We start from the raw sequence: 43,400 nt of genomic DNA on the forward strand, positions 1-43,400 counted from the left end.
AGCACGACCGTGGACCAGATGGAGTCCTCGGGGATCAGGTCGGCGCTGCAGTTGGGGAACAGCTGTCCGCTGCGGGCGAGCGCGATGACACCGGTGCTCTGCAGGATCGCCAGGGCGATCGTCAGGTAGCGGGTGTACTGCGTCAGCTTCGCCTGGCCGGACTGGCCTTCCTTCTTCAGCTGCTCGAAGCGCGGGATCACCACGACCAGCAGCTGCACGATGATGCTCGCGGTGATGTAGGGCATGATCCCCAGCGCGAACACCGACAGCTGCAGCAGTGCGCCGCCGGAGAAGAGGTTGACCAGCGAGTAGAGATCCCGCTGGTCGGAGGCCTGCGCGGCCTCGAGACAGCTGTTGATCGCCTCGGTCGAGACGCCGGGTCCGGGGACCTGGGCGCCCAGCCGGTACACGGCGATGATCGCCAGGGAGAACAGCAGCTTGCGCCGGAGGTCTGGCGTCCGGAACGCCGCGGCGAACGCCTGCAGCACGTGCCCTCCCCTGCTTCGGTCGGATGAGGTTAGCAACGGTGGGAGGACCCCCTGCGCCCCGCCACTCGCTTGCTCGCGGCGGGAGCCTGCAGGGGGCCGGATCCGGCGGGCGTCGTGGGGCGCCCGGCGGGCAGCAGACGACCCCCGGGGCCGATCGAGCGGTCCCGGGGGTCGTCAGCGGTCACACGCGGGTGGTGCTGCCCCCGGCCGCCGAGATCTTCTCAGCGGCGGAGGTCGAGAAGGCGTGCGCGGACACGTGCACCTGGACACCGCCCAGGTCGCCGGTGCCGAGCACCTTCACCGGCTGGCCGCGGCGCACCGCGCCGGCCTCGGCGAGGGAGTCGGGGTCGACCGTGCCGCCCTGGGGGAACAGCGCCGCGATCCGGTCGAGGTTGACGACCTGGAACACGACCTTGTTCGGGCTCTTGAAGCCCGAGAGCTTGGGCAGCCGCATGTGCAGCGGCGTCTGCCCGCCCTCGAAGCGCGCGGAGGTGTTGCCGCGCGCGCCGGTGCCCTTGGTGCCGCGACCGGCCGTCTTGCCCTTGGAGCCCTCGCCGCGACCCACGCGGGTCTTGGCGGTGTGGGCGCCCGGGGCCGGACGCAGGTGGTGGACCTTGAGAGTCATGAGATGTCCCTACTCAGCCGCGGTTCAGCTGATCTCTTCGACGGTGACCAGGTGCGGCACCGTCGCGACCATCCCGCGGATCTCGGGACGGTCCTCCTGGACGACCGAGTGGTTGATCCGCTTGAGGCCCAGCGACCGCAGCGTCTGGCGCTGGTTGGGCTTGGTCCCGATGGCGGACCGGATCTGGGTGACCTTGAGCTGTGCCACGTCAGGCCCCCTGACCCGCGCGAGCCCGCAGCATGGCCGCCGGAGCGACGTCCTCCAGGGGCAGACCGCGGCGGGCCGCGATCTCCTCGGGGCGGACGAGGTCCTTCAGCGCCTGCATGGTCGCGTGCACGATGTTGATCGGGTTCGACGACCCGAGGCTCTTGGAGAGCACGTCGTGGATGCCGGCGCACTCGAGGACGGCGCGCACCGGGCCACCGGCGATGACGCCGGTACCGGGGCTGGCCGGCTTGAGCAGCACGACACCGGCGGCCGCCTCACCCTGCACCGGGTGCGGGATGGTGCTGGCGATCCGGGGCACCTTGTAGAAGTGCTTCTTGGCCTCCTCGACGCCCTTGGCGATCGCCGCGGGCACCTCCTTGGCCTTGCCGTAGCCGACGCCCACGGTGCCGTCGCCGTCGCCCACGATCACCAGGGCGGTGAAGCTGAAGCGCCGACCACCCTTGACGACCTTGGACACGCGGTTGATGGCCACCACGCGCTCGATGAAGTTGCTCTTCTCGGCAGGTGCGCCGCCGGGCCCCCGCCCGCCGTCACGACGGTCGCGGCGGTCGTTGCCGCCGCCGGCGCCGCCGCCGCGTCGCTGTGGTCCTGGCATCAGACGTCCCTCTCGATCATCTCGTTGCTCATCAGAAGTCCAGCCCACCCTCGCGGGCACCGTCGGCCAGAGCGGCGATCCGCCCGGCGTACCGGTTGCCACCACGGTCGAAGACGACCGCGGAGATGCCGGCGGCCTTCGCGCGCTCGGCGATCAGCCCACCGACCTGACGGGCGAGGGCGGACTTGTCGCCGTCCGTCCCACGCAGGCCCATCGTCGAGGCGCTGGCCAGCGTGCGGCCGAGCGTGTCGTCGACCAGCTGCACGTGGATGTGCCGCGAGCTGCGCTTGACCACCAGGCGCGGACGCTCCTGCGTGCCGGAGACCCGCTTGCGCAGCCGGTTGTGCCGGCGCAGGCGGGAGACCCGCCGTGCGGTGCTGACGTCGGTACCGACGGGCTTGTGCACCCGAGCGGCACTCTTCTCGGTCTGTGCCATCACTTACCCGTCTTCCCGACCTTGCGCTTGACGACCTCGCCCTGGTAGCGCACGCCCTTGCCCTTGTACGGGTCGGGACGGCGCAGCTTGCGGATGTTGGCCGCGACCTGACCGACCTGCTGCTTGTCGATGCCGGTCACCCGCAGGCGGGTGGGCGACTCGACGGTGAAGGTGATCCCCTCGGGGGCCCTGACCGGCACCGGGTGGCTGTAGCCCAGGGCGAACTCGAGGTCCGACCCGCGGGCCGCGACGCGGTAACCGACGCCGACGATCTCGAGGGTCTTGGTGTAGCCCTCGGTGACGCCGGTGATCATGTTGGCGATCAGGGTGCGCGACAGCCCGTGGAGGGCGCGGCTCTCCCGCTCGTCGTTGGGGCGCTGCACGCTGAGCGTGCCGTCCTCCCCGTGCGCGACGGTGATCGGCGCAGCGACGGTGTGGGTCAGCTGGCCCTTGGGGCCCTTCACGCTGACCGTCTGACCGTCGATGGCGATGTCCACACCACCGGGCACGGGGATCGGGAGTCGTCCGATCCGTGACATCTGCTCGCTCCCTTACCAGACGTAGGCGAGGACTTCCCCGCCCACGCCCTTCTTGTTCGCCTGCCGGTCGGTCAGCAGCCCGGTCGAGGTGGAGATGATGGCCACCCCGAGGCCGCCGAGCACCTTGGGCAGCGCGGTGGACTTGGCGTACACCCGCAGACCGGGCTTGGAGACGCGCCGGACGCCGGCGATGCTCCGCTCACGGTTGGGGCCGTACTTGAGGTCGATCACCAGCTCCTTGCGGGTGGCGCCGTCCTTCTCGACCTCGTTGACGGTCCAGCCGGCGATGTAGCCCTCCTGCTGGAGGATCTCGGCGATGTGCGTCTTCAGCTTCGACGACGGCATGGCCGCGGAGTCGTGGTACGCCTGGTTGGCGTTCCGGATCCGCGTCAGCATGTCCGCGATCGGGTCGGTCATCGTCATGGGGTGTGGTGCCTCTCTCGCCGCGGTTCCTCAGGCGCCGGGTCAGGGACTTGGCGCGGGGGCCTCTCGGCGATCGGTGGTGCGTTGGTGAGGGGATGGAGCGACCCACTGCAGGGCCACGGTGTGGCCCCGTCCCGGGTCCCACCCTGAGCCTGCGACGGGTGGGGAGGACGGGGTCCTCTTACCAGCTGGACTTGCTGACGCCCGGCAGCTCGCCGGCGTGCGCCATCTCGCGCAGGCAGATCCGGCACAGGCCGAACTTGCGGAACACGGAGTGCGGACGCCCGCAGCGCTGGCAGCGGGTGTAGCCGCGGACCGCGAACTTCGGCTTGCGGGCCGCCTTGTTGATCAGGGCCTTCTTGGCCATGTCGGTGCTCTCCTCGCCCGGCTCAGCGGATGGTGGTCACGACGGGCTGGCCGGCGAACGGGAAGCCCAGCAGGCGGAGGAGCTCGCGACCCTCCTCGTCGTTCGTGGCGGTGGTGACCAGCGTGATGTCCATACCGCGCGGCCGGTCGATCTTGTCGACGTCGATCTCGCGGAACATGGACTGCTCCGTCAGACCGAACGTGTAGTTGCCGTGGCCGTCGAACTGCTTGGCGTTGAGGCCACGGAAGTCACGGATGCGGGGCAGGGCCAGCGACAGCAGCCGGTCCAGGAACTCCCACATGCGGTCGCCGCGGAGGGTCACCTTGGCGCCGATCGGCATGCCCTCGCGGAGCTTGAACTGCGCGATGGACTTGCGGGCCCGGACGACGGCCGGCTTCTGGCCGGTGATGGCGGTGAGGTCGCGGACCGCGCCGTCCATCAGCTTGGCGTCGCGGGTCGCCTCGCCGACGCCCATGTTGACGACGATCTTCGTCAGCCGCGGGATCTGCATGACGTTGTCGTAGTCGAACTGCGTCTTCAGGGCCGGCGCGATGGCCTCGCGGTAGTGGGCGAGCATGCGGGGCAGCTCACGGGTGGGTGCACTCATGGGATCAGAGGTCCTTACCGGTGCGCCGCGAGACCCGGATGCTGCGGCCTTCCTCGTCCTTGCGGTAACCGACCCGGGTCGGCTTGTCCTCGGAGTCGATCACCATCACGTTGCTCACGTGGATGCGCGCCTCCTGGGTGACGATCCCGCCCTGCTGCGCACCGCGCTGGTTCGAGCTGATGCGGGTGTGCTTCTTCACCCGGCCCACGCCCTCGACCAGCACCTTCTGGTCCTTCGGGTAGGCGGCGATGACACGACCCTTCGCGCCCTTGTCCTTACCGGTCAGCACGACGACGGTGTCGCCCTTCTTGACCTTCATGGAGGGGGTCTTCTCCGCCATGGTCACAACACCTCCGGGGCGAGCGAGATGATCCGCATGAAGCGCTTGTCGCGCAGCTCCCGGCCCACCGGGCCGAAGATGCGGGTCCCGCGGGGGTCGCCGCTGTCGCGGATGATGACCGCGGCGTTCTCGTCGAAGCGGATGTAGGAGCCGTCCGGACGACGACGCTCCTTCACCGTGCGGACGACGACGGCCTTGACCACGTCACCCCGCTTGACGCCGGCGCCGGGCAGCGCGTCCTTCACGGTGGCGACGATGACGTCGCCGATCCCGGCGTAGCGACGTCCGGAACCGCCGAGCACCCGGATGCAGAGGATCTCCTTCGCACCGGTGTTGTCGGCGACCCGCAGTCGTGACTCCTGCTGGATCACGTCCTACTCCCAAGTCTTCGATGTGACAGCCGGACCGAGTCGGTGAACCGGCTGTCCGGCACCCACGTGCGGACGCACCGGCGGGCGTTCTGCCGCCGGTGCGTCCGAGCACGGGTACCGGGATGCGGCGCGTTCCCCCGAGGGCGCGCCAGTCGTCCAGAGTACCTGCTCTTGGACCTCCCCCGGAGGGGCGCTGGTCACTCGGCCCAGGTGCGGACCGGGTGACCGGGGATCACTTGGCCTTCTCGAGGACCTCGACCAGCCGCCACCGCTTGGTGGCCGACGTCGGCCGGGTCTCCATGATCTGCACGCGGTCACCGATGCCGGCGACCTGCTGCTCGTCGTGCGCCTTCAGCTTGCTGGTGCGACGGATGACCTTGCCGTAGAGGCCGTGCTTCACACGGTCCTCGACCTCGACGACGATCGTCTTGTCCATCTTGTCGCTGACCACGAGGCCCTCGCGGACCTTGCGGTACCCGCGGCCGGCCAGGCCGGGGCCCGACGCGGCGGCGGCGTTCGTCGTCGCCGACTGGGGCTCGCTCATGCCACACCCTCGTTCGGGGCGACCGAGAGACCCAGCTCGCGCTCGCGCATGATCGTGTAGATCCGGGCGATGTCGCGGCGGACGGTCTGCAGTCGCCGGTTGTTGTCCAGCTGGCCGGTGGCCACCTGGAACCGCAGGTTGAACAGTTCTTCCTTGGACTCGCGCAGCCGCGTGGCCAGCTCCTCGACGGAGAGCTCACGCAGCTCGGGGGCGGTCAGACCGGCGGCCATCACACCTCTCCTTCACGAGTGACGAAGCGGCACTTCATGGGCAGCTTGTGGATCGCGCGGCGCATGGCCTCGCGGGCCACCGGCTCGGCCACGCCGGACAGCTCGAACATGATCCGGCCCGGCTTGACGTTGGCGATCCACCACTCGGGCGAGCCCTTGCCGGAACCCATGCGGGTCTCGGCCGGCTTCTTGGTGAGGGGACGGTCCGGGTAGATGGAGATCCAGACCTTCCCGCCACGGCGGATGTGCCGGGTCATCGCGATACGGGCCGACTCGATCTGGCGGTTGGTGACGTACGCCGGCTCGAGGGCCTGGATGGCGTACTCGCCGAAGTTGATCTCGGTCCCGCCCTTGGCCCGACCCGAGCGGTTCGGGTGGTGCTGCTTGCGGTGCTTGACGCGCCGTGGGATCAGCACGGGTCAGCCCTCCGTGGTGTTCTGCTCGGCCGTGGTCTCGGCCGCAGCGGTGGCCTCGGGGCTCACGTTCTCGGCGACGGTCTGCTCGACGGCGTCGCCCGAGGTCGCGGCCACGGCACTGTCGGTGGTGTCGACCGGCCCGGTCGAGGACTCGGCCGCGGCGCGGCCGGCCTCGGTGCCGCCGGCGGTGGTGCCCGACGAGCCCGAACGACGCGGGCGCTGGGCCCGCTCGCGGCGCTGCTGCCGGGCGGCGAGGGCCTCGAGGGCCTCACGCTCGGCGCGGGAGCCGCTGACGTCGCCCTTGTAGATCCACACCTTCACGCCGATGCGGCCGAAGGTGGTGCGGGCCTCGTACAGGCCGTAGTCGATGTTCGCCCGCAGCGTGTGCAGCGGCACCCGCCCCTCGCGGTAGAACTCCGACCGGCTCATCTCGGTGCCGCCCAGGCGCCCGGAGCACTGCACCCGGATGCCCTTGACCTGCGGGCTGCGCTGCGCGGACTGCATCGCCTTGCGCATGGCGCGACGGAAGCTCACCCGGCTGGACAGCTGCTCGGCGACGGCCTGGGCCACCAGCTGGGCGTCGGCCTCGGGGTTCTTGACCTCGAGGATGTTCAGCTGGACCTGCTTGCCGGTGAGCTTCTCCAGCTCGCCACGGATCCGGTCGGCCTCGGCGCCGCGGCGGCCGATGACGATGCCCGGCCGGGCGGTGTGGATGTCGACCCGGACGCGGTCACGCGTCCGCTCGATCTCCACCTTGGAGATGCCGGCCCGCTCCATGCCCTTGGACATGAGCTTGCGGATGGCCACGTCTTCCTTGACGTAGTCCTTGTACAGCTTGTCGGCGTACCACCGGGACTTGTAGTCGGTGGTGATGCCCAAGCGGAACCCGTGCGGGTTGACCTTCTGACCCACTAGCGGGTCCCTCCCCTCGTGTTGCTCTTCTGCTGCTGGGTGGCCGGGCCGGACTGCCCGGTGCGTCGCCGGGCCGAGCGCGACTTGCCGGCGAGCTCCTCGCTGGCGGTCACCTCGCTGACCTCGACCGTGATGTGGCAGGTCCGCTTGTTGATGCGGAACGCGCGCCCCTGGGCGCGCGGGCGGATCCGCTTCATCGTCGGGCCCTCGTCGACGTACGCGGCGCTCACGACCAGCGCGGCCGGGTCCAGCCGCAGGTTGTGCTCGGCGTTGGCGACGGCGCTGGCCACGACCTTGGCGACCGGCTCACTGGCGGCCTGCGGCGCGAAGCGCAGCAGGGCCAGGGCCTCGTCGGTCGGCAGGTAGCGGACGAGGTCCACCACCCGGCGTGCCTTCATGGGGGTGACGCGGACGAACCGGGCCGTAGCCCGGGCGACCGGCGCCTCGTGCCCCAACTGGGAAGTCATGTGAACTGTCTCCTCGCCGTCAGCCGCGCCGCGACCGGCGGTCGTCCTTGACGTGCCCACGGAAGGTGCGCGTGGGCGCGAACTCGCCGAGCTTGTGCCCGACCATCGCCTCGGTCACGAAGACCGGGACGTGCTTGCGGCCGTCGTGCACGGCGATCGTGTGCCCCAGCATGTCGGGGATGATCGTCGAGCGCCGCGACCAGGTGCGGATGACGGTCTTGGTGCCCTTGTCGTTCTGCGCGTCCACCTTCTTGAGCAGGTGGTCGTCGACGAACGGGCCCTTCTTCAGGCTGCGTGGCATGTCTGTCGGACTCCTCTACCCGCTCAGCGCTTCTTGTTGGTGCGCCGGCGGCGCACGATCAGGGCATCACTGGCCTTGCGCTTGCGCGTGCGGCCCTCCGGCTTGCCCCACGGGTTCACCGGGTGGCGACCACCGGAGGTCTTGCCCTCACCACCACCGTGCGGGTGATCCACCGGGTTCATGGCGACGCCACGGACGGTCGGGCGCTTGCCCTTCCATCGCATGCGGCCGGCCTTGCCCCAGTTGATGTTCGACTGCTCGGCGTTGCCCACCTCGCCGACGGTCGCGCGGCAGCGCACGTCGACGTTGCGGATCTCGCCCGACGGCATGCGCAGCTGGGCGAAGCGACCCTCACGGGCGACCAGCTGGACGCTCGTCCCCGCGGAGCGGGCGATCTTCGCCCCGCCACCGGGACGGAGCTCGATGGCGTGAACCACCGTGCCCACCGGGATGTTCCGCAGCGGCAGGTTGTTGCCCGGCTTGATGTCGGCGGCGGGGCCGCACTCGATCGTGTCGCCCTGCTTCAGGCGGGCCGGCGCGATGATGTAGCGCTTCTCGCCGTCGGCGAAGTGCAGCAGCGCGATGCGCGACGTCCGGTTGGGGTCGTACTCGATGTGGGCGACCTTCGCCGGCACGCCGTCCTTGTCGGCCCGGCGGAAGTCGATCACCCGGTAGGCGCGCTTGTGCCCGCCCCCCTGGTGCCGCGCCGTGACCTTCCCGTGGACGTTGCGCCCGCCGCGACCGTGCAGCGGCCGGACCAGCGACTTCTCGGGATGGTCGCGGGTGACCTCGGCGAAGTCGGCGACGCTGGAGCCGCGGCGGCCCGGCGTCGTCGGCTTGTACTTGCGGATAGCCATTGCTGACTCAGTCCTCTATCTCTGGTCCGAACGGTCCGGGCGCTCAGGCGCCGGGACCACCGAAGATCTCGATGCGGTCGCCGGGAGCCAGCGAGACGATGGCCCGCTTGGTGTCCTTGCGCTTGCCGAGCTTGCTGCCCTTGCTGCGCTTGCGCTTGCCCTGGCGGTTGATGGTGTTCACGCCGAGGACCTTCACGTTGAAGACCTGCTCCACCGCGATCTTGATCTGCGTCTTGTTCGCCTCGGGCAGCACGATGAACGTGTACTGGTTGTCGTCCAGCAGCCCGTAGCTCTTCTCCGAGATGACTGGGGACAGCAGCACGTCCCGGGGGTCGCGGACGCTCACGCCTTCTCCTCGGTGGTCTCGGTGGTGCCGCCCTCGGCCGCGTCGTCCTCACTCGGAGGCGTGGCGTCCGGGCCGGCGTTGGCGGCGGCCGCCTGCTCGGCGGGGGCCTGGGCGGCCTCCGCCGGCGTGGCCGGCGCCGCGTCCTGCGGGTCGGCGGCCGGCTTGCGGGTGGAGACCCGCTGCGCGACCGGCTCGGCACCGGTGACGGTCTCGACGCTGCCCTCGCCCTCGGCCGGGGCGATCGACGGGACCCCGCCCGGGGTGAGGTGGGTGCCGACGTCGGGCAGGTCCGTGCCGCGGCCCTTGCCCCGGACCGGACCGGCGACGAACTCGGCCAGCGCGGTCTCGGTGAAGATGACCTCGTCGGCGACCAGCACGTCGTAGGTGTTGAGCTGGCCGGCCTCGATGAGGTGCACCTGCGGCACGTTGCGCAGGCTCACCCAGTTGAGGACGTCCTCGCGGTCGAGGACCACGAGCACCCGCTTGGCGGTGGTGATCGCCAGCAGGGTGGTCAGGGCGGCCTTGGTCTTGGGCGCATCGCCGTCGACGAAGGTGCTGACCACGTGCACGCGGTCCTCGCGGGCGCGGTCGGAGAGGGCACCGCGCAGGGCGGCGGCCTTCATCTTCTTCGGCGTCTTCTGCGTGTAGTCGCGCGGCTGCGGGCCGTGGACGGTGCCACCGCCGGCGAACTGCGGCGCGCGGATCGAGCCCTGACGGGCCCGGCCGGTGCCCTTCTGCCGGTAGGGCTTGATGCCACCGCCGCTGACCTGACCACGGGTCTTGGTCGCGTGCGTGCCCTGGCGCGCGGCGGCCAGCTGGGCCACCACGACCTGGTGCATGAGGGAGACGTTGGCCGACGCGTCGAAGAGCTCACCGGGCAGCGTCACGCTGCCGGAGGTCTCCCCCGCCGGGGTCCGGACGTCGACCTGACGGTCGGTCCGCGTCTGGGTGGACTCGGTCACTGGTTGTCACTCCCCACGGGGCCGCCCTTGACGGCCGAGCGGACGAGCACGAGGCCGCCCTTCGGACCCGGGATCGCGCCCTTGATCAGCAGCAGCCCGCGCTCGGCGTCCACCTTGTGCACGTTGAGCGAGAGGGTCGTCGTCCTGACCGCGCCCATGCGGCCGGCCATGCGCAGGCCCTTGAAGACGCGACCGGGGGTCGAGGCCCCGCCGATGGAACCGGGCGACCGGTGCTTGCGCTGGGTGCCGTGTGCCGCGCCGAGGCCCTTGAAGCCGTGACGCTTCATGACGCCGGCGGTGCCCTTGCCCTTGCTGGTGCCGATGACGTCGACCTTCGCGACGCCGTCGAAGACCTCGGCGGTCAGCTCCTGGCCGACCGTGAAGTTCGAGGCGTCCGCGGTGCGCAGCTCCACCAGGTGGCGCCGGGGAGTGACGCCCGCCTTGGCGAAGTGCCCACCCTCGGGCCTGTTCACCTTGCGCGGGTCGATCTCACCGAAGCCGAGCTGGACGGCGGAGTAGCCGTCCACCTCGGGGGTGCGCACCTGGGTCACCACACACGGGCCCGCCTTGACGACGGTCACCGGCACGATGCGGTTGTTCTCGTCGAAGACCTGGGTCATGCCCAGCTTCTCGCCGAGGAGACCACGGAATGTGCTCGCCATGTCTGCTGACTGCCCTTACTGGATGTTGACGTCGACCGAGGCCGGCAGGTCGATGCGCATGAGCGCGTCCACCGTCTTCGGCGTCGGGTCGAGGATGTCGATGAGCCGCTTGTGCGTGCGCATCTCGAAGTGCTCGCGCGAGTCCTTGTACTTGTGCGGCGAGCGGATGACGCAGTACACGTTCTTCTCCGTCGGCAGCGGCACCGGGCCGACGACGCGCGCACCGGTCTTGGTCACCGTGTCGACGATGCGCCGCGCCGAGGCGTCGATCGCCTCGTGGTCGTAGGCCTTCAGCCGGATGCGGATCTTCTGTCCCGCCATCGCTGTCTTCTGCTCCTGCCGATCGGGGTCTGTTCTAGCTGGGAACGCCGGGTTGGTCCGGACCTCATCCGGTCTGGCCCCAGCGGAGGGGGTGGCGCTGCCCACAGGGGCGGCCACCCGAGGACGGGCGGCGACCGGTCGGCCGCCGCCCGTCACGGGGTGTTACTTGATGATCTTGGTGACGCGACCAGCGCCGACGGTGCGGCCACCCTCACGGATGGCGAACCGCAGGCCCTCCTCCATGGCGATCGGCTGGATCAGCTCGACCGTCATCTCGGTGTTGTCGCCCGGCATGACCATCTCGGTGCCGGCCGGCAGGGTCACGACGCCGGTGACGTCGGTCGTCCGGAAGTAGAACTGCGGACGGTAGTTGTTGAAGAACGGCGTGTGACGGCCACCCTCGTCCTTCGAGAGGATGTAGACCGAGCCCTCGAAGTTCGTGTGCGGGGTGATCGAACCGGGCTTCACGACGACCTGGCCGCGCTCGACGTCCTCGCGCTTGATGCCGCGCAGCAGCAGCCCGACGTTGTCGCCGGCCTGGCCCTGGTCGAGCAGCTTGCGGAACATCTCGACGCCGGTGACGGTCGTCTTGGTGGAGGTGGGGCGGATGCCGACGATCTCGATCTCCTCGGAGACCTTGACGATGCCGCGCTCCACGCGACCGGTCACGACGGTGCCGCGGCCGGTGATGGTGAAGACGTCCTCGACGGGCATGAGGAACGGCTTGTCGATCTCACGCTCCGGCTCGGGGATCGCGGTGTCGACCGCGTCCATGAGCTCCATGAGCTTGTTGCCCCACTCGGCGTCGCCCTCGAGCGCCTTGAGCGCCGAGACGCGCACCACGGGGACGTCGTCGCCCGGGAACTCGTACTCGGACAGCAGCTCGCGGACCTCCAGCTCGACGAGCTCGAGGATCTCCTCGTCGTCGACCATGTCGGCCTTGTTGAGCGCCACGACGATGTAGGGGACGCCGACCTGGCGGGCCAGGAGGACGTGCTCCTTGGTCTGCGGCATCGGGCCGTCGGTCGCCGCGACCACCAGGATGGCGCCGTCCATCTGCGCCGCACCGGTGATCATGTTCTTGATGTAGTCGGCGTGACCGGGGCAGTCGACGTGCGCGTAGTGCCGGTTCTCGGTCTGGTACTCGACGTGGGCGATCGAGATCGTGATGCCGCGGGCCTTCTCCTCGGGCGCCTTGTCGATCTGGTCGAAGGCCGACGCCTCGTTGAGGTCCGGGTACTTGTCGTGCAGCACCTTGGTGATCGCCGCGGTGAGCGTCGTCTTGCCGTGGTCGATGTGCCCGATGGTGCCGATGTTGACGTGCGGCTTGGTCCGCTCGAACTTGGCCTTGGCCACTGGGATCCTCTCTCCGTGTCTTCGCAGTCGTGCGCGTGCTCTGGGGTGGGCGTGCTGAGTTGCCGGCGGGCTCGGGCCCGCCGCCGGGCTTACTCGCCGGTGACCTCGGCGATGTCCATGGCTCGGTTTCGGACGAACTCCGCTCCTCGGGCCGTGGACGGCCCTGCGATGCTCATTCGCCCGTCACCTTCGCGATGATCTCCTTGGCCACGTTCTGCGGGACCTCGGCGTACGAGTCGAACACCATGGTGTAGCTCGCCCGCCCCTGGGTGCGGCTGCGCAGGTCGCCCACGTAGCCGAACATCTCCGAGAGCGGGACCAGGGCCCGGACGACGCGGGCGCCGGAGCGCTCCTCCATCGCCTGGATCGTCCCGCGCCGGGAGTTCAGGTCACCGATGACGTCACCCATGTTCTCCTCCGGGGTGACGACCTCGACGGCCATGAGCGGCTCGAGCAGGGCCGGGCTGGCCTTGCGGGCGGCCTCCTTGAAGGCCATCGAGCCGGCGATCTTGAAGGCCATCTCCGAGGAGTCGACCTCGTGGTACTGACCGTCGAGCAGAGTGGCCTTGACCCCGACCATCGGGTAGCCGGCCAGGACGCCGTACTGCATGGCGTCCTGCATGCCCGCGTCCACCGACGGGATGTACTCCCGCGGGATGCGGCCACCGGTGACCTTGTTCTCGAACTCGTAGGTCGCGGAGTCAGCGGCCATCGCCAGCGGCTCGAGCGCGATCTGCACCTTCGCGAACTGGCCGGAGCCACCCGTCTGCTTCTTGTGCGTGTAGTCGTACCGCTCGACCCCCTTGCGGATGGTCTCGCGGTAGGCCACCTGCGGCTTGCCGACGTTGGCCTCGACGTTGAACTCGCGGCGCATGCGGTCGACGAGGATCTCCAGGTGCAGCTCGCCCATGCCGGAGATGACCGTCTGACCGGTCTCCTCGTCGAGGCGGACCTGGAAGGTCGGGTCCTCCTCGGCCAGCTTCTGGATGGCCGTGCCCAGCTTCTCCTGGTCGCTCTTCGTCTTGGGCTCGATGGCCACCGAGATGACCGGGGCCGGGAAGCTCATCGACTCCAGGATGACCGGCTTCTGCGGGTCGCTGAGCGTGTCACCCGTGGTGGTCTGCTTCATGCCGTTGACGGCGACGATCTCGCCGGCACCCACGCCCTGGCGCTCCTCGCGCTTGTTGGCGTGCATCTGGTAGATCTTGCCGACCCGCTCCTTGCGGTCCTTGGTGCTGTTGAGCACCGGGGACCCGGCGTCCAGCTTGCCGGAGTAGACGCGGATGTAGGTCAGCTTGCCCAGGTGCTGGTCGGTCTGGATCTTGAAGGCCAGCGCCGAGAACGGCTCGTCCTCGTCCGCGTGCCGCAGGACCTCGGTCTCGCCATCCATCGCGGTGCCGACGATCGCCTCGATGTCCAGCGGGCTGGGCAGGTAGTCGATCACCGCGTCGAGCATGGGCTGCACGCCCTTGTTCTTGAACGCCGAACCCGTGACGACCGGGTTGACCTGGCCGGCGATGGTGGCCTTGCGGATCGCGGCCTTGATGGTCTCGACCGAGATCTCCTCGCCGCCGAGGTAGGACTCCATGATCGAGTCGTCGAAGTCCGCGATGCCCTCGAGCAGCTTCTCGCGGTACTCGTCGGCCTGGTCGGCGAGCTCGGCCGGGATCTCCTCGACCGTGTAGTCCTCGCCCAGCTTGGTCTCGCCGCGCCAGGTGAGGGCCTTCATCTGGACCAGGTCCACGACGCCGATGAAGTCGGCCTCGGCACCGATCGGGATCTGCAGCACCAGCGGGTTGGCGCCCAGCCGCTCGACCATCATGTCGACGCAGCGGAAGAAGTTCGCCCCGGTGCGGTCCAGCTTGTTGACGAAGCACATGCGCGGGACGCCGTACTTCTCCGCCTGCCGCCACACCTGCTCGGTCTGCGGCTCGACGCCCGCGACACCGTCGTAGACGGCGACGGCACCGTCGAGCACCCGCAGGGACCGCTCCACCTCGACGGTGAAGTCGACGTGCCCGGGGGTGTCGATGATGTTGATGTCGTGGCCGTTCCAGGAGCACTTCGTCGCGGCGGACGTGATGGTGATGCCGCGCTCCTGCTCCTGCTCCATCCAGTCCATCGTGGCCGCGCCGTCGTGGACCTCACCGATCTTGTAGTTGATACCGGTGTAGAAGAGGATGCGCTCCGTCGTCGTGGTCTTGCCGGCGTCGATGTGCGCCATGATCCCGATGTTGCGGGTCTTGGCGAGCTCGGCCTTCTTGGCCATCTCCTACTCCTCCTCGTTCGGGTCCGCGTGCGGGTGTCCAGGGGTGGCCCGGACTGCCCGCCGGCCGCGGGTGCCGGCTGTCACCGGCGGGGTGCACTCACCAGCGGTAGTGCGCGAAGGCCTTGTTCGACTCGGCCATCTTGTGGGTGTCCTCGCGGCGCTTGACCGCGGCACCCAGACCGTTGCTCGCGTCGAGCAGCTCGTTCATCAGACGCTCGGTCATCGTCTTCTCGCGGCGCGCCCGGCTGTACTGGATCAGCCAGCGCAGGCCCAGGGTCGTGCTCCGCGAGGCGCGGACCTCGACCGGGACCTGGTAGGTCGCGCCACCGACGCGGCGGCTGCGGACCTCCAGGGAGGGCTTCACGTTGTCCAGCGCCCGCTTGAGCGTGACCACCGGGTCGGTGTCGGTCTTGGCGCGGGCACCCTCGAGGGCGCCGTAGACGATCGCCTCGGCGACCGAGCGCTTGCCGTCGACGAGCACCTTGTTCACCAGCTGGGTGACCAGCGGCGACTGGTACACCGGGTCGGCGACCAGCGGACGACGCGGCGCGGGGCCCTTGCGCGGCATTAGCTCTTCTCCTTCTTCGCGCCGTACCGGCTGCGAGCCTGCTTGCGGTTGCGGACACCCTGGGTGTCGAGCGAGCCGCGGATGATCTTGTAGCGCACGCCCGGGAGGTCCTTCACGCGGCCGCCACGCACGAGCACCATCGAGTGCTCCTGCAGGTTGTGGCCGACGCCCGGGATGTAGGCGGTCACCTCGATGCCACTCGTGAGACGGACACGAGCCACCTTGCGCAGCGCCGAGTTCGGCTTCTTCGGCGTCGTCGTGTACACGCGGGTGCACACGCCGCGACGCTGAGGGGAGCCCTTCAGCGCCGGGGTCTTGGTCTTCTCGACCTTGTCCTCGCGGCCCTTGCGGACCAGCTGGTTGATCGTGGGCATGGGTGGCCTGGATCTCCTACCTGCGCTGGGTCGTGCTTGTGGACTGTTGCTGTGTCTGTCGTGCCCGGGGTGCCGGTCCTGCTGGGGTCGTACCCGGTCGCGGCCGTGGACCACCACCGGTCCCCGCGGTCGGGCGTGTCGCCGTCCCCGGGACCGGCCGGCGCGTCGAACCGGATCGGTCGCCCCCCGCGACTCGGCGCCACCACCTGTCGGCAGGCGCACCGCGAACGGGAGCAGGCCCAGGGCACCCTGGGCACGGCTGACCACGATACCCGCGTGTCGGAAGCCGGTCAAAGCCGGGTCCGCCACATGTCGACAAGGCCTGGTCAGCCCGCCCACCGGGTCGGTACGCCCAGGTCAACGTCGGGGCCTCCCGGGTATTCCCGGGGCGACGGACCGGGGCGGCGGCCCAGCGGTGGCGGGGACTGTACCGGCCGCGGCGGCGGACGGGGGAGGTCGGCCGCGCGACACCCCGGGCCCGGGACGCCGCGCGGGTGTCGTACCCCCGCCCTACGGTCAGTGGCAGAACGCCCACCGACCGCCACCGGAGGACAGCCGTGCACGTCGACCTCGCCCGCGAGCTCAAGGCCCACCTCTCCGCCCGGCTGGCCGAGGCGGTCGGCCCGGTGACGGCCAGCGACCTGGGCCCCGGCGGGTGGGTCCGCCCCGCCCTGGGGCTCACCCCGATCGGCCCCGGCCGGGCCCACCTGGCCATCCGCCTGGCGGCGAAGGACGACGTCGACGTCCTGCTCGCCGGGCTGGACGACGCCGTCCTCGGGGAGATCGACGTGCGGGTCATCGGGGTGGTCCGCGCCCTCTCCTCCCCCACCCCCGACCAGCTGCAGCAGCGCGTGCGCCCCCTGCACCCCGGGCTGTCGGTGGCCCACCCCGCGGTGACCGCCGGCACCCTGGGCGGCTTCGTCCGGACCGGCGGCCGGCTGGCCGTGCTGTCGAACAACCACGTGCTGGCGGCCGGCTCCGCCGGCGCCCTCGGCGACCCCGTGCTCCAGCCGGGTCCAGCGGACGGCGGGGTGGCGGAGGACCGGGTGGCCACGCTGGCGGCGTTCGAGCGGTTCCGGCCCGGCGCGCCCAACCTCGTGGACGCCGCGGTCGCCGTCCTCGACCCGGAGGTCCCGGCCGACCCCGGCCACCTCCCCGGCGGACCACTGGGGCCCGAGGCGGTGGCCGTGGACGACGTCGACCCCGAGGAGCAGGTCGAGAAGGTCGGGCGGACCACCGGTCACACCGTCGGCCGGATCAGCGCCGTCGAGGTGGACGGGGTGGCCGTCCAGTACGACGACGCGGTGTACACCTTCGACGACCAGGTCGAGGTCGACGGGGTCACCGGCGCGTTCAGCGCGGGCGGGGACAGCGGATCGGTCATCTGGCGCAGCAGCGACCGGGCGCCGCTGGGGCTGCTCTTCGCCGGCAGCGACACCGGAGGCCGGGCCGGTGGCGGGGTCACCTACGCCAACCCGCTGGCCACGGTCCTCGACGTGCTCGACCTGCAGTGGGTGGCCGGCTGACGAGGGCGCCCGCCGCGCTCCGGTCCGGTGCCCCGGACGGGGCCTGCGGCCTGTTCTCCGGCCGCTCGAGGGGGCACCATGGGGGCATGACCGACCGCGCCTCCGCCTCAGCCGCCAAGAGCGCCCTGCGCGCCCGGCTGGCCGCCGACCCGGGCGTGGTCGGTGTGGGGGTGGCCCGGCGTGACAGCGGCTACGTGGTCAAGGTGGCGCTGGCCGACGCGCACGCGGCCAGCCGGGTGCCCGGGGACGTCGACGGCGTCCGCGTCGTGACCGAGGTCGTCGGGGTCGTCCGCCCCCTGTAGCCCGGGGCCGTCCTCCGCCTGCCGATACGGTCGGGCCCGGCGCCGACGGGAGCGCCGCCGACCCGAGGAGTGCACGTGCGCATCGGCATCCAGGCCAGCTACAGCGGCGGCTTCCAGGAGACCGCGGCGGAGATCCGCGACCTCGAGTCCGCCGGGCTCGACCTCGCGATGGTCGCCGAGGTGTACACCTTCGACGCGGTGAGCCAGCTGGGCTACCTCGCCGCGGTCACCGAGCGGGTCGAACTGATGAGCGCGATCCTGCCGATCTACAGCCGCACGCCCGCACTCACCGCGATGACCGCGGCCGGACTGGACTTCGTCTCCGGCGGCCGGTTCACCCTGGGCCTGGGCGCCTCGGGCCCGCAGGTCATCGAGGGCTGGCACGGCGTCGCCTACGACGCCCCGCTGCAGCGGACCCGGGAGGTCGTCGAGATCTGCCGGCAGGTGTGGCGCCGGGAGCGGCTCCAGCACGAGGGCCCGAAGTACACCGTCCCCCTGCCGCCCGAGCAGGGCACCGGGCTGGGCAAGCCGCTCAAGCTCATCAACACCCCGGTGCGCGAGCGGATCCCGGTCATGCTCGCCGCCCTCGGCCCGAAGAACGTCGAGCTGGCCGCGGAGATCGCCGAGGTGTGGGAGCCCATCTGGTTCGTGCCCGAGCGGGCCGACGCCGTCTGGGGCGAGTCGCTGCGGGCCGGGAAGGCGCGGCGCGCCCCGGAGCTCGGCGACCTGCAGGTCGTCTGCGGCGTGCCGGTCGCCATCGGCGAGGACGTCGACCACCTGCACGACCTGGTGCGCCCGCACCTGGCCCTCTACGTCGGCGGGATGGGCGCCAGGGGGAAGAACTTCTACAACGACCTGGCCCGCCGCTACGGCTTCGAGGACGCGGCCGAGACCGTGCAGGAGCTCTACCTCGGCGGGCGCAAGGACGAGGCGGCCGCGGCCCTCCCCGACGAGTTCGTCCGGTCGGTCTCCCTGATCGGCCCCGAGTCCTACGTCACCGAGCGGGTCGCCGCCTACGCCGAGGCCGGCGTGACGACCCTGGCGCTGCAGCCGCTCGACGACAGCCGCGAGAGCCGGCTGCGCACCGTGGAGACGATGCGGCGCCTGGCCGGCTGACCGCACCGGCGGACTCCCCCGGTCGAGTGTTGCCATGGCGGAAACCATCCCGTACGGTTTCCGCCATGGAAACACCGTCGCCCCGGGACGCGCGATCGATGCTCGAGCAGGCGTCCGCGGACGAGGCCGCCGTCCGGTACCCGCCGTTGCCCCGGTGGTTCTTCCTCGCACAGGCGGCGCTCGCGGCCGGCCTCCTCCTGGCCCGGCTGCTGCCGCCGTCGGACGCCCGGCACGCCACCTTCGCCGTGGCCGTCGCCGCGATCGTCCTGGGCGGCCGCTACTGGCTGTTCCGGGACCGGGTCCGCGGGGTGTCGCCGTCGTTGCGCGACATGCTGCCGTTCCTCGCCGCCGTGCTCGGCACCGTCCTCACCTGCCTGGTGGTCGTGGAGACGACCGGCGCGGAGTGGGTCTGGGTCGTCGGAGCCGTCGTGGTCGCCGGGATCGTGCTCGGCACGGGTCGTACCTACCGGGAGGCGTACGGCGATGCCGCCTGAGGCGCCGGCGTTCGACGAGGTGATCCACGCGCCGCACCGGCTGCGCATCTGCGCCGCGCTGAGCGCCGCCCAGAAGGTCGAGTTCGGCTTCCTGCAGGACCGCCTCGGCCTGTCCAAGTCGGCGCTGAGCAAGCACCTGACCCAGCTCGCCGACGCCGGCTACGTCCGGCAGGACCGCGCCGTCCGGGACGCCCGCAGCCGGCTGTGGCTGTCCCTGACGCCCGAGGGAGCGCGGGCGTACGCCGCCCACGTCACGGCGCTCCGGCAGATCATCGAGCAGGGCTGACGACGCGGGAGGGGCCCCCTGGGGGGGGCGCCGGGGGGGGCCCCCCCCCCCCCCCCCCCCCCCCCCGGGGCCCCCCCCGGGCGTGCGAGCGGCGGGGAGAGGTGGGTGTTCCTCAGCCGCGCCAGTCGTACTCCTCGAGGCGCACGGCCTCGCCGGAGCCCTGACCGAACACGTCCGGGCTGTAGTACTGCCCGTCGTCGTAGCCGGCCATGGTGTAGACGGCGGCACGCGCCTCCTCGGTCGGCTCGACCGTGATGTTCCGGTAGCGGCTGATGCCGGTACCGGCCGGGATCAGCTTCCCGATGATCACGTTCTCCTTGAGGCCGAGCAGGCTGTCGCTCTTGCCCTGGATCGCGGCGTCGGTGAGCACCTTGGTCGTCTCCTGGAAGGAGGCGGCCGACAGCCACGACTCGGTCGCGAGCGAGGCCTTGGTGATGCCCATGAGCACCGGGCGGGCCGAGGCCGGCTCGTTGCCCTCCGCGACGACCCGGCGGTTCTCGGTCTCGAAGATCGTCCGCTCGACCAGCGCACCGGGCAGGAACTCCGTCGCGCCCGAGTCGATGATGGTCACCCGCTTGAGCATCTGGCGGATGATCACCTCGATGTGCTTGTCGTGGATCGACACGCCCTGGCTGCGGTAGACCTCCTGGACCTCGCGCACCAGGTGCAGCTGCACCTCGCGCGGGCCCATGATCCGCAGCACCTCGTGCGGGTCCACGGCACCCTCGGTGAGCTGCTCGCCCACCTCGACGTGCGCGCCGTCCTCGACCCGCAGCCGCGACCGGCGCGACAGCTTGTCGTAGACGACCTCGTCGGAGCCGTCGTCCGGGGTGATGGTGAGCTTGCGGAACTGCTCGCCGTCCTCGATCCGGACCGAGCCCGCCAGCTCGGCGATGGGCGCCTTGCCCTTGGGCACGCGCGCCTCGAAGAGCTCCACCACGCGCGGCAGGCCGTGAGTGATGTCCTCACCCGCGACACCACCGGTGTGGAAGGTGCGCATCGTCAGCTGGGTGCCGGGCTCGCCGATCGACTGGGCGGCGATGATGCCGACCGCCTCGCCGACGTCCACCAGCTTGCCGGTCGCGAGCGACCGGCCGTAGCAGGTGGCGCAGGTGCCCAGCAGCGACTCGCAGGTGAGCACGCAGCGGACCTTGACCTCGCCGACCCCGGCGTCGATGAGCGCCTGGATCAGCACGTCACCCAGGTCGGAGTTGGCCTGCGCGACGAGCGTCCCGTCCTCGGCCACCACGTCGGCGGCCAGGGCGCGGGCGTAGACGCCGGTCTCGACGTGCGGGTCGCGCGTGAGCTGCCCGTCGATCACGGTCGCGATCGGCATGATCACGCCGCGCTCGGTGCCGCAGTCCTCCTCGCGGATGATGACGTCCTGGGAGACGTCGACCAGCCGGCGGGTGAGGTAGCCGGAGTCGGCCGTGCGGAGCGCGGTGTCGGCCAGACCCTTGCGTGCGCCGTGCGTCGAGATGAAGTACTCGAGCACGGACAGACCCTCCCGGAAGTTGGCCTTGATCGGCCGCGGGATGATCTCGCCCTTCGGGTTGGCCACCAGGCCGCGCATGCCGGCGATCTGGCTGATCTGCATCATGTTGCCTCGGGCGCCCGAGTTGACCATGACCCAGACCGGGTTGGTGGTCGGGAAGTTGTCCACCATCGCCTGGCTGACCTCGGCCCGCGCGCGGGTCCAGATCTCGATGAGCTCGCCACGACGCTCGGCGTCGGTGATGACGCCGCGCTCGTACTGGCGCTCGATCTGCCGGGCCTCGGCCTCGTGCCGGTCCAGGATCTCCTGCTTGGCCGGCGGGGTGACCACGTCGTCGATGGCGATCGTGATCCCCGCGCGGGTGGCCCAGTGGAACCCGGCGGACTTGAGGGCGTCCAGCGTCGCCGCGACCTGCACCTTGGGGTAGCGCTCGGCGAGGTCGTTGACGATCGCCCCGAGCTCCTTCTTCGGCACCTGGTAGTTGACGAAGCGGTAGTCCTCGGGCAGGGCCTCGTTGAACAGCACCCGGCCCAGGCTGGTGAGCACGCGCGCGGGAGCGCCCGGCGTCCAGTCCTCCGGCTGCTCCCAGGCCTGGTTGACCTTGCCGTTGTCGACGCCGTAGACCTCGTCGAGCCGGATCCAGGCCCGCTCCTGCAGACCCAGGGAGCCCTTGTCGTAGGCCATGACCGCCTCGGCCGCCGACGAGAACGCCGCCGGCTGGCCACCGTCGGCCTCGTACCGGCTGGCCACCAGGGTGGTCAGGTGGTACAGGCCCAGCACCATGTCCTGGGTCGGCGCGGTGATCGGGCGACCGTCGGCCGGGCTCAGGATGTTGTTCGACGACAGCATCAGGATCCGGGCCTCGGCCTGCGCCTCGGCCGACAGCGGCAGGTGCACCGCCATCTGGTCGCCGTCGAAGTCGGCGTTGAACGCGGTGCAGACCAGCGGGTGGATCTGGATGGCCTTGCCCTCGACCAGCTGCGGCTCGAAGGCCTGGATGCCCAGGCGGTGCAGCGTCGGCGCGCGGTTCAGCAGCACCGGGTGCTCGGTGATGACCTCCTCCAGCACGTCCCAGACGACGGGACGCGCGCGCTCCACCATCCGCTTGGCGGACTTGATGTTCTGCGCGTGGTTGAGGTCGACCAGCCGCTTCATGACGAAGGGCTTGAACAGCTCCAGCGCCATCTGCTTGGGCAGGCCGCACTGGTGCAGCTTCAGCTGCGGGCCGACGACGATGACCGAACGGCCGGAGTAGTCGACACGCTTGCCGAGCAGGTTCTGGCGGAACCGGCCCTGCTTGCCCTTGAGCAGGTCCGACAGCGACTTGAGCGGGCGGTTGCCCGGGCCGGTGACCGGCCGGCCGCGGCGGCCGTTGTCGAACAGCGCGTCCACGGACTCCTGGAGCATCCGCTTCTCGTTGTTCACGATGATCTCGGGCGCGCCGAGGTCGAGCAGCCGCTTCAGCCGGTTGTTCCGGTTGATCACCCGGCGGTACAGGTCGTTCATGTCGCTGGTGGCGAAGCGGCCACCGTCGAGCTGCACCATCGGGCGCAGGTCCGGCGGGATGACCGGGACGCAGTCCAGCACCATGCCCATGGGCGAGTTGCGGGTCTGCTGGAAGGCAGCCACGACCTTCAGCCGCTTGAGGGCCCGCAGCTTGCGCTGGCCCTTGCCGCTGCGGATGGTCTCGCGCAGCGAGGCGGCCTCGGCGTCGAGGTCGAAGTCGGCGAGCAGCTTCTGCAGCGCCGCGGCACCCATGCCGCCCTCGAAGTACTCACCGAAGCGGTCGCGCAGCTCGCGGTAGAGGCCCTCGTCGGCGATGAGCTGCTTGACCTCCAGCTTGCGGAAGGTGTCGAGCACCTCCTCGAGGCGGTCGATCTCCCGCTGGGAGCGGTCGCGCAGCTGGCGCATCTCGCGCTCGCCGCCCTCGCGCACCTTCCGGCGCACGTCGGACTTGGCACCCTCGGCCTCGAGCTCGGCGAGGTCGGCCTCCAGCTTCTGCTGGCGGGCCTCCACGTCGGCGTCACGGCGGGTCTCGAGGTTGTGCTTCTCGGCGCTGATCTCGGCCTCGATGGTCGGCAGGTCGCGGTGCCGCGACTCGTCGTCGACCGAGGTGATCAGGTAGGCCGCGAAGTAGATGATCTTCTCGAGGTCCTTGGGCGCCAGGTCCAGCAGGTACCCCAGGCGCGAGGGGACGCCCTTGAAGAACCAGATGTGGGTGACCGGGGCGGCCAGCTCGATGTGGCCCATCCGCTCGCGGCGGACCTTGGCCCGGGTCACCTCGACGCCGCAGCGCTCACAGATGATGCCCTTGAACCGGACCCGCTTGTACTTGCCGCAGTAGCACTCCCAGTCCCGGGTGGGACCGAAGATCTTCTCGCAGAAGAGACCGTCCTTCTCCGGACGCAGCGTCCGGTAGTTGATGGTCTCGGGCTTCTTCACCTCACCGTGCGACCACTGGCGGATGTCGTCGCCGGTGGCCAGACCGATGCGCAACTCATCGAAGAAGTTGACGTCGAGCACTGAGTGGACCCCTTTCCGGGGCTAGTGATGCTTTTGCTTCTTTGTCGTTGGCTTTGTGGCCGCGCCGGGTCTCTCGGAGCTCGCGGAGAGAAACCCGGCGCGGAACATCACACGTCCTCGACGCTGGAGGGCTCGCGGCGGGACAGGTCGATGCCCAGCTCCTCCGCGGCCCGGAAGACCTCGTCGTCGGTGTCGCGCAGCTCGATCGCCTGGCCGTCGCCGGACAGGACCTCCACGTTGAGGCAGAGCGACTGCAGCTCCTTGAGCAACACCTTGAACGACTCCGGGATGCCCGGCTCCGGGATGTTCTCGCCCTTGACGATCGCCTCGTAGACCTTGACCCGGCCGAGGATGTCGTCGGACTTGATGGTGAGCAGCTCCTGCAGCGCGTAGGCCGCGCCGTAGGCCTGCATCGCCCAGCACTCCATCTCACCGAAGCGCTGGCCACCGAACTGCGCCTTACCACCCAGCGGCTGCTGCGTGATCATCGAGTAGGGGCCGGTCGACCGGGCGTGGATCTTGTCGTCGACCAGGTGCAGCAGCTTCAGGATGTAGACGTAGCCGACCGAGATCGGCTCCGGGAACGGCTCGCCGGAGCGGCCGTCGAACAGCCGCGCCTTGCCGGTGGGGGCCACCATCCGGTTGCCGTCGCGGTTGGGGATGGTCGAGCTGAGCAGCCCGACGATCTCCTCCTCGCGCGCACCGTCGAACACCGGCGTCGCCGTCCGGGTGCCCGGAGCGGCCGAGTGCGCCGCCTCGGGCAGGTTGCCGGCCCACTCCGGGGTGCCCTCGACCTGCCAGCCCGACTTGGCGACCCACCCGAGGTGGGTCTCCAGGACCTGGCCGACGTTCATCCGGCCGGGCACGCCCAGCGGGTTGAGGACGATGTCCACCGGGGTGCCGTCCTCGAGGAACGGCATGTCCTCCTGCGGCAGGATCTTCGCGATGACGCCCTTGTTGCCGTGGCGGCCGGCGAGCTTGTCGCCGTCGGAGATCTTGCGCATCTGGGCGACGTAGACCCGGATCAGCTCGTTGACGCCGGCGGGCAGCTCGTCGCCGTCCTCGCGCGAGAACACGCGGACGCCGATGACCTTGCCGGACTCACCGTGCTTGACCTTCAGCGACGTGTCGCGGACCTCGCGGGCCTTCTCACCGAAGATCGCGCGGAGCAGCCGCTCCTCGGGGGTCAGCTCGGTCTCGCCCTTGGGCGTGACCTTGCCGACGAGGATGTCGCCGGGGACGACCTCGGCACCGATGCGGATGATGCCGCGCTCGTCGAGGTCGGCGAGGACCTCCTCGGAGACGTTCGGGATGTCCCGGGTGATCTCCTCGGCACCGAGCTTGGTGTCGCGGGCGTCGACCTCGAACTCCTCGATGTGGATCGAGGACAGGACGTCGTCCTGCACGAGGCGCTGCGACAGGATGATCGCGTCCTCGTAGTTGTGGCCCTCCCACGGCATGAAGGCGACGAGCAGGTTCTTGCCCAGCGCCATCTCGCCCTGGTCGGTGCACGGCCCGTCGGCGATGACCTGGCCGACCTCGACCCGCTGGCCCTCGTCCACGACGGGGGTCTGGTTGATCGAGGTGCCCTGGTTCGAGCGGCGGAACTTCAGCAGCCGGTAGGTCTGCCGGGTGCCGTCGTCGGCCATGACGGTGACGTAGTCGGCGGTGGAGTCCTCGACCACACCGGCCTTCTCGGCCACCACGACGTCGCCGGCGTCGACGGCGGCCCGCAGCTCCATGCCGGTGCCGACCAGCGGCGCCTCGCTGCGCAGCAGCGGGACGGCCTGGCGCTGCATGTTCGCGCCCATGAGCGCGCGGTTGGCGTCGTCGTGCTCGAGGAACGGGATCATCGCCGTCGCGACCGAGGTCATCTGCCGCGGCGAGACGTCCATGTAGTCGACGTTCTCGGGGACGAGGTAGTCGACCTCACCGCCCTTGGTGCGGACCAGGACGCGGTCCTCGGCGAACCGGCCCTGGGCGTCCAGCGGCGAGTTGGCCTGGGCGACGACGAAGCGGTCCTCCTCGTCGGCGGTCAGGTAGTCGATCTGCTCGCTGACCACACCGTTGTTCACCCGGCGGTACGGGGTCTCGATGAAGCCGAAGGCGTTGACCCGCCCGTAGGCCGACAGCGAGCCGATCAGGCCGATGTTCGGGCCTTCCGGCGTCTCGATCGGGCACATCCGGCCGTAGTGGCTGGGGTGCACGTCGCGGACCTCCATGCCGGCCCGCTCACGGGACAGACCACCCGGGCCCAGCGCCGACAGGCGGCGCTTGTGGGTCAGGCCCGCGAGGGGGTTGGTCTGGTCCATGAACTGGGACAGCTGGCTGGTGCCGAAGAACTCCTTGATGGAGGCGACGACCGGCCGGATGTTGATCAGGGTCTGCGGCGTGATCGCCTCGACGTCCTGGGTCGTCATGCGCTCGCGGACGACGCGCTCCATGCGGGAGAGGCCGACCCGGATCTGGTTCTGGATCAGCTCGCCCACGGTGCGCAGGCGACGGTTGCCGAAGTGGTCGATGTCGTCGACGCCGTGGTCCGCCTCGCCGGCGTGCAGCCGGACGACGTACTCGATCGTGGCGACGATGTCGTCCTCGGTCAGCGTCAGCGTGCTCTGCGGCACCTCGACGCCGAGCTTCTTGTTGACCTTGTAGCGGCCGACCTTCGCCAGGTCGTAGCGCTTGCCGTTGAAGAACAGGTTCTCCAGCAGCGCCTGGGCCGACTCGCGCGTCGGCGGCTCGCCCGGCCGCAGCTTGCGGTAGATGTCCAGCAGGGCCTCGTCCTGCCCGGCGATGTGGTCCTTCTCGAGGGTGGCCAGCACCGTGGGCGACCACTGGAAGTGCTCGCGGATGCGGTCCTCGGCCCAGCCCAGCGCCTTGAGCAGCACGGTGACCGGCTGGCGGCGCTTGCGGTCGATGCGGACACCGACGGTGTCGCGCTTGTCGACGTCGAACTCCAGCCACGCACCACGGCTGGGGATCACCTTGGCGCTGAAGACGTCCTTGTCCGACGTCTTGTCGAGGGTCTTGTCGAAGTACACGCCCGGGCTGCGGACCAGCTGCGAGACGACGACACGCTCGGTCCCGTTGATGACGAACGTGCCCTTGCTCGTCATGATGGGGAAGTCGCCCATGAACACCGTCTGGCTCTTGATCTCGCCGGTGGTGTTGTTCATGAACTCGGCGGTCACGAACAGCGGCGCCGCGTAGGTCATGTCCTTGTCCTTGCACTCCTCGAGGGACGCCTTGACGTCCTCGAAGCGCGGGTTGGAGAAGGACAGCGACATGGAGCCGCTGAAGTCCTCGATCGGGGAGATCTCCTCGAGGATCTCGGCCAGGCCGCCGACGGCGTCGGCCTGCTCCTCGGGGGCGAGCGTGGCCCGCCACTCGGGGCTGCCGATCAGCCAGTCGAACGAGGCGGTCTGGAGCGCCAGGAGGTCCGGCACCTCGAGGGGCTCGGAGATCTTCGCGAACGACACGCGCAGCGGCGCGCCGGGGATCTTCTGCTGGTCGGCCTCTCCGGTGCGGGGGCCGGCCTGGGGAGTCTGGTTCTGCTGGCCGTAGCCGCCGGACTCGGTCGTGCTGGGGGAGATGCTGGTGGGGCGAGAGCCTGCCAAGATGCGTCCTTCCAAGGACCTCACGACGTGCGGGCGGGGAGTGCTGTTTCGTCCTGGGTCGTCGTCGGTAATGGCGGGGCTGTCCGCGTCGTCCTGCACCACGGGGTCCACCAGGGCCTGGGACGGATCCCGGGCACCACTGGTGACCCGTCGGTAGCGGGCAGGCAGTCAGGGGGCAGCGCAACAGGGAACCCTACCCCTGCAGCGGCAGACTGTCCACGTCGGGGGGCCCGTAGCGACCAGGGCCACACCCGGGAAGGACAGCCGGCCGGCGGGGACCGGGTCGGCCCTCTCCATGACGACGACAGTCATGATGCCAGTCCCGTCGCCCCCGGTCAGCAGCCACGCCGCTCCCGTGTGGCCGACCCCCGGCCAGGGGACGCCGCAGGGGCCGCCCCCCGAGTGGAGGACGGCCCCTGGTGACGCGATGGAACGGCCCTGGCTGGAAGGGCCCCCTGCCCCCACCGCTCGCGAGCTCGCGGCGGGACCCTGCAGGCGGCCCGAGGGCGCCGGGGTCCTCCTACTTGACGGTGACGGTGGCGCCGGCGCCCTCGAGGGCGGCCTTGGCCTTCTCCGCAGCGTCCTTGGCGACCTTCTCCAGGACCGGCTTCGGCGCGCCGTCGACCAGGTCCTTGGCCTCCTTGAGGCCGAGCGAGGTCAGGCCGCGCACCTCCTTGATGACCTGGATCTTCTTGTCGCCGGCGCTCTCGAGGATGACGTCGAACTCGTCCTGCTCGACGGCCTCCTCAGCGGCGCCGCCGCCACCGGCGGCCGGGGCGGCCGCGACGGCGACGGGGGCAGCAGCGGTGACCTCGAAGGTCTCCTCGAACTGCTTCACGAAGTCCGACAGCTCGAGGAGGGTCATCTCCTTGAACGCGTCGAGCAGGTCCGTGGTGGACAGCTTGGCCATGATCTCTCCTTCTGTGGTCAGTCGGTGCTGGCCGCGGCGTCCGCGGCGACAGCGTCGGGGGTGGTGGTGTCAGCAGCAGCGGCGTCGTCGCCGGCGGCCGGAGCAGCGGAGCCCTCGGCGGACTCCTTCTTCTCCTGCAGCGCGGCGGCGAGGCGGGCGACCTGGGACAGCGGGGCCTGGAACAGACCCGCGGCCTTGGTGAGGTTGCCCTTCATCGCGCCGGCCAGCTTGGCCAGCAGGACCTCGCGGGGCTCGACGTCGGCGAGCGCGGTGACCTCGCCGGCATCGACGGTGCGGCCCTCGACCACGCCGCCCTTGACGACGAGCAGCGGGTTGGCGCGCGCGAAGTCACGGATGGCCTTGGCCGCGGTCACCGGGTCGCCCTCGATGAAGGCGATCGCGGTGGGCCCGTTGAGCAGCGGCGCCAGGTCGGAGAACCCGACCTGCTCCGCGGCCCGCTTCGTCAGGGTGTTCTTGACGACGGCGTAGCTGCTGCCCTCACCGAGGGATCGGCGCAGCTGGGTCAGCTGGGCCACGGTCAGCCCGCGGTACTCGGTGAGCACCGCCGCGCTGGACGACTGGAACCGCTCGGTGATCTCGTCGATCACCGCGGCCTTCGCCTGCGTGGGCATGGGCCTCCTCTCGTCTGTCGGGCGACCACCGGCCGGTGCACGACGGCGGGCGATCACCGGCCCCGGAGACGAGGAACGCCCCGGCGCAGGGCGCACGGGGCGAGGGAGGGACGCAGGGCGTCCGTCGATCGAACCGTCCTCCTGCGCGGGTCGCCCGGGATCCGGGACCTTCGATCGCACGCGGACGTGCGACGACCAGCGGTCTTGGGGGGAACGTCGACGAGCATACGCCACCCCCGCCGGACGCCGCTGTCGCCGTCGTCACCCTCGCGGGAACCAGGTCGCGGACGCACGAGGGCCCCGCCGCGCGTCTGCGCTGCGGGGCCCAGGTGACGTGCTGGAGCAGCCCGGCCTCCTCGCAGGGCCCCGCCGCGAGCGTCAGCGAGCGGTGGGGGGCGAGGAGGTCCTCCTTCAGGCGGTGCCCATGGTCGAGCTCCGCGCCCCGGTCCGCTCCTCGCTCGTTCCTCGCTGCGATGCTCCCGGGGCTGTCGCTCAGACGCTGGGCTCGTCCACCGTGAGGTTGCGGGTCCGGTTCGGGTCCACCGGGATGCCCGGGCCCATGGTCGTGGAGATGGTGACCTTCTTGACGTACCGGCCCTTGGCCGCGGCCGGCTTGGCGCGCAGCACCTCGTCGAGCGCCGCGGCGTAGTTCTCCACCAGCTTGGTGCCGTCGAACGACGTCTTGCCGATGACCAGGTGCAGGTTGGCCTGCTTGTCGACGCGGAAGTTGATCTTCCCGCCCTTGATGTCGTTGACGGCCTTGGTGACGTCGGGGGTCACCGTGCCCGTCTTCGGGTTCGGCATCAGGCCGCGGGGGCCGAGGATGCGGGCGATCCGGCCGACCTTGGCCATCTGGTCGGGGGTGGCGATCGCCGCGTCGAAGTCAAGGAAGCCGCCCTGGATGCGCTCGATCAGGTCGTCCGAGCCGACGACGTCGGCGCCGGCGGCCTCGGCCTCGGCGGCCTTGTCACCGGTCGCGAAGACGATGACGCGGGCGGTCTTGCCGGTGCCGTGCGGCAGGTTCACCGTGCCGCGGACCATCTGGTCGGCCTTGCGGGGGTCGACGCCCAGCCGCATGGCCACCTCGACGGTGGCGTCGTAGGACGTCGTCGACGTCTCCTTGGCCAGGGCGGCCGCCTGCAGCGGGGTGTACAGCTGCTCGCGGTCGACCTTCGCGGCCGCCTCGCGGAACTTCTTGCCGTGCTTCGCCATGGTGTGTCCTCTCCCCCGGCGCGTGGCCGGGAGTCGTGTGGTGCGCGGGCCTGGCGCAGGCCCTCCCACGGGTGACGTGATGAAGGACCTCGTTCTGCTCACCCCTCGCGAGCTCGGGGCGAGCCTCGGAACGAGGTCGTTACTGGACGGTGATGCCCATCGACCGGGCGGTGCCGGCGATGATCTTCTCGGCCTCGTCGAGGGAGTTGGCGTTGAGGTCGGCCATCTTGGTCTGGGCGATCTCGCGGACCTGGTCGCGCGTCACGGTGGCGACCTTGGTCTTGTGCGGCTCGCCGGAACCCTTCTCCACACCGGCCGCCTTGAGCAGCATGCGCGCCGCCGGCGGGGTCTTGGTGACGAAGGTGAACGAGCGGTCCTCGTAGACCGAGATCTCGACCGGGACCACGTTGCCGCGCTGCGACTCCGTGGCGGCGTTGTAGGCCTTGCAGAACTCCATGATGTTGACGCCGTGCTGGCCGAGCGCCGGACCCACGGGCGGGGCGGGCGTGGCCGCACCGGCGTTGATCTGGAGCTTGATGACCGCGGTCAACCGCTTCCTGGGGGGCATGACTTCCTTCTCGGTGACGGGGTGGAACGGCCCCGGTGCAGGGTCCCGGCCCGAGCGGAGCGAGGGCTGGGGGGCACCGGGGTCCTTCGACTAGAGCTTCTGGACCTGGTTGAACGACAGCTCGACCGGCGTCTCCCGGCCGAAGATGGAGACGAGCACCTGGAGCTTCTGCTGCTCGGCGTTGATCTCGTTGATCGTGGCCGGCAGCGTGGCGAACGGTCCGTCCATGACCGTCACCGACTCCCCGACCTCGAAGTCGACGACGGCGACCGGCGCGGCGGCGGCCGCGGCGGGGGCGTCGGCCGTCTTCGCGACCTGCGGCGTCGTGGCCGGCGCCAGGATCTTGACGACCTCGTCGAGGGTCAGCGGGGAGGGCCGGGACGTGGCGCCGACGAAGCCGGTCACCCCGGGGGTGTTGCGCACGGCACCCCAGGACTCGTCGTTGAGCTCCATCCGGACCAGCAGGTACCCCGGGAAGACCTTCCGGTTGACCTGGGTGCGCTTGCCGTTCTTGATCTCGGTGACCTCCTCGGTGGGCACCTCGATCTGGTAGATGTAGTCCTCCATGTCCAGCGACTGGATGCGGGACTCGAGGTTGGTCTTCACCTTGTTCTCGTAGCCCGCGTAGGAGTGCACGACGTACCAGTCGCCGGGGGCGATCCGCAGCGCCTTGCGCAGCGCCTCGACCGGGTCCTCGTCCTCCTCCTCCGTCAGGTCGGAGGAGGGCGCCGGGGCGGCCAGGGGGTCGCTCACCAGGCTGTCGGTGTCGCCGGACTCCACGTCGGGGGTCGCGTCGGCGACACCGGTCAGCGCGTCCTGGTCGGCGGTGTCGGAGGAGCCCTCGGCAGCGCCGGTCTCGCCGACGCCGGTCTCCAGGTCCACGCTGCCGCGCACGTCGAAGCGGTCGTCGTCGAGGTCGATCCCCTCGACGGCGCTGTCGGTGTCGAAGGGCTCGCGGGGGTCGGTCACGGTGTCTCTTCCTCGTCGCGTCGTGTGGTGGGGGCGGGTGGTGGGGCTCAGCCGAAGACGGCGAGCACACCCGCGCTGAAGAGGATGTCCAGGCCGGCCACCAGCGCGACCATGAAGGCCACGAAGACGATCACGACGGTCGTGTAGGTGATCAGCTCGCGTCGCCCCGGCCAGATGACCTTGCGCAGCTCGGCGACGACCTCGCGGAGGAACCGGCGCAGGCTGCGGCGCTGGCGGACCTCGTCGGCCCGGGCCTTCTCCGCCGCGGCGCGGGACCGGGTGCCCGCACCGTCGGCGGACCGGCCGGCCGGGCGGGCGTCGGTCCGCTCACGAGCGGCACGCCGGGTGCGCGGGGCCACCGGCTCGTCGTCGTCCTCGTCGTCGCCGGCGGTGATCCGGCCTCCGCGGCGGGCCCCGGTGTTGCGGGCGGCCACCACCTTGTCCTCGTCGGCCTCGGCCTCCGCCGCGATCTCGGCCTCAGCGGCCTCGAGCTCGGCGGCGTCCTCGACGCCCGGCGCCTCGGCGTCGAGCTGCTCGTCGGTGAGGTCGGCGTCGGAGGCGGCGCGAGGGTCGTCCTCGCGTGCCGGCTTCTCGTCGCTCACTGCGCCTCGCTCGTTCGGTGGTGGGTGGCCGCTGCTCTCTGGCCGTCTGTCCGGGTGGTGCCGTCCTGCGGGTGGTGCGCGTCACCGGCCGGAGGACCGGCGGCACGGGCAGGGGTGACAGGACTTGAACCTGCAGCCTGCGGTTTTGGAGACCGCTGCTCTGCCAATTGAGCTACACCCCTTGGCGGACCCCGTCCGCCCCGCCCGTCGCGAACTCGGGGCGAGACCCGGGACCGGGCCGTCCTGGACCGGATGCCCGCTCCGGGCGACACCGGGCCCCGCAGGGGATCCGGGGCACGCCGGTGGCGGGGCCACCTGCCCCAGGACAGCCAGTGTACGGGACCGCCGGGCCCGGCAGCCAACGCGCACCCGACGGGGTGGCGGGCGCGCACCCGACGAGCTCGCCCGCCCGGCGACCGGGACGCCCAACGGAGGCGACCGGAAGCGCCGCCCTTTGACACGATGACGTCATGGCCGCCCACCCCACCGCCGTCTCCTCTCCGGAGCCCGCCGCCTCCTCCCCCGAGCTGCCGCCCGTGCAGCGTCGCGTCTCGCGCCGCATCGCGGCGATCGCCGAGTCCGCGACCCTCGCGGTCGACGCCAAGGCGAAGGCGCTCAAGGCCGCCGGCAAGCCCGTCATCGGCTTCGGCGCCGGCGAGCCGGACTTCCCGACGCCGGACTACATCGTGGCGGCGGCCGTGGCCGCCTGCTCGCAGCCGGCGATGCACCGGTACACCCCCGCGGGCGGGCTGCCGGCGCTCAAGGAGGCGATCGTCGCGAAGACCGCCCGCGACTCGGGCCTGCAGGTGACGCCGGCCGACGTGCTGGTCACCAACGGCGGCAAGCAAGCCGTCTACGAGGCGTTCGCCACGATGCTCGACCCGGGCGACGAGGTCCTCCTGCCCGCCCCGTACTGGACGACCTACCCCGAGGCGATCGCCCTGGCCGGCGGCGTGCCGGTGCCGGTGGTGGCCGACGAGCAGAGCGGCTACCTGGTGTCGGTCGCCCAGCTGGAGGCGGCCCGGACGCCCCGGACGAAGGTGCTGCTGTTCTGCTCGCCGTCCAACCCGACCGGTGCGGTGTACCCGCCGGAGGTGGTCGAGGAGATCGGCCGCTGGGCGCTGGACAACGGCATCTGGGTGCTCACCGACGAGATCTACGAGCACCTCACCTACGACGGCGCCACCGCCCCCTCGATGCCCGTGCTGGTCCCCGAGCTCGCCGACCAGTGCGTCGTCGTCAACGGGGTGGCCAAGACCTACGCGATGACCGGCTGGCGGGTCGGCTGGATCGTGGGCCCGGCCGACGTGGTCAAGGCCGCCACGAACCTCCAGTCGCACGCCACGTCGAACGTCGCCAACGTGTCCCAGGCGGCCGCGATCGCCGCCCTCACCGGCGACCTCGCGGCGGTGGCGACCATGCGCGAGGCCTTCGACCGGCGCCGCCGGACGATCGTGTCGATGCTGCGCGAGATCCCGGGGGTCGCCTGCCCGGAGCCGCAGGGCGCCTTCTACGTCTACCCCTCGGTCAAGGCGCTGCTCGGCCGCCCGATCGCCGGCCGGACGGCGGCCGACAGCGTGCAGCTGGCCGAGATCATCCTCGAGGAGGCCGAGGTCGCGGTCGTCCCGGGGGAGGCGTTCGGCACCCCCGGCTACCTGCGGATGTCCTACGCGCTCGGCGACGACGACCTCGTCGAGGGCGTGCAGCGGATGCAGCGCCTGCTCGGCTCCGCCGGCTGAGGAGGCCTCCGCCGGCTGAGGAGGCCCCCGCCGGCCTCAGCGGGGCAGGTCGTCCTCGTGGAGGGCACCGGCGTCCAGGAGGACGTCGAGGGCGGCGGGCAGGTCGGCCAGGGCGCGGGCGACGTCCTCGGGGGTGGCGATGGTCCAGGCGTTGGCGTCCACGTAGCAGCGCAGGGCGGCGTCGAACGCGTCGGCTCCGGCCGCCTCCCGGGCGGCTCGCAGCGCGGCCCCGCCCTTGCCGTAGACCCGCGCGAAGTAGGCGTCGGTGTCGGGGAACTCGTCCATCGCCGACCCGACGTCGCCGGGGAGTGCGAGCGCGCCGTCCCGGGCCGGGAAGGCCACCGACTCCGCGTAGCTGGCGAACGCCTCGTCCAGCCACGGATCGCGGAACTGCGAGTCGCCGACCATCCCGTAGAACCACATGTGGGCGACCTCGTGCAGCAGCACCAGCTCGTCCGCGCCGGCCAGCAGGATCGAGCTCGGGTACTCGATGCCGCCGCCGGAGTCGGGGAGCAATGGAACGGTGAGCGTCCGGTACGGGAACGGGCCGAAGCGCTCCTCGAGGTCGCCGATCGCCGTGACCGCCCAGTCGGCCAGCCGCTCGGCGGGGACGTCCGCACCGGGCAGCACGCCGGTGGTGACCTCGATCCCGTCGTCGGTGGTCGCCGTCGCGGTCGCGAACCGGCCCACGGCCACGCTGACGTCGCGGGCGACGGGCTCGGTCGACGTCCACGTGCGGCGCCCGTCCCGGACGGCGGAGGGCTCGTCCTGGTCGCCAGTCATGAGCACGGTGAGCTCCTCGGGCGCCGAGACCCGGATGCGGGTGTCGGCGACCGGGCTGGCGGCCGTCTCGCCGAGGATGCCGACGAACGGGTCACGGGCCCACCCGACACCGGGTTCCCAGGCGAGCAGCGGCGCACCGCTGGCCCACCAGGAGGCGCCCTCCGCGGCGCCGACCCGCTCGAAGCCGCCCCTGCCCAGCGCCAGCGTGAAGTCCAGCTCGACCTCGGTGGACTCCCCGGCCGCCAGCTCGCCGTCCAGCCGGACGACGTAGAGGCCGCCGGGGCCCTCGGCACCGGCGTCCTCGTAGCCGCTGCCGGCGACGCGGTCGCCCCGGGCGTCGGTGACGTCGAGGCGGTTGCCGGTGGCCGCGGCGCCGGGGTCGTTGGGCACCAGCCGGAACACCAGCTCGTCGGTGGGCCGGTCGGGGGTGAAGACGACGCGCTCGGTCCCGCCGACCGTGCGCAGGTCGTCCTCGAGGCGGAAGTCCAGCTCGACGACCGGCCGGTCGGGGTCGGGCTCGGCGCGCTCACCGCAGCCACCCGGGGCCGGGGTCTCCCCTGGCGGCGCCGGCGACGCGGCGCTGTCCTCGGCGGCGAGGGTGTCGACGAACGAGGCCCCGCACCCGGGCAGGAGCAGGACGGCGGCGAGGAACAGGGAGCCCCGCCGCTCCGCCCTCACGCGAGCTGGACGGTGGCGCGCGCCAGGGAGAGCACCTTCTCGCCGGCGCTGGTGACCGTGAGGTCGACGCGGGCGCGGCCGTCCTCGCCCAGCGCGCCCACCTTGCCGCGGACGACGACCTCGGCACCGGCGTCGTCGTCGGGGACGACGACCGGGCGGCCGAAGCGCACGTGGTACTCGACGAGGGCTCCGGGGTCCCCGGCCCACGCGCTGACCGCGCGGGCGGCCAGGGCCATCGTGAACATCCCGTGGGCGATCACCCCGGGCAGGCCGACCTCGGTGGCCACCCGCTCGTTCCAGTGGATGGGGTTGAAGTCGCCCGAGGCGCCGGCGTAGCGGACCAGGTCGGCGCGCGTGACACGGTAGGTCTGCTCGGGCAGCTCGGTGCCGACGGTGACGTCGGCGGCCCGCACGGCTGCGCTCACGCGGTCCCCCGGGCCACGAGCATCGACGTGGCCGAGCACACCGGCTCGCCGTCCTCGGTGGCGACGTCGACCCGCGTGGTGAGCAGGTCGTTGCCGGCCACGCTGCGCACCGCCTCGATGGTCGGGGTGGCGACCAGCCGGTCTCCGGCGCGGATCGGCCGGTGGTGGGTGAACCGCTGCTCGCCGTGCACCACGCGGCTGTAGTCGAGGGCGACGTCGGGGTCCTCCACGACGACGCCGGCCGCCGAGAGGGTCAGCGCGATGGCGAACGTCGGCGGGGCGATGACGTCGGGGTGCCCGACGGCGCGGGCGGCGCCGGCGTCCCGGTGCACCGCGTCGGTCGCACCGATCGCGGCGGCGAACTCGGCGATCTTCTGCCGGCCGACCTCGTAGACGGCGGAGGGCGGGTAGCTGCGCCCGACTAGTGTCGGATCAAGCGCCATGCTCCCGCCCTCCCTGCCGCGTGGACCGCTGGGTCAGCGGGTCTCGCGGTGGACCGTGTGCTTGCGGTCCTTCGGGCAGTACTTCTTCAGCTCGAGCCGGTCGGGGTCGTTGCGCCGGTTCTTGCGGGTGATGTAGTTGCGGTTCTTGCACTCCTGGCAGGCCAGGGTGATCTTCGGACGGACGTCGGTGGCTGCCATGGAGGCTCCTCGCCTTGTCGGGACGGGCCCGCCGGGCCCGGTGCGCGCGGACGGGTGCCCGCACGGTGCTGCAACACGCCGACGGACCCCGAGGTGCGGGGTCCGTCGAGAGTAGCGGTGACCGGATTTGAACCGGTGACACAGCGATTATGAGCCGCTTGCTCTGCCTGGCTGAGCTACACCGCCGGGAGGACCGTGCGGCCCGGTCTCGCGACAGGACCGGTCGGTCGGAGCCCCTTTACGGAATCGAACCGTAGACCTTCTCCTTACCATGGAGACGCTCTGCCGACTGAGCTAAAGGGGCGGTGGCCGGAGCCGTCGAGAACTGTACCCGACGCCTTCAGCCTCCCTGCAGGGGCCCCCCGGCGAGCCTGCGAGCGGTGGGGGCAGGGAGGTCCTTCTCAGGTGCGGACGAACAGCCGGCGGTGCGGCGCACCGGGAGCGGCCGAGCGGACGCCGGTGCGCGCCAGGATCCAGCTCTCCAGCCGCTCGTCGGGCAGCGGGCGGCTGACCAGGAAGCCCTGCAGCTTGTCGCAGCCCATCTCGGCCAGCAGGTTGCGGGTGAGCTCGTCCTCGACGCCCTCGGCCACCACGCGCAGGCCCAGGTTGTGCGCCAGCTCGATGATCGACCGGGCGATGAACGACTCGCCCTGGCTGGTGGACATCCCCAGCACGAAGGACTTGTCGATCTTCACCTCGTCGATGGGCAGCTGGCGCAGCTGGGACAGCGACGAGTAGCCGGTGCCGAAGTCGTCCATCGACAGCCGCAGGCCCAGGGCGTGCAGGTCGGCCAGCACCGTGCTGCTGCGCACCGAGTCGTCGACGACGCTGCCCTCGGTGAGCTCCAAGGTGAGCAGCTCCCCCGGGACGCCGTGCCGCCGCAGCGCCCGCCGGACCCGGTCGACCAGGTCCGGCTCGGTCAGGCAGCGCGCGGAGAGGTTGACGGCTACGCACAACGCGATGTCCTGGTCCAGCCACTTGCGGCAGCGCGCCAGGGCCAGGTCCAGCACGTGGTCGGTGAGCAGGCCGATGCGGCCGATCTGCTCGGCCAGGTGGATGAAGTCGTCGGGGGCGATCGCGCCGTAGCGCGGATGGGCCCACCGGACCAGCGTCTCGACCGACACGATGTCGGAGGTGCGGGCGTCGATGATCGGCTGGAAGACGACGCTGATCTGCCCCTCGGCCATCGCCAGCTCGAGCTCGGTGCCCAGCTGCAGGCGGCGCAGGCTCTGCTGGTCGAGCACCGGGTGGTAGCTGGCCACGCCGCTGGAGCCGGAGCCGGCCAGCAGCGCGACGTCGGCCCGCTGCATGAGCGTGCCGGCGTCGGTGCCGTGGACCGGAGCCGCGGCCACGCCGATGGAGAGCGTGACTTCGAGGTCGAGCCCGGCCACGCGGGCGCGGGTGGAGGTGGCCTCCCGCAGCCGCCGCGCGGCCCGCTCGGTGGCGGCCAGGGACAGCCCGGGCAGCAGGACGGCGAACTGCTCGCCCTCCATGCGCGCCACCAGCGCCTGCGGCGGGGCGTGCTCGCGCAGCAGTCCGGCGGTCACCAGCAGCAGCTCGTCACTGGCCGCGTGCCCGAGGGTGTCGGTCACCTCGGTGTAGTTGTCGAGAGCGGCCAGGATGAGGCCCGCGCGCCCGGCGACCGGGTCGGCGGCCAGCAGCTGGTCGATCTCGACCGCCAGGCGCTGCCGGTTGGGCAGGCCGGTGAGCCGGTCGTGGTCGGCGTCGTAGCGGATCTGGGTGAGCAGCTGCTGCTGCCGGATGGCGGCGTTGACGTGCGTGAGCATCGAGTCCAGCGCGGCGCGGTCGCCGTCCACGAAGGAGACGACGTCGCTGCGCCGGTCGCAGATCTCCAGGTACCCGGGCTCACCGGCCGCGGTGGCCACGGGCGCGGCCAGGAGGTCCGCGGCGCCGCGCCGGGCGAGGGCGGCGGCCTCGGCCTCGGTCGCCCGTGCCAGCGAGACGAGCACCGGGCCGTCCACCGAGCCGTCGGTGGCCCGCCGGCGGATGAGGTCGTCGGGGTCGCTGGGCCCGTCGTACCAACTGCGGCCGTCGTCGGCCGCCACGACCAGCCGCGGCCCCTCGTCGAGGTAGGGCGGCAGCCACAGCGCCACGCGGTCGGCGTTGAGCAGCTCCTTGACGGCCTCGACGATCCGCCGGGTGCCGTCCTCGTCGGAGCCGACCTGCTCCACGCGCCGGGCGAACTCGTAGACCCGGTGCAGGGTCTCGCCCTCACGGGTCACCCGGGCGAAGCGGCGGTAGAGCAGCCCCAGGATCAGCAGGACCGGGAGCAGCAACAGCCAGGCCCACGCCGTCCGGTCCAGCACCAGCGCGGCGACCAGGCCGATGACCACCGAGATCGGGTACACGACGAGCACGGGGACGAAGAGGCCCGCCAGCATGGCGCGGCCGGGGTTGCCCTGCGTGACGATGATGGCGCCGACGATGATCAGCGTGCCCACCGCGGTCGCCGGGATGACCGCCGTGAGGTAGCTCAGCCAGGTCAGCGGGTCGCTGATCGCACCGACCGGCAGGTGCTGCAGGAGGAGGACGGCGACCCCGACCTGGACGACGGTCATCGCGACGTTGGTGAGGATCTTCGCCGCCGGCAGGCGGTCCCGCGCACTGATCGCGCCGATCGCGCCGGCGCAGGCCACGGCCGTCCAGGCGCCGCCCATCTCGACCAGGGAGAGGACGAGGACCGCCTCTGCGACCGAGCAGGAGATGGTGTGCGACCGCAGCTCGACGGCCAGCGTGAGCGACTCGGCGACGAGGAACGCGACGAAGAAGGCGGGCACGGCCCAGAGCGCGACGGGTCGCACCGCCGTCCCCGCCAGGTGCATGACGAAGGGCAGCGCGAGAGCGATGACCACAGCGGCCACCACGGGAGGCTGGCGGAACGCCGACCACCGCGCGGGCGCGCTCGGATCGAGTTCGGCCACGGTCACCCGGTTCCTCGGGAGTGGGAGGATTGCGGGCGGAAGGCTAACAGGCAACCGGGTCACTCCCGGCCCGTTCCCAGGCCTCGTCCCACCCCAAGGGGGCAGTCGGCACGCGTGGCCGACCGCCCCCCTACCGGGGTCAGGCCCGGATCAGCTCCAGCGGCTGCCGCGGCTCCACCGGCTGCCACGGCTCCACCGGCTACCACGGCTCCACCGGCTACCACGGGACAGGACGGAAGTCTGGACCTCGTTCATGACGCCTCCTCAGGCATGAAGGACTGCTCCAAGAGCGCGGCAGTCACCCAGGCGCGGGGGCAGAGCGTCGTTCGGTACGGACCGCGCCGGAGAGATTGCTGCCTGTCACCCATTCGAGGCAAGCACGGAAGATCACGACGGCGTGACGTTCCGCTATGTCGTCACCCTGTGTTGCCGAATGTGGCGGTCGGTCACCCGAACGCGTGATCCGGGTGGCCCACGGGGTGAGTGTGACGGGTGGGGCCTGGCGTGTCGCCGGTCGGGCGTGTTCCCCCGTCGTCCACAGGCCGCCCCCGCGTCGTCGGCCCGGCCGTCGCGCCGTCCACACCCGTCCCCCACCGGCGTCCACAGCTCCTGGACAGGTGGGACGCCCCCTACGCTGCCCCGGTGCGGACGAGAGGAGAGGCTGCCGAGCGGGGCTCGACGCTGCCGCTGGTCCTGGTGTGCTGGCTGGTGGCCGCACTCATGGCCTTCGGCGCCATCGCGGCCTCCGACGCCTTCCTCGAGCAGCAGGAGGTCCAGTCCGTCTGCGACGGCGCGGCCCTCGCGGCGGCGAACGCGACCGACGAGGCAGCGCTCTACGCGGCGGGCGCGGGTACCGCCCTGCCCCTCACGCGGGCGAGCACCCAGGCCGCCGTCGCCGACCAGCTGGCCGACGGCGGGAGCCGGCTCGACGCGTGGGCGACCGAGACCGACGGCGTCGAGGTCACGGTCACCTGCACCCGGCAGGTGGAGATCGCCTTCGGGTGGCTGTTCCTGGGCGGGGAGCCGCTCGAGCGCAGCGCCGTCGCCAGCGCCCGCGCCCCCACCGTCGCCTGAGACGCCGACAGGCCCCCCACCTCCGCCGGGGGCCGGGGCCTGTGCCGGATCGGGGGGGGGTGGAGGGTTTGAACCTTCGTAGGCTAAGCCGACGGATTTACAGTCCGCTCCCATTGGCCACTCGGGCAACCCGCCGTGGTGGTACGGGGAGGAAGCGTACAAGACGCCGTCACCCGGTCCGTCCGGTGTCCCCCCGGGGCCCGACGACGGGTGGCGCACCGAGAGGAGCACCCCCAGATGGCCGACTCGTCCTTCGACGTGGTGAGCAAGGTCGACCGCCAGGAGGTCGACAACGCCCTCAACCAGGCCGCCAAGGAGCTCGCCCAGCGCTTCGACTTCCGCGGCACGAACGCCGCCATCGCCTGGGCCGGCGAGGAGGGCGTGAGCCTGAGCGCCGACACCGAGGAGCGGGTCTCCGCCGCGCTCGACGTCTTCAAGGAGAAGCTCGTCAAGCGGGGCATCTCCCTCAAGGCCCTCGATGCCGACGAGCCGCAGTCCTCGGGCCGCTCCTACAAGATCTCCGCCCGGATCAAGCAGGGCCTCGAGTCGGACAAGGCCAAGCAGATCGCCAAGATCATCCGCGACGAGGGGCCCAAGGGCGTGCAGGCGCAGATCCAGGGCGACCAGCTGCGGGTCACCGGCAAGAAGCGTGACGACCTGCAGGCGGTCCAGCAGCTGCTGCGGAACAAGGACCTCGACGTCGCGCTCCAGTTCGACAACTACCGCTGATCAGCGGGAGCCCTGCAGGGCACCAGCGCGGACCGTCTCCTCCGGCCGCGGGCCGGGGAAGGACCGGTCACCGAAGAGGACCCGGCGGGCCGCGGCCCGCCCGAGGGGCGTGCGGAGCACGGTGAACGCCGCCGCCGCGAGGCCCGGGGTGCGCACCTGGGCCAGCCCGTGACGCAGGAGGAGCCGGCCGCGGAAGCCGGCCCGCAGGGCCGCGCCGTCGTAGTGGCGCAGGGCGTCGGGCCGCCCGGCCCGCAGGGCGTCGTCCAGGACGTCGGCGGCGAGCTCCGACAGCCGCAGGCACGGGTCGAGACCCCCCGCGGTGAGCGGCGACACCGCACCGGCCGCGTCCCCGACGAGGAGCCCGTCCGCGCCGCCGATCCGGCGCAGCAGGCCGCCGACGGGGATGGGGCCGCCGCGCCGCTCCACCTCCTCGGGGCGGTCGACGCCGTGCAGGCCGGGCGCGGAGGCGGCGAACCGGGCCACCGCCCGGCGCAGGCCCTCGGGGAAGCGGTCGGCGTAGCCGGCCACACCGACGTGGGCGTGCCGTCCGTCGTTCACCACCCAGGCCAGGTAGCCGGGGGCCAGCGAGGGGTCGAGCACGCAGTGGAACGTCGGGGGCTCCGCGCTGCCCGGCACCTCGAACACCTCCTCCGCACCGACCAGCAGGGCGGTGTTGCGGTCCAGGCCGAGGTCGCGGGCGACCCGGGAGCGGGCCCCGTCGGCGCCGACGACGAAGCGCGCCCGCACCGTCGTCGGCCCCTCCGGGCCGACGAGGAGGAAGGCGCCGGCCCGCCGGCCCGCATAGCGGGTCCCGAGCGACAGCCGCACACCGGCCTCGGTCGCGGCGCGGGCTGCCGCCAGGTAGAGCGGCGCCATGTCGCCGACCCGGTACTCGTCGCGATCGCTGACCAGGTCGACCGGGCGGCGCAGCCCCGGCGGGTAGAGCACCACGCGGCGGATCGGCGGCCCGAGGCACTCGGGCGGCAGTGGGAAGTCGTCGAGGGTCTTCCGGACGAAGATCCCCGTGGTGCGGATGGCGCCCGTCAGGCGGGGCCGGCGTTCGACCAGCAGCACGTCCCGGCCGCGGCGGGCGAGCAGCGTGGCCGTGTGCAGCCCGGCCAGCCCCGCACCGACGACGAGCACGTCGGCGTTGTCGTCCATGCCTCTCCCCCGTCCGCAGCCGCGGGTCCCGGTGCCCGCGCCGGATCGAGGGTCGATGGTTACCTATCGAATGTCAATAGGGCCCGCCGTCAGGGCCGGTCGATCTCCCGGGCCATCTGCTCCAGCCGCGCGATGCGCTGGGCCATCGGCGGGTGCGTCGCGAACAGGCTCGCCAGGCCGGGACCGCGGAACGGGTTGGCGATCATCAGGTGGCTCTGGGTGACCAGCCGGTCCTCCTGCGGCAGCGGCCGGGCGGCCGCCCCCCGCTCGATCGCGCGGAGGGCGTCCGCGAGGGCCATGGGGTCGGCGGAGAGCGCGGCACCGGAGGCGTCGGCCTGGTACTCACGGCTGCGGCTGACCGCCATCTGCACGAGGCCCGCGGCGAGCGGCCCGAGGAACACCAGCAGGAGGCTGCCCAGCGCGTTGCCGCCGCCCCGGTCGTCGTCGGCCCGGCCGCCGAAGATCGACGCGAACATCGCCATGTGGGCCAGGTAGGTGACCACCGTCGCCATCGCGCCGGCCACGGAGCTGATCAGGATGTCCCGGTTGTAGACGTGGGACAGCTCGTGGGCGAGGACGGCGCGCAGCTGCCGCCGGTCGAGCAGCTCGAGGATGCCCTGGGTGACGCAGACCGCGGCCGTGCGGGGGTTGCGGCCGGTGGCGAAGGCGTTGGGCTGGTCGGTGGGGCTGACGTAGAGCCGGGGCATCGGCTGCCGGGCCGCGGTGGCCAGCTCCCGCACCATCCCGTACAGCGCCGGGGCCTGGGTCTCGGTGACGGGGAAGGCGCGCATGGCACGCAGCGCCAGCTTGTCGCTGTTGAGGTAGGCGTAGCCGTTCACCGCCAGGGCCACCACGAGGGCCACGAGCAGGCCGCTGCGCCCGCCGATCAGCGCGCCGGCCGCGAGGATGAGCCCACCCATGAGACCGAGGAGGACCGCGGTCTTCAGTCCGTTGCTCCAGCGCTGCACGCCCCGGTCAACGGCGCTCACGGAGGCCCCGTTCCCCGGGGTGACCGCCACGGTCGTGGGACGACGGTCACGGAATGCCGCTCCGACAGCGGGGGTTGCCCATCAGGAGTGCCGGGTCCGCCCGGCCGTCCCGAACTGTGACTCTCGTCACGGCCCGTGTCGATCGAGGGGCCACGTAGCCTCGGCCGGTGGAGGTACACCACTGATGACCACGACCAACCCGCCCGTTCCCACCAGCGCGGCGGGCGGCACGGTGCCGTTCGTCAAGAGCGTCGTCGAGCTGGACCGCGTCGTCATCCGGTTGGCGGGTGACTCCGGTGATGGCATGCAGTTGACCGGGAACCGGTTCACCAGTGAGACGGCGAGCTTCGGCAACGACCTGTCCACGCTGCCCAACTTCCCGG

At 71.5% G+C, this 43,400-nt stretch carries 48 protein-coding genes, 4 tRNA genes and 2 pseudogenes (1 of these 54 only partly in view); 9 read left to right on the forward strand and 45 right to left on the reverse strand.

Going from position 1 to position 43,400, the window contains the following annotated elements:
* The 26 genes and pseudogenes from secY to rpsL form a co-directional block, all read right to left on the reverse strand.
* Positions 1-488: the start of a preprotein translocase subunit SecY gene (secY, locus tag PGN05_RS08230; RefSeq protein ID WP_419752054.1), read on the reverse strand. Its footprint begins 823 nt before the window's first position; 488 of the gene's 1,311 nt are visible here — the first part of the coding sequence; it begins with the start codon at positions 486-488; its stop codon lies beyond the left edge, outside the window.
* 181 nt (positions 489-669) lie between these two features.
* Positions 670-1,113 (reverse strand): 50S ribosomal protein L15, encoded by a 444-nt coding sequence (gene rplO / locus PGN05_RS08235; protein ID WP_419752055.1) that lies wholly within the window; start codon positions 1,111-1,113, stop codon positions 670-672.
* 24 nt (positions 1,114-1,137) lie between these two features.
* The gene (rpmD, locus tag PGN05_RS08240; protein WP_419752056.1) at positions 1,138-1,320 is read right to left on the reverse strand and encodes a 50S ribosomal protein L30; all 183 of its coding nucleotides are present in this window, start codon (positions 1,318-1,320) and stop codon (positions 1,138-1,140) included.
* Position 1,321: 1 nt separating this feature from the next.
* Entirely contained in the window at positions 1,322-1,936 is a 615-nt protein-coding gene (gene rpsE / locus PGN05_RS08245) for a 30S ribosomal protein S5 (protein WP_419752057.1), read from the reverse strand.
* Between the two features lie 31 nt (positions 1,937-1,967).
* A complete protein-coding gene (gene rplR / locus PGN05_RS08250) occupies positions 1,968-2,372 on the reverse strand; it encodes a 50S ribosomal protein L18 (protein WP_419752058.1) in 405 nt (134 codons plus the stop codon).
* Positions 2,372-2,911 carry a 50S ribosomal protein L6 gene (rplF, locus tag PGN05_RS08255; RefSeq protein ID WP_419752059.1) on the reverse strand — a complete coding sequence of 180 codons (540 nt, stop codon included), beginning with the start codon at positions 2,909-2,911 and terminating at the stop codon, positions 2,372-2,374. The genes rplR and rplF overlap by 1 nt, the downstream gene beginning before the upstream one ends.
* 12 nt (positions 2,912-2,923) lie before the next feature.
* Positions 2,924-3,334: a 30S ribosomal protein S8 gene (gene rpsH / locus PGN05_RS08260; protein ID WP_419752060.1), complete on the reverse strand. Its 411-nt coding sequence runs from the start codon at positions 3,332-3,334 to the stop codon at positions 2,924-2,926.
* Between the two features lie 181 nt (positions 3,335-3,515).
* The gene (locus PGN05_RS08265) at positions 3,516-3,701 is read right to left on the reverse strand and encodes a type Z 30S ribosomal protein S14 (protein ID WP_012950469.1); all 186 of its coding nucleotides are present in this window, start codon (positions 3,699-3,701) and stop codon (positions 3,516-3,518) included.
* A gap of 22 nt (positions 3,702-3,723) precedes the next feature.
* Positions 3,724-4,278 carry a 50S ribosomal protein L5 gene (rplE, locus tag PGN05_RS08270; RefSeq protein ID WP_419752093.1) on the reverse strand — a complete coding sequence of 185 codons (555 nt, stop codon included), beginning with the start codon at positions 4,276-4,278 and terminating at the stop codon, positions 3,724-3,726.
* Between the two features lie 34 nt (positions 4,279-4,312).
* Positions 4,313-4,627: a 50S ribosomal protein L24 gene (gene rplX / locus PGN05_RS08275; protein ID WP_419752094.1), complete on the reverse strand. Its 315-nt coding sequence runs from the start codon at positions 4,625-4,627 to the stop codon at positions 4,313-4,315.
* Positions 4,628-4,650: 23 nt separating this feature from the next.
* Positions 4,651-5,019 carry a 50S ribosomal protein L14 gene (gene rplN, locus PGN05_RS08280; RefSeq protein ID WP_012950472.1) on the reverse strand — a complete coding sequence of 123 codons (369 nt, stop codon included), beginning with the start codon at positions 5,017-5,019 and terminating at the stop codon, positions 4,651-4,653.
* A gap of 232 nt (positions 5,020-5,251) precedes the next feature.
* The gene (gene rpsQ / locus PGN05_RS08285; protein WP_419752061.1) at positions 5,252-5,563 is read right to left on the reverse strand and encodes a 30S ribosomal protein S17; all 312 of its coding nucleotides are present in this window, start codon (positions 5,561-5,563) and stop codon (positions 5,252-5,254) included.
* Positions 5,560-5,793, reverse strand: a complete 234-nt coding sequence (rpmC, locus tag PGN05_RS08290) for a 50S ribosomal protein L29 (RefSeq protein ID WP_419752062.1) — start codon at positions 5,791-5,793, stop codon at positions 5,560-5,562. Before rpmC ends, rpsQ begins: the two co-directional genes overlap by 4 nt.
* The gene (gene rplP / locus PGN05_RS08295) at positions 5,793-6,209 is read right to left on the reverse strand and encodes a 50S ribosomal protein L16 (protein ID WP_419752063.1); all 417 of its coding nucleotides are present in this window, start codon (positions 6,207-6,209) and stop codon (positions 5,793-5,795) included. The genes rpmC and rplP overlap by 1 nt, the downstream gene beginning before the upstream one ends.
* A 3-nt stretch (positions 6,210-6,212) precedes the next feature.
* Positions 6,213-7,121 (reverse strand): 30S ribosomal protein S3, encoded by a 909-nt coding sequence (gene rpsC / locus PGN05_RS08300; RefSeq protein ID WP_419752064.1) that lies wholly within the window; start codon positions 7,119-7,121, stop codon positions 6,213-6,215.
* Positions 7,122-7,237: 116 nt separating this feature from the next.
* Positions 7,238-7,588: pseudogene (gene rplV, locus PGN05_RS08305) on the reverse strand (50S ribosomal protein L22); the annotation flags it as partial.
* Positions 7,589-7,607: 19 nt separating this feature from the next.
* On the reverse strand, positions 7,608-7,889 hold the full coding sequence (gene rpsS, locus PGN05_RS08310) for a 30S ribosomal protein S19 (protein WP_135140046.1): 282 nt from the start codon (positions 7,887-7,889) through the stop codon (positions 7,608-7,610).
* Between the two features lie 23 nt (positions 7,890-7,912).
* Positions 7,913-8,746 carry a 50S ribosomal protein L2 gene (rplB, locus tag PGN05_RS08315; RefSeq protein WP_419752065.1) on the reverse strand — a complete coding sequence of 278 codons (834 nt, stop codon included), beginning with the start codon at positions 8,744-8,746 and terminating at the stop codon, positions 7,913-7,915.
* Between the two features lie 43 nt (positions 8,747-8,789).
* Positions 8,790-9,092 carry a 50S ribosomal protein L23 gene (gene rplW / locus PGN05_RS08320; RefSeq protein WP_419752066.1) on the reverse strand — a complete coding sequence of 101 codons (303 nt, stop codon included), beginning with the start codon at positions 9,090-9,092 and terminating at the stop codon, positions 8,790-8,792.
* A complete protein-coding gene (gene rplD / locus PGN05_RS08325; RefSeq protein ID WP_419752067.1) occupies positions 9,089-10,054 on the reverse strand; it encodes a 50S ribosomal protein L4 in 966 nt (321 codons plus the stop codon). The genes rplW and rplD overlap by 4 nt, the downstream gene beginning before the upstream one ends.
* A complete protein-coding gene (gene rplC, locus PGN05_RS08330; protein WP_419752068.1) occupies positions 10,051-10,716 on the reverse strand; it encodes a 50S ribosomal protein L3 in 666 nt (221 codons plus the stop codon). Before rplC ends, rplD begins: the two co-directional genes overlap by 4 nt.
* A gap of 15 nt (positions 10,717-10,731) precedes the next feature.
* The gene (gene rpsJ / locus PGN05_RS08335; RefSeq protein ID WP_014742859.1) at positions 10,732-11,037 is read right to left on the reverse strand and encodes a 30S ribosomal protein S10; all 306 of its coding nucleotides are present in this window, start codon (positions 11,035-11,037) and stop codon (positions 10,732-10,734) included.
* A 162-nt stretch (positions 11,038-11,199) separates the two neighbouring features.
* Positions 11,200-12,393 carry an elongation factor Tu gene (gene tuf / locus PGN05_RS08340; protein ID WP_419752069.1) on the reverse strand — a complete coding sequence of 398 codons (1,194 nt, stop codon included), beginning with the start codon at positions 12,391-12,393 and terminating at the stop codon, positions 11,200-11,202.
* Positions 12,394-12,565: 172 nt separating this feature from the next.
* Positions 12,566-14,662 carry an elongation factor G gene (gene fusA / locus PGN05_RS08345; RefSeq protein ID WP_419752070.1) on the reverse strand — a complete coding sequence of 699 codons (2,097 nt, stop codon included), beginning with the start codon at positions 14,660-14,662 and terminating at the stop codon, positions 12,566-12,568.
* Between the two features lie 97 nt (positions 14,663-14,759).
* On the reverse strand, positions 14,760-15,230 hold the full coding sequence (rpsG, locus tag PGN05_RS08350; RefSeq protein WP_419752071.1) for a 30S ribosomal protein S7: 471 nt from the start codon (positions 15,228-15,230) through the stop codon (positions 14,760-14,762).
* Complete coding sequence (gene rpsL / locus PGN05_RS08355) at positions 15,230-15,604, reverse strand: 30S ribosomal protein S12 (protein ID WP_012950487.1); 375 nt, start codon at positions 15,602-15,604, stop codon at positions 15,230-15,232. The genes rpsG and rpsL overlap by 1 nt, the downstream gene beginning before the upstream one ends.
* A 557-nt stretch (positions 15,605-16,161) precedes the next feature.
* On the opposite strand from rpsL, the gene PGN05_RS08360 reads away from it, so the two are divergent.
* The 5 genes from PGN05_RS08360 to PGN05_RS08380 all read left to right on the forward strand — a co-directional run bounded on the left by PGN05_RS08360 (position 16,162) and on the right by PGN05_RS08380 (position 19,328).
* Positions 16,162-17,130 carry a hypothetical protein gene (locus PGN05_RS08360; RefSeq protein ID WP_419752072.1) on the forward strand — a complete coding sequence of 323 codons (969 nt, stop codon included), beginning with the start codon at positions 16,162-16,164 and terminating at the stop codon, positions 17,128-17,130.
* A gap of 86 nt (positions 17,131-17,216) precedes the next feature.
* Positions 17,217-17,432, forward strand: coding sequence for a hypothetical protein (locus PGN05_RS08365; RefSeq protein WP_419752073.1), 216 nt, complete (start codon positions 17,217-17,219; stop codon positions 17,430-17,432).
* Between the two features lie 75 nt (positions 17,433-17,507).
* Positions 17,508-18,548: an LLM class F420-dependent oxidoreductase gene (locus PGN05_RS08370; protein WP_419752074.1), complete on the forward strand. Its 1,041-nt coding sequence runs from the start codon at positions 17,508-17,510 to the stop codon at positions 18,546-18,548.
* Positions 18,549-18,613: 65 nt separating this feature from the next.
* Positions 18,614-19,042 (forward strand): hypothetical protein, encoded by a 429-nt coding sequence (locus tag PGN05_RS08375; RefSeq protein WP_419752075.1) that lies wholly within the window; start codon positions 18,614-18,616, stop codon positions 19,040-19,042.
* Positions 19,032-19,328 carry a transcriptional regulator gene (locus PGN05_RS08380; protein ID WP_419752076.1) on the forward strand — a complete coding sequence of 99 codons (297 nt, stop codon included), beginning with the start codon at positions 19,032-19,034 and terminating at the stop codon, positions 19,326-19,328. Before PGN05_RS08375 ends, PGN05_RS08380 begins: the two co-directional genes overlap by 11 nt.
* 112 nt (positions 19,329-19,440) lie before the next feature.
* Here the strand turns inward: PGN05_RS08380 and PGN05_RS08385 are convergent, their stop codons facing one another.
* From PGN05_RS08385 to PGN05_RS08425, 9 genes are all read right to left on the reverse strand, one after another.
* Positions 19,441-23,346 carry a DNA-directed RNA polymerase subunit beta' gene (locus PGN05_RS08385; protein ID WP_419752077.1) on the reverse strand — a complete coding sequence of 1,302 codons (3,906 nt, stop codon included), beginning with the start codon at positions 23,344-23,346 and terminating at the stop codon, positions 19,441-19,443.
* 107 nt (positions 23,347-23,453) lie between these two features.
* Positions 23,454-26,846, reverse strand: a complete 3,393-nt coding sequence (gene rpoB, locus PGN05_RS08390; RefSeq protein ID WP_419752095.1) for a DNA-directed RNA polymerase subunit beta — start codon at positions 26,844-26,846, stop codon at positions 23,454-23,456.
* Between the two features lie 637 nt (positions 26,847-27,483).
* Entirely contained in the window at positions 27,484-27,873 is a 390-nt protein-coding gene (gene rplL / locus PGN05_RS08395; protein WP_419752078.1) for a 50S ribosomal protein L7/L12, read from the reverse strand.
* A gap of 17 nt (positions 27,874-27,890) precedes the next feature.
* Complete coding sequence (gene rplJ, locus PGN05_RS08400; RefSeq protein ID WP_419752079.1) at positions 27,891-28,505, reverse strand: 50S ribosomal protein L10; 615 nt, start codon at positions 28,503-28,505, stop codon at positions 27,891-27,893.
* A 492-nt stretch (positions 28,506-28,997) separates the two neighbouring features.
* Positions 28,998-29,717: a 50S ribosomal protein L1 gene (gene rplA, locus PGN05_RS08405; protein WP_419752080.1), complete on the reverse strand. Its 720-nt coding sequence runs from the start codon at positions 29,715-29,717 to the stop codon at positions 28,998-29,000.
* 139 nt (positions 29,718-29,856) lie between these two features.
* Entirely contained in the window at positions 29,857-30,285 is a 429-nt protein-coding gene (gene rplK / locus PGN05_RS08410; protein WP_097205660.1) for a 50S ribosomal protein L11, read from the reverse strand.
* 90 nt (positions 30,286-30,375) lie between these two features.
* The gene (nusG, locus tag PGN05_RS08415; protein ID WP_419752081.1) at positions 30,376-31,254 is read right to left on the reverse strand and encodes a transcription termination/antitermination protein NusG; all 879 of its coding nucleotides are present in this window, start codon (positions 31,252-31,254) and stop codon (positions 30,376-30,378) included.
* Between the two features lie 47 nt (positions 31,255-31,301).
* Complete coding sequence (gene secE / locus PGN05_RS08420; protein ID WP_419752082.1) at positions 31,302-31,856, reverse strand: preprotein translocase subunit SecE; 555 nt, start codon at positions 31,854-31,856, stop codon at positions 31,302-31,304.
* Between the two features lie 109 nt (positions 31,857-31,965).
* Positions 31,966-32,038: transfer RNA gene (locus PGN05_RS08425), tRNA-Trp, on the reverse strand.
* Between the two features lie 288 nt (positions 32,039-32,326).
* On the opposite strand from PGN05_RS08425, the gene PGN05_RS08430 reads away from it, so the two are divergent.
* On the forward strand, positions 32,327-33,595 hold the full coding sequence (locus tag PGN05_RS08430; protein ID WP_419752083.1) for a pyridoxal phosphate-dependent aminotransferase: 1,269 nt from the start codon (positions 32,327-32,329) through the stop codon (positions 33,593-33,595).
* 36 nt (positions 33,596-33,631) lie between these two features.
* Here the strand turns inward: PGN05_RS08430 and PGN05_RS08435 are convergent, their stop codons facing one another.
* The 7 genes from PGN05_RS08435 to PGN05_RS08465 form a co-directional block, all read right to left on the reverse strand.
* A complete protein-coding gene (locus tag PGN05_RS08435; protein WP_419752084.1) occupies positions 33,632-35,056 on the reverse strand; it encodes a peptidase M1 in 1,425 nt (474 codons plus the stop codon).
* Positions 35,053-35,481, reverse strand: a complete 429-nt coding sequence (locus tag PGN05_RS08440; RefSeq protein WP_419752085.1) for a MaoC/PaaZ C-terminal domain-containing protein — start codon at positions 35,479-35,481, stop codon at positions 35,053-35,055. The genes PGN05_RS08435 and PGN05_RS08440 overlap by 4 nt, the downstream gene beginning before the upstream one ends.
* On the reverse strand, positions 35,478-35,924 hold the full coding sequence (locus PGN05_RS08445; protein ID WP_419752086.1) for an FAS1-like dehydratase domain-containing protein: 447 nt from the start codon (positions 35,922-35,924) through the stop codon (positions 35,478-35,480). The genes PGN05_RS08440 and PGN05_RS08445 overlap by 4 nt, the downstream gene beginning before the upstream one ends.
* A 33-nt stretch (positions 35,925-35,957) precedes the next feature.
* Positions 35,958-36,122, reverse strand: coding sequence for a 50S ribosomal protein L33 (gene rpmG, locus PGN05_RS08450; protein ID WP_106275304.1), 165 nt, complete (start codon positions 36,120-36,122; stop codon positions 35,958-35,960).
* 112 nt (positions 36,123-36,234) lie between these two features.
* A tRNA-Met gene (locus PGN05_RS08455) sits at positions 36,235-36,308 on the reverse strand.
* Between the two features lie 45 nt (positions 36,309-36,353).
* Positions 36,354-36,426 (reverse strand) — tRNA-Thr (locus PGN05_RS08460).
* Between the two features lie 97 nt (positions 36,427-36,523).
* Entirely contained in the window at positions 36,524-39,004 is a 2,481-nt protein-coding gene (locus tag PGN05_RS08465) for a putative bifunctional diguanylate cyclase/phosphodiesterase (RefSeq protein ID WP_419752087.1), read from the reverse strand.
* A gap of 702 nt (positions 39,005-39,706) precedes the next feature.
* On the opposite strand from PGN05_RS08465, the gene PGN05_RS08470 reads away from it, so the two are divergent.
* Positions 39,707-40,138 (forward strand): pilus assembly protein TadG-related protein, encoded by a 432-nt coding sequence (locus PGN05_RS08470; RefSeq protein WP_419752088.1) that lies wholly within the window; start codon positions 39,707-39,709, stop codon positions 40,136-40,138.
* A gap of 53 nt (positions 40,139-40,191) precedes the next feature.
* On the opposite strand, the gene PGN05_RS08475 is transcribed toward PGN05_RS08470, so the two are convergent.
* Positions 40,192-40,273 (reverse strand) — tRNA-Tyr (locus PGN05_RS08475).
* A gap of 102 nt (positions 40,274-40,375) precedes the next feature.
* On the opposite strand from PGN05_RS08475, the gene PGN05_RS08480 reads away from it, so the two are divergent.
* Entirely contained in the window at positions 40,376-40,867 is a 492-nt protein-coding gene (locus PGN05_RS08480; RefSeq protein WP_419752089.1) for a YajQ family cyclic di-GMP-binding protein, read from the forward strand.
* Here the strand turns inward: PGN05_RS08480 and PGN05_RS08485 are convergent, their stop codons facing one another.
* Both PGN05_RS08485 and htpX read right to left on the reverse strand, forming a co-directional pair.
* Complete coding sequence (locus PGN05_RS08485) at positions 40,868-42,028, reverse strand: FAD-dependent oxidoreductase (protein WP_419752090.1); 1,161 nt, start codon at positions 42,026-42,028, stop codon at positions 40,868-40,870.
* 89 nt (positions 42,029-42,117) lie between these two features.
* Positions 42,118-43,017 (reverse strand): zinc metalloprotease HtpX, encoded by a 900-nt coding sequence (gene htpX, locus PGN05_RS08490; protein ID WP_419752091.1) that lies wholly within the window; start codon positions 43,015-43,017, stop codon positions 42,118-42,120.
* A gap of 184 nt (positions 43,018-43,201) precedes the next feature.
* Here htpX and PGN05_RS08495 point away from each other — a divergent pair.
* Positions 43,202-43,400, forward strand: a pseudogene (locus tag PGN05_RS08495) (2-oxoglutarate ferredoxin oxidoreductase subunit alpha); the annotation flags it as partial.

Origin of the sequence: Geodermatophilus sp. CPCC 206100, assembly GCF_048569675.1 — a bacterium.
Lineage (GTDB): Bacteria > Actinomycetota > Actinomycetes > Mycobacteriales > Geodermatophilaceae > Geodermatophilus.

Excerpts from the sequence above, each read along its gene's own strand:
- rplC (WP_419752068.1), bottom strand. The coding sequence starts at position 10,716 with ATGGCGAGCACATTCCGTGGTCTCCTCGGCGAGAAGCTGGGCATGACC.
- PGN05_RS08375 (WP_419752075.1), top strand. The coding sequence starts at position 18,614 with ATGGAAACACCGTCGCCCCGGGACGCGCGATCGATGCTCGAGCAGGCG.
- PGN05_RS08480 (WP_419752089.1), top strand. The coding sequence starts at position 40,376 with ATGGCCGACTCGTCCTTCGACGTGGTGAGCAAGGTCGACCGCCAGGAG.
- rpsE (WP_419752057.1), bottom strand. The coding sequence starts at position 1,936 with ATGCCAGGACCACAGCGACGCGGCGGCGGCGCCGGCGGCGGCAACGAC.
- PGN05_RS08445 (WP_419752086.1), bottom strand. The coding sequence starts at position 35,924 with ATGGCGCTTGATCCGACACTAGTCGGGCGCAGCTACCCGCCCTCCGCC.
- PGN05_RS08430 (WP_419752083.1), top strand. The coding sequence starts at position 32,327 with ATGGCCGCCCACCCCACCGCCGTCTCCTCTCCGGAGCCCGCCGCCTCC.
- rplK (WP_097205660.1), bottom strand. The coding sequence starts at position 30,285 with ATGCCCCCCAGGAAGCGGTTGACCGCGGTCATCAAGCTCCAGATCAAC.
- rpsL (WP_012950487.1), bottom strand. The coding sequence starts at position 15,604 with ATGCCCACGATCAACCAGCTGGTCCGCAAGGGCCGCGAGGACAAGGTC.
- rpsH (WP_419752060.1), bottom strand. The coding sequence starts at position 3,334 with ATGACGATGACCGACCCGATCGCGGACATGCTGACGCGGATCCGGAAC.
- rpmC (WP_419752062.1), bottom strand. The coding sequence starts at position 5,793 with ATGGCCGCCGGTCTGACCGCCCCCGAGCTGCGTGAGCTCTCCGTCGAG.
- PGN05_RS08365 (WP_419752073.1), top strand. The coding sequence starts at position 17,217 with ATGACCGACCGCGCCTCCGCCTCAGCCGCCAAGAGCGCCCTGCGCGCC.
- fusA (WP_419752070.1), bottom strand. The coding sequence starts at position 14,662 with ATGGCCAAGAAGGCCGAGCTCGCCAAGACCCGCAACATCGGGATCATG.
- rplR (WP_419752058.1), bottom strand. The coding sequence starts at position 2,372 with ATGGCACAGACCGAGAAGAGTGCCGCTCGGGTGCACAAGCCCGTCGGT.
- PGN05_RS08380 (WP_419752076.1), top strand. The coding sequence starts at position 19,032 with ATGCCGCCTGAGGCGCCGGCGTTCGACGAGGTGATCCACGCGCCGCAC.
- rplJ (WP_419752079.1), bottom strand. The coding sequence starts at position 28,505 with ATGCCCACGCAGGCGAAGGCCGCGGTGATCGACGAGATCACCGAGCGG.
- PGN05_RS08485 (WP_419752090.1), bottom strand. The coding sequence starts at position 42,028 with ATGGACGACAACGCCGACGTGCTCGTCGTCGGTGCGGGGCTGGCCGGG.
- rplL (WP_419752078.1), bottom strand. The coding sequence starts at position 27,873 with ATGGCCAAGCTGTCCACCACGGACCTGCTCGACGCGTTCAAGGAGATG.
- rplF (WP_419752059.1), bottom strand. The coding sequence starts at position 2,911 with ATGTCACGGATCGGACGACTCCCGATCCCCGTGCCCGGTGGTGTGGAC.
- rpsG (WP_419752071.1), bottom strand. The coding sequence starts at position 15,230 with ATGCCGCGCAAGGGCCCCGCGCCGCGTCGTCCGCTGGTCGCCGACCCG.
- rpsJ (WP_014742859.1), bottom strand. The coding sequence starts at position 11,037 with ATGGCGGGACAGAAGATCCGCATCCGGCTGAAGGCCTACGACCACGAG.
- PGN05_RS08265 (WP_012950469.1), bottom strand. The coding sequence starts at position 3,701 with ATGGCCAAGAAGGCCCTGATCAACAAGGCGGCCCGCAAGCCGAAGTTC.
- rplE (WP_419752093.1), bottom strand. The coding sequence starts at position 4,278 with ATGCTCGCCCACTACCGCGAGGCCATCGCGCCGGCCCTGAAGACGCAG.
- rpmG (WP_106275304.1), bottom strand. The coding sequence starts at position 36,122 with ATGGCAGCCACCGACGTCCGTCCGAAGATCACCCTGGCCTGCCAGGAG.
- rplB (WP_419752065.1), bottom strand. The coding sequence starts at position 8,746 with ATGGCTATCCGCAAGTACAAGCCGACGACGCCGGGCCGCCGCGGCTCC.
- rplA (WP_419752080.1), bottom strand. The coding sequence starts at position 29,717 with ATGGCGAAGCACGGCAAGAAGTTCCGCGAGGCGGCCGCGAAGGTCGAC.
- rplO (WP_419752055.1), bottom strand. The coding sequence starts at position 1,113 with ATGACTCTCAAGGTCCACCACCTGCGTCCGGCCCCGGGCGCCCACACC.
- rpsS (WP_135140046.1), bottom strand. The coding sequence starts at position 7,889 with ATGCCACGCAGCCTGAAGAAGGGCCCGTTCGTCGACGACCACCTGCTC.
- rplX (WP_419752094.1), bottom strand. The coding sequence starts at position 4,627 with ATGAAGGTCAAGAAGGGCGACACCGTCGTCGTGCTGACCGGTAAGGAC.
- rpsQ (WP_419752061.1), bottom strand. The coding sequence starts at position 5,563 with ATGAGCGAGCCCCAGTCGGCGACGACGAACGCCGCCGCCGCGTCGGGC.